Annotated in this window: 51 protein-coding genes and 2 tRNA genes (2 of these 53 cut by a window edge); 26 read left to right on the forward strand and 27 right to left on the reverse strand. The window is 43.2% G+C overall.

Features of this window, described 5'->3' with window-relative positions; translation table 11 throughout:
* From rpsA to ACK4EX_RS02745, 5 genes are all read left to right on the forward strand, one after another.
* Window positions 1-1812, forward strand: the 3' portion of a protein-coding gene (gene rpsA / locus ACK4EX_RS02725; RefSeq protein ID WP_409769478.1) for a 30S ribosomal protein S1. It extends 114 nt beyond the left edge of the window; 1812 of the gene's 1926 nt are visible here — the last part of the coding sequence; its start codon lies off the left edge, out of view; the stop codon is at window positions 1810-1812.
* A 106-nt stretch (window positions 1813-1918) separates the two neighbouring features.
* Entirely contained in the window at window positions 1919-2242 is a 324-nt protein-coding gene (locus tag ACK4EX_RS02730; protein ID WP_409769480.1) for a hypothetical protein, read from the forward strand.
* A 166-nt stretch (window positions 2243-2408) separates the two neighbouring features.
* On the forward strand, window positions 2409-5051 hold the full coding sequence (locus ACK4EX_RS02735) for a T9SS type A sorting domain-containing protein (RefSeq protein ID WP_409769482.1): 2643 nt from the start codon (window positions 2409-2411) through the stop codon (window positions 5049-5051).
* A complete protein-coding gene (locus ACK4EX_RS02740; RefSeq protein ID WP_409769483.1) occupies window positions 5041-6567 on the forward strand; it encodes a T9SS type A sorting domain-containing protein in 1527 nt (508 codons plus the stop codon). The genes ACK4EX_RS02735 and ACK4EX_RS02740 overlap by 11 nt, the downstream gene beginning before the upstream one ends.
* Complete coding sequence (locus ACK4EX_RS02745; RefSeq protein WP_409769485.1) at window positions 6564-8042, forward strand: T9SS type A sorting domain-containing protein; 1479 nt, start codon at window positions 6564-6566, stop codon at window positions 8040-8042. Before ACK4EX_RS02740 ends, ACK4EX_RS02745 begins: the two co-directional genes overlap by 4 nt.
* A 135-nt stretch (window positions 8043-8177) precedes the next feature.
* Here ACK4EX_RS02745 and lptB read toward each other — a convergent pair whose 3' ends face one another.
* The 16 genes from lptB to ACK4EX_RS02825 form a co-directional block, all read right to left on the reverse strand.
* Window positions 8178-8930 (reverse strand): LPS export ABC transporter ATP-binding protein, encoded by a 753-nt coding sequence (lptB, locus tag ACK4EX_RS02750; RefSeq protein ID WP_409769487.1) that lies wholly within the window; start codon window positions 8928-8930, stop codon window positions 8178-8180.
* A gap of 8 nt (window positions 8931-8938) precedes the next feature.
* On the reverse strand, window positions 8939-9646 hold the full coding sequence (locus ACK4EX_RS02755) for a TIGR00730 family Rossman fold protein (RefSeq protein WP_409769489.1): 708 nt from the start codon (window positions 9644-9646) through the stop codon (window positions 8939-8941).
* 21 nt (window positions 9647-9667) lie between these two features.
* On the reverse strand, window positions 9668-12502 hold the full coding sequence (gene uvrA, locus ACK4EX_RS02760; RefSeq protein ID WP_409769491.1) for an excinuclease ABC subunit UvrA: 2835 nt from the start codon (window positions 12500-12502) through the stop codon (window positions 9668-9670).
* 18 nt (window positions 12503-12520) lie between these two features.
* On the reverse strand, window positions 12521-13549 hold the full coding sequence (locus ACK4EX_RS02765) for a transglycosylase SLT domain-containing protein (RefSeq protein ID WP_409769493.1): 1029 nt from the start codon (window positions 13547-13549) through the stop codon (window positions 12521-12523).
* Window positions 13533-14093, reverse strand: coding sequence for a dTDP-4-dehydrorhamnose 3,5-epimerase (rfbC, locus tag ACK4EX_RS02770; RefSeq protein ID WP_409769495.1), 561 nt, complete (start codon window positions 14091-14093; stop codon window positions 13533-13535). The genes ACK4EX_RS02765 and rfbC overlap by 17 nt, the downstream gene beginning before the upstream one ends.
* A 74-nt stretch (window positions 14094-14167) precedes the next feature.
* A complete protein-coding gene (locus tag ACK4EX_RS02775) occupies window positions 14168-14701 on the reverse strand; it encodes an NUDIX hydrolase (protein WP_409769497.1) in 534 nt (177 codons plus the stop codon).
* Window positions 14701-15408, reverse strand: a complete 708-nt coding sequence (locus ACK4EX_RS02780; RefSeq protein ID WP_409769499.1) for a DNA alkylation repair protein — start codon at window positions 15406-15408, stop codon at window positions 14701-14703. Before ACK4EX_RS02780 ends, ACK4EX_RS02775 begins: the two co-directional genes overlap by 1 nt.
* 20 nt (window positions 15409-15428) lie before the next feature.
* Window positions 15429-16556, reverse strand: coding sequence for a BamA/TamA family outer membrane protein (locus ACK4EX_RS02785; protein WP_409769501.1), 1128 nt, complete (start codon window positions 16554-16556; stop codon window positions 15429-15431).
* Window positions 16557-16626: 70 nt separating this feature from the next.
* Complete coding sequence (locus tag ACK4EX_RS02790) at window positions 16627-19872, reverse strand: gliding motility-associated C-terminal domain-containing protein (RefSeq protein WP_409769503.1); 3246 nt, start codon at window positions 19870-19872, stop codon at window positions 16627-16629.
* Window positions 19873-19985: 113 nt separating this feature from the next.
* Complete coding sequence (locus ACK4EX_RS02795; protein WP_409769505.1) at window positions 19986-21182, reverse strand: THUMP-like domain-containing protein; 1197 nt, start codon at window positions 21180-21182, stop codon at window positions 19986-19988.
* Window positions 21160-21819: a DUF4159 domain-containing protein gene (locus ACK4EX_RS02800; RefSeq protein ID WP_409769506.1), complete on the reverse strand. Its 660-nt coding sequence runs from the start codon at window positions 21817-21819 to the stop codon at window positions 21160-21162. The genes ACK4EX_RS02795 and ACK4EX_RS02800 overlap by 23 nt, the downstream gene beginning before the upstream one ends.
* Window position 21820: 1 nt before the next feature.
* Entirely contained in the window at window positions 21821-22480 is a 660-nt protein-coding gene (locus tag ACK4EX_RS02805) for an ABC transporter ATP-binding protein (protein ID WP_409769507.1), read from the reverse strand.
* A complete protein-coding gene (ccsA, locus tag ACK4EX_RS02810) occupies window positions 22477-24906 on the reverse strand; it encodes a cytochrome c biogenesis protein CcsA (RefSeq protein WP_409769508.1) in 2430 nt (809 codons plus the stop codon). The genes ACK4EX_RS02805 and ccsA overlap by 4 nt, the downstream gene beginning before the upstream one ends.
* Window positions 24903-25301, reverse strand: coding sequence for a cytochrome c maturation protein CcmE (locus ACK4EX_RS02815; protein WP_409769509.1), 399 nt, complete (start codon window positions 25299-25301; stop codon window positions 24903-24905). Before ACK4EX_RS02815 ends, ccsA begins: the two co-directional genes overlap by 4 nt.
* Window positions 25302-25318: 17 nt before the next feature.
* A complete protein-coding gene (locus ACK4EX_RS02820) occupies window positions 25319-25531 on the reverse strand; it encodes a CcmD family protein (protein ID WP_409769510.1) in 213 nt (70 codons plus the stop codon).
* Complete coding sequence (locus ACK4EX_RS02825; RefSeq protein ID WP_409769511.1) at window positions 25528-26241, reverse strand: cytochrome c biogenesis protein; 714 nt, start codon at window positions 26239-26241, stop codon at window positions 25528-25530. Before ACK4EX_RS02825 ends, ACK4EX_RS02820 begins: the two co-directional genes overlap by 4 nt.
* A 476-nt stretch (window positions 26242-26717) precedes the next feature.
* Between ACK4EX_RS02825 and ACK4EX_RS02830 the strand changes: the two genes are divergently transcribed.
* The 7 genes from ACK4EX_RS02830 (at window position 26718) to ACK4EX_RS02860 (ending at window position 34471) form a co-directional block, all read left to right on the forward strand.
* The gene (locus ACK4EX_RS02830; RefSeq protein WP_409769512.1) at window positions 26718-28337 is read left to right on the forward strand and encodes a CTP synthase; all 1620 of its coding nucleotides are present in this window, start codon (window positions 26718-26720) and stop codon (window positions 28335-28337) included.
* A gap of 26 nt (window positions 28338-28363) precedes the next feature.
* Window positions 28364-30109, forward strand: coding sequence for a membrane protein insertase YidC (gene yidC, locus ACK4EX_RS02835; protein WP_409769513.1), 1746 nt, complete (start codon window positions 28364-28366; stop codon window positions 30107-30109).
* Between the two features lie 2 nt (window positions 30110-30111).
* Window positions 30112-30588, forward strand: a complete 477-nt coding sequence (locus tag ACK4EX_RS02840; protein ID WP_409769514.1) for a DUF6438 domain-containing protein — start codon at window positions 30112-30114, stop codon at window positions 30586-30588.
* 131 nt (window positions 30589-30719) lie between these two features.
* Window positions 30720-32618, forward strand: a complete 1899-nt coding sequence (locus ACK4EX_RS02845; RefSeq protein ID WP_409769516.1) for an amidophosphoribosyltransferase — start codon at window positions 30720-30722, stop codon at window positions 32616-32618.
* A 2-nt stretch (window positions 32619-32620) separates the two neighbouring features.
* The gene (locus tag ACK4EX_RS02850) at window positions 32621-33394 is read left to right on the forward strand and encodes a UDP-2,3-diacylglucosamine diphosphatase (RefSeq protein ID WP_409769518.1); all 774 of its coding nucleotides are present in this window, start codon (window positions 32621-32623) and stop codon (window positions 33392-33394) included.
* Between the two features lie 2 nt (window positions 33395-33396).
* Window positions 33397-33873, forward strand: a complete 477-nt coding sequence (locus ACK4EX_RS02855; RefSeq protein ID WP_409769520.1) for a DUF456 domain-containing protein — start codon at window positions 33397-33399, stop codon at window positions 33871-33873.
* Window positions 33874-34009: 136 nt separating this feature from the next.
* Window positions 34010-34471, forward strand: coding sequence for a hypothetical protein (locus ACK4EX_RS02860; RefSeq protein WP_409769522.1), 462 nt, complete (start codon window positions 34010-34012; stop codon window positions 34469-34471).
* 139 nt (window positions 34472-34610) lie between these two features.
* Here ACK4EX_RS02860 and ACK4EX_RS02865 read toward each other — a convergent pair.
* The 3 genes from ACK4EX_RS02865 to ACK4EX_RS02875 all read right to left on the reverse strand — a co-directional run bounded on the left by ACK4EX_RS02865 (window position 34611) and on the right by ACK4EX_RS02875 (window position 36340).
* Window positions 34611-34684: transfer RNA gene (locus ACK4EX_RS02865), tRNA-Ile, on the reverse strand.
* A gap of 57 nt (window positions 34685-34741) precedes the next feature.
* Window positions 34742-36199: a sodium:solute symporter gene (locus ACK4EX_RS02870; protein ID WP_409769524.1), complete on the reverse strand. Its 1458-nt coding sequence runs from the start codon at window positions 36197-36199 to the stop codon at window positions 34742-34744.
* Between the two features lie 59 nt (window positions 36200-36258).
* A tRNA-Leu gene (locus tag ACK4EX_RS02875) sits at window positions 36259-36340 on the reverse strand.
* A 119-nt stretch (window positions 36341-36459) separates the two neighbouring features.
* Between ACK4EX_RS02875 and ACK4EX_RS02880 the strand changes: the two genes are divergently transcribed.
* On the forward strand, window positions 36460-37365 hold the full coding sequence (locus ACK4EX_RS02880) for a flavin reductase family protein (protein WP_409769525.1): 906 nt from the start codon (window positions 36460-36462) through the stop codon (window positions 37363-37365).
* Between the two features lie 437 nt (window positions 37366-37802).
* Here ACK4EX_RS02880 and ACK4EX_RS02885 read toward each other — a convergent pair whose 3' ends face one another.
* Window positions 37803-39038 (reverse strand): cystathionine gamma-synthase family protein, encoded by a 1236-nt coding sequence (locus ACK4EX_RS02885; RefSeq protein WP_409769527.1) that lies wholly within the window; start codon window positions 39036-39038, stop codon window positions 37803-37805.
* A gap of 113 nt (window positions 39039-39151) precedes the next feature.
* On the opposite strand from ACK4EX_RS02885, the gene ACK4EX_RS02890 reads away from it, so the two are divergent.
* Both ACK4EX_RS02890 and ACK4EX_RS02895 read left to right on the forward strand, forming a co-directional pair.
* A complete protein-coding gene (locus ACK4EX_RS02890) occupies window positions 39152-39631 on the forward strand; it encodes an Lrp/AsnC family transcriptional regulator (RefSeq protein ID WP_409769529.1) in 480 nt (159 codons plus the stop codon).
* Window positions 39632-39714: 83 nt separating this feature from the next.
* On the forward strand, window positions 39715-40617 hold the full coding sequence (locus ACK4EX_RS02895; protein WP_409769531.1) for a histone deacetylase: 903 nt from the start codon (window positions 39715-39717) through the stop codon (window positions 40615-40617).
* A gap of 19 nt (window positions 40618-40636) precedes the next feature.
* Here the strand turns inward: ACK4EX_RS02895 and ACK4EX_RS02900 are convergent, their stop codons facing one another.
* The 7 genes from ACK4EX_RS02900 to dnaA all read right to left on the reverse strand — a co-directional run bounded on the left by ACK4EX_RS02900 (window position 40637) and on the right by dnaA (window position 47791).
* Complete coding sequence (locus ACK4EX_RS02900; protein WP_409769533.1) at window positions 40637-40849, reverse strand: hypothetical protein; 213 nt, start codon at window positions 40847-40849, stop codon at window positions 40637-40639.
* 53 nt (window positions 40850-40902) lie between these two features.
* Entirely contained in the window at window positions 40903-41250 is a 348-nt protein-coding gene (gene rplS / locus ACK4EX_RS02905) for a 50S ribosomal protein L19 (RefSeq protein WP_409769535.1), read from the reverse strand.
* A 158-nt stretch (window positions 41251-41408) separates the two neighbouring features.
* Complete coding sequence (locus ACK4EX_RS02910) at window positions 41409-42257, reverse strand: class I SAM-dependent methyltransferase (RefSeq protein WP_409769537.1); 849 nt, start codon at window positions 42255-42257, stop codon at window positions 41409-41411.
* Between the two features lie 18 nt (window positions 42258-42275).
* Window positions 42276-43382 carry a sugar transferase gene (locus tag ACK4EX_RS02915; protein WP_409769539.1) on the reverse strand — a complete coding sequence of 369 codons (1107 nt, stop codon included), beginning with the start codon at window positions 43380-43382 and terminating at the stop codon, window positions 42276-42278.
* Between the two features lie 471 nt (window positions 43383-43853).
* On the reverse strand, window positions 43854-44576 hold the full coding sequence (locus ACK4EX_RS02920; protein ID WP_409769541.1) for an SOS response-associated peptidase: 723 nt from the start codon (window positions 44574-44576) through the stop codon (window positions 43854-43856).
* Entirely contained in the window at window positions 44576-46210 is a 1635-nt protein-coding gene (locus tag ACK4EX_RS02925; protein ID WP_409769543.1) for a hypothetical protein, read from the reverse strand. The genes ACK4EX_RS02920 and ACK4EX_RS02925 overlap by 1 nt, the downstream gene beginning before the upstream one ends.
* A gap of 147 nt (window positions 46211-46357) precedes the next feature.
* Window positions 46358-47791 carry a chromosomal replication initiator protein DnaA gene (dnaA, locus tag ACK4EX_RS02930; protein WP_409769545.1) on the reverse strand — a complete coding sequence of 478 codons (1434 nt, stop codon included), beginning with the start codon at window positions 47789-47791 and terminating at the stop codon, window positions 46358-46360.
* Between the two features lie 192 nt (window positions 47792-47983).
* On the opposite strand from dnaA, the gene ACK4EX_RS02935 reads away from it, so the two are divergent.
* The 11 genes from ACK4EX_RS02935 to hutH form a co-directional block, all read left to right on the forward strand.
* Window positions 47984-48388 carry an acyl-CoA thioesterase gene (locus tag ACK4EX_RS02935; protein WP_409769547.1) on the forward strand — a complete coding sequence of 135 codons (405 nt, stop codon included), beginning with the start codon at window positions 47984-47986 and terminating at the stop codon, window positions 48386-48388.
* Between the two features lie 75 nt (window positions 48389-48463).
* Window positions 48464-49345 (forward strand): NAD kinase, encoded by an 882-nt coding sequence (locus tag ACK4EX_RS02940; protein ID WP_409769549.1) that lies wholly within the window; start codon window positions 48464-48466, stop codon window positions 49343-49345.
* On the forward strand, window positions 49345-50208 hold the full coding sequence (locus ACK4EX_RS02945) for a DUF6089 family protein (protein ID WP_409769551.1): 864 nt from the start codon (window positions 49345-49347) through the stop codon (window positions 50206-50208). Before ACK4EX_RS02940 ends, ACK4EX_RS02945 begins: the two co-directional genes overlap by 1 nt.
* Window positions 50190-50981, forward strand: a complete 792-nt coding sequence (locus ACK4EX_RS02950) for an isoprenyl transferase (RefSeq protein ID WP_409769553.1) — start codon at window positions 50190-50192, stop codon at window positions 50979-50981. The genes ACK4EX_RS02945 and ACK4EX_RS02950 overlap by 19 nt, the downstream gene beginning before the upstream one ends.
* Complete coding sequence (gene bamA / locus ACK4EX_RS02955) at window positions 50968-53493, forward strand: outer membrane protein assembly factor BamA (RefSeq protein WP_409769555.1); 2526 nt, start codon at window positions 50968-50970, stop codon at window positions 53491-53493. The genes ACK4EX_RS02950 and bamA overlap by 14 nt, the downstream gene beginning before the upstream one ends.
* Window positions 53494-53519: 26 nt before the next feature.
* Window positions 53520-54044: an OmpH family outer membrane protein gene (locus ACK4EX_RS02960; RefSeq protein ID WP_409769557.1), complete on the forward strand. Its 525-nt coding sequence runs from the start codon at window positions 53520-53522 to the stop codon at window positions 54042-54044.
* Between the two features lie 32 nt (window positions 54045-54076).
* Window positions 54077-54697 (forward strand): OmpH family outer membrane protein, encoded by a 621-nt coding sequence (locus ACK4EX_RS02965; RefSeq protein WP_409769559.1) that lies wholly within the window; start codon window positions 54077-54079, stop codon window positions 54695-54697.
* A gap of 75 nt (window positions 54698-54772) precedes the next feature.
* Window positions 54773-55051 carry a DUF493 family protein gene (locus ACK4EX_RS02970; RefSeq protein ID WP_409769561.1) on the forward strand — a complete coding sequence of 93 codons (279 nt, stop codon included), beginning with the start codon at window positions 54773-54775 and terminating at the stop codon, window positions 55049-55051.
* A 15-nt stretch (window positions 55052-55066) separates the two neighbouring features.
* Window positions 55067-55966 (forward strand): LD-carboxypeptidase, encoded by a 900-nt coding sequence (locus ACK4EX_RS02975; RefSeq protein ID WP_409769563.1) that lies wholly within the window; start codon window positions 55067-55069, stop codon window positions 55964-55966.
* Window positions 55951-56310: a YraN family protein gene (locus ACK4EX_RS02980; RefSeq protein WP_409769565.1), complete on the forward strand. Its 360-nt coding sequence runs from the start codon at window positions 55951-55953 to the stop codon at window positions 56308-56310. The genes ACK4EX_RS02975 and ACK4EX_RS02980 overlap by 16 nt, the downstream gene beginning before the upstream one ends.
* A 130-nt stretch (window positions 56311-56440) precedes the next feature.
* On the forward strand, window positions 56441-57671 hold the 5' portion of the coding sequence (hutH, locus tag ACK4EX_RS02985; protein WP_409769567.1) for a histidine ammonia-lyase. Its footprint extends 290 nt past the window's final position; only the first 1231 of its 1521 coding nucleotides appear in the window; the start codon lies at window positions 56441-56443; its stop codon lies beyond the right edge, outside the window.

Raw genomic sequence — 57671 nt, forward strand, 5'->3', positions numbered from 1 at the left:
GCAACACCAGTCGAAACAGCTGTTGAAACTCCGGTAGCTTCAGCCGATTCAACCGAAAGCGAAGAATTTGACTGGGATGAATTCGAAACAGGCCTGAAAAAGTTCAGCCAGGAGAAAAAGGCCGAAATCACTTCCCTCTACGAAAAAACCATCGGAAAAATCGAAGAGCACGAAGTAGTAATAGGCAAAATTGTAGCTAAAACCGATCGCGAAGTAATCGTTGATATCGGCGGTAAGTCTGAAGGAGTAATCTCACTTAACGAATTCCGCTACAACCCCGATCTCAAGGTGGGCGACGAAGTAGAAGTCATGGTCGATCGCCGTGAAGACAAAAACGGCCAGCTCGTGCTCTCACATCGCAAAGCCAGAGCCATAAAAGCCTGGGACCGCGTCAACGAAGCTTACAACAACGACGAGATCGTTCAAGGCTTCATCAAATGCAAGACGCGCGGTGGAATGATCGTTGACATCTTCGGCATCGAAGCCTTCCTGCCCGGTTCGCAGATTGACGTTCGTCCGATCAAAGATTACGATATATATGTCGAGAAGACCATGGATTTTAAAATCGTCAAAATCAATCACGAGTTTAAAAACGTGGTCGTATCGCACAAAGCCCTTATCGAAGCCGACCTCGAAGAGCAGAAGCGCGAAATCATCTCTAAGCTCGAAAAAGGTCAGGTGCTCGAAGGCGTCGTCAAAAACATCACTTCTTACGGCGTATTCATCGATTTGGGCGGCATAGATGGTCTCATCCATATCACTGATCTCAGCTGGAGCCGCATCAATCACCCCAGCGAAGTAGTAGAGATGGACCAGAAACTCAACGTGGTAATTCTCGACTTCGACGAAGCCAAAACACGCATACAGCTCGGCCTCAAACAGCTTACACCACATCCATGGGATTCACTCGATCCTAACCTCAAGCCCGGCGACAAGGTGAAAGGTAAAGTAGTGGTACTCGCTGACTACGGAGCCTTCATCGAAATCATCCCGGGCGTAGAAGGCCTCATTCACGTAAGCGAAATGAGCTGGAGCAACCACCTGCGCAGTGCCCAGGACTTCGTAAAAATCGGCGACGAAGTAGAAGCCGTCATCCTCTCCCTCGATCGCGAAGAGCGCAAAATGTCGCTCGGCATGAAGCAGCTCACACCCGATCCCTGGGCTGATATCGAAACCAAGTACCCCGTGGGCTCAATCCATGAAGGTCAGGTGCGCAACTTCACCAACTTCGGCGTATTCGTAGAGCTCGAAGAAGGCATCGACGGACTCATCCACATCTCAGATCTCAGCTGGACCCGCAAAATCAAGCACCCCTCTGATTTCACCCACATCGGCGCACGCCTCAAAGTAGCCGTACTCGAAATCGACAAAGAAAACCGTCGCCTCAGCCTCGGCCATAAGCAGGTGACCGAAAACCCCTGGGACGTCTACGAAACTCTGCTCGAAGAGGGCAGCGTTCTCTCAGCCAGAATCGTTGAAATGGTCGACGGAGGTGCCAATGCCATCATCGAAAACATTGGCCTGGAGGCATTCGTCCCCAAACGTCACCTCACCAAAGCCGACGGCAGCCAGCTCAAGCTAGATGAAGTAGCCGACTTCAAAGTCATCGAATTCAGCAAAGAGAACCGCCGGATTGTGCTTTCACATACCGACCTGGTAAAAGCCGCCGAAAATGAAGCAGCCGAAAAAGCTGCACGCAGCACCAAGGATGCCGTAAAACGCATTCAAAGCAAAGTGGAAAAGACCACACTCGGCGACATCGAAGCCCTCTCACAGCTTAAAGCCGATCTCGAAAAGCAAGACAATAAATAATTTGCGCTTCGCATAATCAGATTTAAAGCCGCCCCGCACAGGCGGCTTTTTTTATGAATGTCATTATCTTTCTAAGCATAAATTAAAACATTTTAGTTTTTTTCTTTTGGGCGTGCCCCCTGACAAGGCGCCTGCAGCGCCTTCGTCAGGGGTCGGGCTATCCGCTCATATTCGCCTTGCGCATGGAGGCGGCACATCCGGCTGCGGTGGCTTCGCCTGTCGCCTCCTCGCCCTGTGTGCCGCATGCTCCACCCGCTGCGGCTCATATCCGCTCCTATCCCTCACGCAGATGCATCATTCCGACGTCCCGTCACATATTTGCTGGTTTGCGTCTTTTTCCGGTTTTGTATTGTCATGTAATGTGCTCTTTGACAGCATTGCCAAAGCATCATCCTTTTTTCCTGAGATGCTACTTTTTTATGTAGCCTGAACACTTAATCAAAATGTTATAGAATAAATCAAAATATGTAGATAAAACGACACAAATCGCAGCGATAAAAAAATGTAATTTTTTTTGTAATTAAAAATTTAACCAATATTTTAGCAAAAAAATTATAAACCATGAAACAACAATTACTTCTCCCAGCTCTTTGTGTGTGTGTAACTTAATCCACGCCCAACACTTTTTCCTCAACGATTTTCGCGGCCAGTTTTTCGAGCAAGGCTACGGAGGCGCATACGATGAAGAAGCCCTTGACATTCTGATCACCCCATCCAGGCACACCGTGCTCTGCGGATGGCAAGAAAGCCCCGAAACAGACCGTAAAGACTTCACCCTCTGGTATATCAGCGAAATAGGCAAACTCCTTCGAGAAATCAATTATCCACACCCTGTGAACCATTCCATTGCCACAGCTATTGCACCCCTCTCTGCCGGCCATTGGGTACTGGCCGGTCGCATTACTTCGGCAGATTACAGACCCGGTATCTACGTAGAGCTGAATGACAGCCTGCGCGTAATCCGCACCGATGCCACCGGTGCCGTCCACTGGAGCTATGTGTATGGTGAGCGCCATCTCGGCATAGCTGCAGCCGATGTGGTCACCACGCCCGACGACCATTCCATCGTCGTCTGCAATACGGTGGACCCCGCTGGACACTACGGCATTCGCATCATCATGCTCGACCCTTCGGGCAATCCTGTCTATTACACCGAGTATCAGAATCCCTCCGTATCGCGCACTGCCCACGAAATCCTCTACCTGCCCCACCATAATGCCTACCTTATATCTACCAACAACTACGAAAACCAAACAAAATACCCCGGCCTGCTGGCCATCAATACCACGGGCAGTACCATATTTGACATATATTTCCAGATACGCCACGATCACCTCTGGTACGGACTTGACTATCTGGCCGACGGTACTGTGGTGCTGGCAGGCTATACCTGGCACTCCGGAGACACCAATTCCTACATATGCCATTACAACATAAATGTGCACTCCATCACACACGAATACGAATGGGGAACCGATGGCTCTGAAAAGCTGCGCGATGTGGTGGTCACCCCCACAGGCTATGTGTGCCTTGGAATACGCAACAATCAAGGCGAAGGCGGTGACGATATATACCTCGCCCATTTCGATGCATCCTATCAGCCCATCCTCGAAGAGACCATGGGCACAGCCGAGCACGAACGTGCCAACAGCAAAGCCATACGCCCTCAGCCCGACCCCGTAGTGCAGCTGGCAGGCTACTGCAGCGGCTTCGGAATACAGGAGAGCGGACAAGCATACCTGGGAGCAGCATTTTTTGTGGAGCCAAGCACTATGTTAAATAACTCATGTGTGGTGCCGAGGATATTGTATTTGGATGATTTAATCTATGATATGGGAGAGTCTTGTGAGTGGATAGAATTTGGACTATTGGATACACATGCTACAAATATTCAAGTTCTTGATCAGATCATCCAGTTTTGTAAAAACAACAAATTCAATATGCTATCTATATACAATCTGGAATGCTTATTTTATCCTAATTTGGATATCATTACTCAAGAGGAAAAAATTAAAAGAATCAAAGCATATGTAAACTTAAAAAAATTTCTGGACAGATGTCGAAAAAACGGAATTTTTGTGGGTTATGTAGCTGAAAACAGATACCAATCGCTGGATACTGTCTTGAAGTACGAAATGGGTCACAACAGCAGTATTCGCTTTTTCAATTACACCTTTCACGGTAAGTTTAATTATCTCCATTTGGAGCACGAATTCTGGAATGCACATCATGAAAAGTACGAAAAACCAATATTTTCTAATACAAATTACATAAAAAATACGGATACCCATTTCGTCAGAATATACAACGATCATTTAATTTTACTCAATAAAATGGTTCAGGCAAAAAATACTCAACCCAACATCTGGAGGGTATTTGATTATGTGGACAAATTTTGGAATTCTGACCCTCTTAGTCAATCATTTACATTATTAGATTCAATACCAAGAAGAAACAAAACCCACCAAATTGCTGATCTTGTAGATGCTGTATTATTATCACATTACAAATGGTATGACTCTCTGAATGGTCATTACGGAAAAAACTTTTTGTTTCCTTGGATTAATAATCAAAATCAAATAATTGATTGGCAGAATTATGGCTATAGATTGCGATTATCTGACTTTGCTGATAGTACCAAGCGGCACACCATCATCCCGCTCTTTTCTGCAGAATACTATTATGTGAAAAACAATAAAAAAGATACGTGTGGAAGTAATGACTTTTTAGGAAGATTCCTGGCTGGTCCTCTCTTCAATTTTTTTCCAAATATTACATTTCGCGCAGTGGAAGATACTTTTAGACAACAATACAATGTGTGCTACAAGTATCAAAAAAATCTTTTCCCCCATCTCTTTAATGTTCGCATCGCGGGCTATGGATGGTTTACCCATTCATGTCTTAGTTATAAAAATTACTCCAATTTATTCAATGATCTACAGAGCTGTGACGACACCATAAATATCCATATCAGTCTAACAGAATGGACAAATAGCACCAAAAACAAAAATATCGTATTGTATCCAAATCCTGCCAGCGATAAAATATATTGGCATTCTGACGAAATCGCCAGTTCGATTGAAATCGTATCCCTATCCGGTGTAAAACTATGGGAGGACAAAAAGTTGTCAGCAAACTCCGTGACACTTCCAAAACTTTCTTCCGGAATGTACTTGGTTATAATTCGTGAAAAGGCAGATACCTACATCACTAAACTAATCATTTCTCATGAGAGGTAAAAAAGTACATCTAATATTCTCAGCATTATTAGCTTATCTCTGCTTGCTGTCTGAGGTGAAAGGGCAGTTTGATTCTTCATTTATACGTTCATTTAATATGGGGTTCGGATTTCATTCGGGGGGTCCTATTTCAGTAGGTGAGGATAAAGATAAAAATCTACTTTTCACATTTGGTTTCAAAACGGTAGGAGGTGGAATTTATGGTGAATTTCCTTACTTCGTGCTGTATGATCAGGAGGGTTTTTTACTTAATTTTTTTGCTATTCCGGTACAGCAATATTTTACGTCTTTATTGTTGAGAGATTCAAGGGCATGGATCGTTCATACCTTCCGGGACGGAAGAATTCTGTTGCGACACTTTTCAGGCAACGATCTCCGCACTATAGCAGGATGGATTATGCTCGGGCCGAATTACCAGATGCAATGGGTCAATGATTTGCATTTAGTGCCGATGTATGTAACTGACACCCTGGCTCTGGGGCTTTCAATAACGGGCAGTCAAAATGCTTTGGAAGTCTATTGCATCAATCTGATCAATGGTATGCCTATGTGGTCTTACCCAATACCTGATTCATTGAGAAGTGAGACAGTAAATGTAAACGGTGTAAATCTGTCGTATTACAGATTTTCACAGATTTACAATTCAAACGGGAAAACTCATCTCGTACTTCACAAAAGACAAAACAGCTGTGAAAAGATACAATTTACCTTCACTTTAGAAGGATATGACGGATTTAAAGTGGAAGAGGATTGTTATGAGGTGAAGTGGGTTTCGGATAAAATTCCTTTGGAAGTTAAAAGATACAATCTTTATTCTATCCCTAATCCGTTGGATAACAACCGGTTTATGTATGACTTCCAAAGTGTGCTAGTGATTACCTCTACCTCTGGTGATACGCTTTTGACATTCGATAAGGCTGACTTGTCTGCAGGCTATTCCTTTCATCCTGAAAAGGTTTGGTTTGAAGAGGATTCTACATTTACCGTTTTTTTCATTCACAGTTGGGACACTATAAAATATTATTACCATGGAATGCTTAATTTTTCGCTTGATGGCAAGATCAATTGGTGCAGAGATTACAAGCCTTTACCGCTAGGAAGTTTAATTTCAGGCAATGAAAATACACCCATTCGGCTATCCGATAAAGGTTTTCTGACTTTGGATTTTAACAAAAAATATATAATTAAAATAGATAATATCGGAAGAATAGTCAAAAGCGATATTGGCATCACAATTACAAAAAACTATTGCACTTACATTCATGAGCCTGAACCTGAGATATCATATCAATCACCGGCAATTTATCCCAATCCAAACGATGGGATCTTTTACTTACACACCAATGGTCAAGGTTATTATCAGATCATCGACCTGAGAGGCCGAATAATATTTGATAAAAAAGTATCCGAATCGATAGAGAATATAAATATTCGCCACCTGGCATCTGCCTTGTACCTGCTCAGGTACATAGCTGATGATCACAAAGTTTATTCATTTAAATTCGTAAAGAAATGAAAAAGTTAATATTTAATACAATATGTGTAATATTATTCAATTTCTTTCTTACATCTGTCTTTTCTCAGGAAATTTCAAATAAAAACACTTATCTGCAAAATATTATCTGGGGAAATATTTTAACGATTAAGCCAAGTAGTTTAGCCAGTGAAGGTCAGATTCACTACGCTACTTGGGAGAGGTTGACTTTTGTAAGATATGCTGGCCGGCCTGCAGTAATTACATCATTCTTTACGGACGAAAACAAAGAAAAAGGAAGTAGTAATATCATTTCTAGTTTGTATGGTGGCCACTTTAGTGTAGAAATTTATTTACATTCAGTTCGTAACGGTCAATTTTTAAATTCGAGGAAGATTCGAGCTTATAATAACTCTGACTTTGATTGCTATTTGTCATTATCGATTTCAAATAATTTGTCAATTGCACAATGGCATAATTCCTTTTGTGGTGTACAAAAATTTCTGAATGATTCTTTAATTTTTGGCATTGATACAATTAATTCCAATGAAATATACGCTACGGTAATTTCAGGCAAGACAGGATTGTTTCAATGGATCGAGTATATCTATCCGCTTTTTGATGCACATCAGTTAAATCCGGATGATTACACATATCAAGAATTCTTCATCCGTCAGGATTCAGCTCATGTCATTTACGTACACCGTCAAGACGCTTCTCAGAAAGTCCGCCTGGTCTTCTCGCACAGGGGTTTTGAGAAGCTCTACATGGAGCAGCACCCTTACGACCGCCATTGGTATTTTCCCGAACCACGCTTTACCGTAAAACGCCGTGTAATCTACGAGCAGTCGTCCATATTCGACGGAAAAGCCGATGGCACCTTAGACATTTTTGATGATAACGACCGGCGTATTCTCTCTTTTTCTCTGGCTAACTGGGCAGATGAATTTTCTTTTCTTCCGGAGTATGTATTCTGGGAACGCGATCATACACTTTCCATTTGTTACCGTTACAGACGAAAAGGAAGTCACCGTGTGTTTACAGGATTGATTAACATTGACTTGCAGGGTCAGGTCAACTGGTGTATGGACTACTGGTTGCCTGACTTCCGTGTTACTATCCGCGATATCATCAAAACTCAGGACGGTGGTTTTTTTATGGTCTTGGAACAGTTAGGTGTAACCTATCATTTGATGAAAACTGACAGATTCGGCCGAGTGTATGAAAGCCGAAATGGCATCACCTATACCCGATCCAACTGTGAATATGGCGACCTGAGAAGGCGAGCGGATATGCTGCTCTTTCCCAATCCTGCCCGCGGCCGCTTTACCCTCCAAACTGGTGAGTATGGCCTACTGCAAATCGTAAACCTTGCCGGGCAGGTAGTGTTTACGACCGAAATTCGGGACCATACCAGCGAAGTACTTATAGGTCACCTCCCGGCTGGCATGTACATCGTGCGCTTTATCGGTCAGAGCGGATTTACAGCAAGTGAAAAATTGGTGTTGTATCAGTAATCTAAAGTTGTTTATTTTCAAATCAAAAAACAGTTTATAGGTGCTTCACTCGTGTAAGCCTGTACTCATAAGGATTGATTTTCTTTGAGGACCGGGATTATTAATTTCTAATCACTATCACTCCTTAGGCCTCGATTATTGCAACTTTTCCATCAATTCTTTTGGGCGTTTCAGCTCAAAGCTCTGCCCGAGATATACCTTGCGCACTACGGGGTCTTCGGCCAGCTGTTCGGCAGTGCCATAGCGAAGGATTGCACCCTCAAACATCAGATAGGTGCGATGAGTGATGGCCAGTGTCTCCTGTACATTGTGATCGGTGATGAGGATGCCGATGTTCTTTTGCCGGAGTTTTACCACGATGTGCTGAATGTCTTCCACGGCTATGGGGTCCACTCCGGCAAAAGGCTCATCAAGCAGGATAAACTTTGGATCAGCTGCCAGAGCACGGGCTATTTCGGTACGACGACGTTCCCCGCCACTGAGTAAGTCACCGCGGTTTTTGCGCACGTGCTTCAGCGAAAATTCCTCAAGTAGATCTTCGAGTTGACGCTTTCGGTCACGATACGATAGATTTCGCAACTCAAGTACGGCCATGATGTTGTCTTCTACGCTCAGCTTGCGGAAAACACTCGGTTCCTGTGCCAGATATCCGATTCCCTTCTGGGCACGACGGTACATAGGGTCCTGGGTAATGTCCTGGTCGTCGAGCAGGATCTGGCCTGCATTGGGTTTGATCAGTCCTACGACCATGTAAAAGGAGGTCGTCTTACCGGCTCCGTTTGGGCCCAGCAGGCCGACGATTTCTCCCCGTGTCAGCTCAAAGGAGACATTCTTTACGACTTGCCGTCCCTTGTAGCTTTTGGATATATTTCTGGCCTGGAGTTTCATGTATGGGTTTAGAAGTTTGGTCGGAGCAGATATTTCGAATAGAAGTCGTCGATTACTTTGATGGCGTCTTTTGGCTCATCGACCAGGTGGAATAGGTTGAGGTCTTCGGGGTTGATGTTTCGCTCTTTTATTACGGTATTTTTCAGCCAATCGACCAGGCCACCCCAATAATCTTTGCCAAACAATACGATGGGAAAGCGCCCGATTTTTTCCGTTTGAATCAGGGTAAGCGCTTCAAAAAGTTCGTCAAGTGTGCCAAATCCACCCGGCATTACAATGAAGCCCTGCGAATATTTGACAAACATGACCTTGCGTACAAAGAAGTAATCAAACTGCAGATTCTTGTCGTGGTCAATATAGGGATTTGAAGTTTGCTCGAAGGGCAGCTCTATATTGAGCCCTACAGAAGTACCACCCCCGCGCTTGGCGCCCCTGTTACCGGCCTCCATGATGCCCGGGCCACCACCGGTGATGATTCCATATCCCCGCTGGGTGAGCTGAAAAGCGATTTCCTCGGCATGCTTGTACATGATGTGGTCTTCTTTGGTGCGCGCAGACCCAAAGATGGTCACACATGGGCCTATGCGGCTGAGGGTCTCATAGCCGTTTACAAATTCGCTCATGACCTTAAATATGGCCCATGAGTCGTTGGTCTTTATTTCGTTCCAGGTTTTAGGTTCAAAGGCTTTGATGATCTTTTCGTCTTCTGCTGTCATTTTTTAAGTGTCTTTCTGGTTTTACTGAAATCTGGATAATTCCTGCGCAATATAGGGAGCAGTTATACTTTCCGGATGAGTAGCTACTTCTTCAGGCGTACCTTGTGCTACGATGCGCCCACCGGCTTCTCCGCCTTCAGGGCCGATATCGATGATGTAGTCAGCTACTTTGATCACATCGAGGTTGTGCTCGATGACCAGCACTGTGTTGCCCTTGTCCACCAGGCGCTGGAGTACTTCTACGAGCATCTTCACGTCTTCGAAGTGCAGACCGGTGGTAGGCTCGTCCAGGATGTACAGGGTATTGCCTGTATCGCGCCGGGAGAGTTCGGTGGCGAGCTTTACGCGCTGGGCTTCACCGCCCGATAGGGTAGTGGAGGGCTGACCCAGGCTGAGGTATCCCAGTCCTACATCGTAGAGTGCCTGGAGTTTTTGTACAATTTTTGGAATGTTTTCAAAAAAATTAAGGGCTGACTCTACAGTCATATCCAGCACATCGGAGATGGATTTGCCTTTGTAGCGCACTTCCAGCGTTTCGCGGTTGAAGCGCCGGCCCTGGCATGTCTCGCAGTGTACATACACATCGGGCAGAAAATTCATCTCAATCGTACGCACACCTGCTCCCTGGCAGGTTTCACATCGTCCACCTTTTACATTAAAGGAGAACCGACCCGGTTTGTAGCCTCGGATTTGAGACTCGGGCAGTTGGGAAAAGAGATCGCGGATATCGGCCCATACATTGGTGTAAGTCGCTGGATTTGAACGCGGTGTGCGCCCTATCGGGCTTTGGTCGATGTCGATGACTTTGTCGATGTTTTCGATTCCTTCGATCGAATCGTAAGGCAGTGGTTCGGCCAGTGACCGGTAGAAATGATTACTAAGGATTGGAAACAGTGTTTCGGTGATCAGGCTCGATTTACCTGATCCGCTGACACCGGTCACGCAGATAAATGTGCCCAGTGGCAGACTTAAGGTGACATTTTTTAGGTTATGACCTTTTGCTCCTTTTAGAGTGAGGGTTTTTCCATTTCCCTTGCGCCTTTGGGTGGGTATGGGTATTACTTTTTCATTTCTCAGGTAAAGGGCTGTATCTGTATTGGCTTTCAGAAGTTCTTGATAAGTGCCATGAAATACAATGCGGCCTCCATGTTTACCGGCACCTGGGCCTATGTCCACCACGTAATCAGCACTCTCGATCATTTCGCGGTCGTGCTCCACCACAAGCACAGTATTGCCGATATCGCGCAATTGGCGAAGGCTTTCGATGAGCTTGCGATTGTCGCGCTGATGGAGTCCAATCGACGGTTCATCGAGTATATAGAGCACTCCGACGAGTTGAGAACCGATTTGTGTAGCTAACCTAATGCGTTGTGACTCACCACCAGAGAGTGAACCACTTGGTCGATTCATGGTAAGATATCCCAATCCTACATCGAGTAAAAAGCCAATGCGAGCATTGATTTCTTTAAGAATTTCCTGCGAAATTTTCTTTTGACGTTCGCTGAATTTCTCCTGTGCAGATTGCAACCAAGTGTGCAATTGAGTGAAGTTCATTTCGGCAATATCTCCTATGCTTTTACCGTCGATTTTAAAGAGCAGAGACTCCTTTTTCAAGCGTGTGCCGCCACACTCGGTACAATCGATTTCGTGCATAAATTCATCGGCCCACCGGCGGATGTGAGCACTCTTGTCATCATTGGCCGATGATTCGATGAAATGGATGATTCCTTCAAAGCTCTTGTTTAATCGGCGGCTGATACCCAGCACTTTGTTTTCGGCTTCTACTACTTCATCGGCACCATACAGGATGACGTCGAGGGCTTCCTTTGGAATATCTTTTATGGGAGTATCGAGCGAAAATCCGAAAATATCAGAGATGATTTCAATTTGACTGAAGATCCATGTGTGTTTGTAGGGACCGAGCGGAATAATGCCGCCTTTTTTGATGGATATGGATGGGTCGGGGATAATCTTTTCCATGTGTGTTACCTTAATCCGACCTAGTCCTTTGCATACCGGACAACTCCCTTTTGGACTGTTAAATGAAAAAGTATTGGGCTCAGGCGTAGGAAGCGAAATCCCCGAAACCGGACACATCATATGCCGGCTAAAGTAGCGCACCTGGTCAGGCTGATCAACCAGAGATATCATTAAAATTCCATCGCCGTGATACAAGGCCGTTTCAATGCTTTCTTTCAGTCGCTGTTTAATCGATTCAGTTACTTTTACTTTATCTACTACGATCTCAATGTCGTGGGTCTTGTAGCGGTCGAGTTTCATGCCGCGCGTGATTTCACGAACCTCACCGTCCACACGTACCTTCAGGTAGCCCATTCGGGCGATTTGCTCAAAGAGTTCGCGGTAGTGTCCCTTGCGTGCCCGCACTACAGGTGCAAGTATGAATATGCCTTGATTGGAATAATCTTTTAAAACGTGCTCAACGATATCGTCGGGGGTATAGCTTACCATCTTTTCGCCGGTCACCGGCGAGTAGGCATCCGAAGCCTTGGCATACAGCAATCGGAAAAAGTCATAGATCTCCGTAATGGTGCCCACGGTCGAACGCGGATTTTTTACAGTAGTCTTCTGCTCTATGCTGATGACAGGGCTAAGGCCGGAGATGTTATCCACATCGGGTCTTTCGAGATTGCCGAGAAACTGGCGCGCGTACGCACTGAAGGTTTCGATAAATCGCCTCTGGCCCTCAGCGTAAATGGTATCAAATGCCAAAGATGACTTTCCGCTCCCTGAAAGTCCGGTAAAAACGACCAATGATTCCCTCGGAATACTGATGCTTACATTTTTCAGATTGTGAACGCGAGCACCCGTTACTTCAATTACTTCTTGCTCCAACATTCGTCTGCAAACTCTTACCTAAATGTTTTCAACAATGGAAATATCTTCCGGGTTTTCGGCCTTTTCGTCGTGGAGCTCAGGAATTACGCCTTTTAAGTCTGACATAATGTGGTGGTATCCTTGCTTAGGAATGGCTATTCGATATTTTTTCCCGTTTGGATTTGTGAGTTTTATATCTCGTATCCAGGGATTGTGGTAGCGAAGTATTTTGTAAGTAATGCCAAACTGTGCTGCAAATTCCGGCCAGCTGCTCACAGCAGTATCTACGGTTACATAATTGACCGGTATCGGGTGATAAAGGTCCTTCTTGCGAAAATTAAAACCGTACTTTTTCGGATTGTTGTAAATCTCTTTTACGGCCAAAATGCGAAATACGTATCGAGAAGTTTCCTGATTGAGCTGTAAGTCGAAATAATTGGTAACTCCTTGCCGATTAATCTGTTTTGATATACCATTTACTCCCAGATTGTAAGAGGCTGCAGCAAGAGCCCAGGAGCCAAAGCGCTTTTTAGCGTCGAGCAAGTATTTGCAGGCTGCTTCAGTGGCTTTTTCCAGGTGGTAGCGCTCATCTACTTCGTCGTTTACTTCGAGGCCATAGTTTATAGCGGCATCTTTCATGAGTTGCCAGGGTCCGGTGGCACCGGCAGGGCTTACGATGTTGGTGAGGCCGCTCTCAATCAGAGCTATGAATTTTAAATCGTCAGGTACATTGTACTTCTGTAAAATTTTTTCAATCGTCGGGAAGTATTTGTTTGCTCTTTTGAAGTAGAGCAGACCCTGCGACTGAAAATAGACGTTAGAAAGCAGTTCTCTGTCGAAGCGCTCTAAAATTTCCGGGTCGTCGAAGGGAACCTCCTCGCCGGCAAACTTTAAATCATCCGGCATTACAAGCGCAAATACATTGTACTTTTCGTTGAACCGACGCAGAAATTCGATGTCTGTATCATGATTGCTGTAAGCAAACATCAATAGCTTGAACGCTGCCAGAACTAATAGAGTGATGGAGAGTATTTTGAAAAAACGCGAAAGTCTAACAATTCTTGCCATAAATGAACGGACTATCAAAATCTTTAAAAAATGGAGCCGTTTGATCCTTAGCGGATAATATTGGATTTTCTATCCCCCAATCGATACCAATATCAGGATCGTTCCAGCGGATGGCACCTTCAGTTTCAGGGTGGTAGGTGTCAGTACATTTGTACTGAAAGAGTGTATTGTCTCTCAATGTTTTAAACCCATGTGCAAACCCTGGTGGTATCCACATGAGGTTAAAATTTTCTTCGGTCAGCTCATGTGCAAAAAATTTGCCATAAGTAGGTGAACCTTTACGTATGTCAACGGCTACGTCGAGCACTGCTCCCTTTACTACGCGTACCAATTTGCCTTGAGCATGTGGTGGTCGCTGAAAGTGGAGGCCGCGAACTACCCCGGCATTCGAAAGACTCTGATTATCCTGAACAAACTCATATCGGATACCGAGTTCGAAAAATTTTTCTTTATTATACGATTCAAAAAAATGGCCGCGAGCGTCTGAAAATACTTTAGGCTCAATGACAAAGAGCCCTTCAATTCCGGTTTCAATAATTTTCAAGGTTCCTCAAATTTAAATCGTGCAAAGATACAGTAACGAAAAAGTATAGTACTTATCTGATATTTAATCAGATACTAATTTTTTGGCCAATAAGTACCTATGTGAACACCTGGATAGTCTGGGTTTTCGAAATATTTTTTTAAGGCAAAAGCAGTGGAAGAAAAGGCAATCTCGCTCCAAGGAATTTCTTCTTCTGTAAAAAGCCTTACTTCGCTGCTTTCTGATGTTTTGTTCATCTTTTCATGCTGCATATCTGCTAAAAAAATCATGTACACCTGTCGGGCATGAGGCAAATTGTACACCGTGTGCAGGCGCTTTATTATTACAAATGCAGCTGTTTCTTCGAACGTTTCCCGTCGGGCTCCTTCTTCCACGGTTTCACCGTTTTCCAGAAACCCACAAGGCAAATTCCACAATCCCTTTCGGGGTTCTATGGCTCGTTTTGCAAGCAAAACTTTATTCTGCCACACCGAAAGTGTACCAACAATGATGTTTGGATTTTGATAGTGAATTTGGCCGCAGGCCTCACAGCAGTAACGCTCGAAGTGATCGCCTGTGGGAATTTTTCGAACAATCGAAGCAGAACCGCAAACGGAGCAGTAGTTCATTAATTATCAGCGTATTTTAATCGTTGTATCCATTTTAGGGCTTCGCGTTTAGCAAGACTGGACAAGACATTGTCGTGTTTATTCACAAAGGTATCAACTTGCTTGGGATTCGACTTAGAATATTCTCTCAAAGCCCATCCAATGGCTTTTTGAATGAAAAAATCTCGACGATCTGCCAAAAAGAGGATGTATTGACTCAATAAATCAAAATCAGTTTTATTCTTGTATTTTAACTGAAAAAGTAAAGCTGATCGCATTAGCCACAAATGATTGGAATGCAGCCATCGACTGCCCATTTCTTCAAGCAAATCCTTTCTATTATAAAGCCATTTACCTGCAACGTTGGTGGCTAAAAAATCGACCGTATCCCACCAAGGTTTAGTTGTGATGCACTTTTCTAAAAGATTCTGCATTTCAACATCACTGAATAGACGTCGCTTGGCTGCTAATAGGTCAATGGCTGTGTATTGAAACTCTCTTTCGTTTAAAGTGTACAAATGCTGCACAAGCTCGATTGCAGCTTGGGGTGTCGCAACTGATGCAACTTCTTTTAACCACTGCTTTTGAATAGCCTTGCGCACCGGAGCTGGCACACCCATAAAGGCAAATTGGTTTCGCATATAAGCCTCCATAGAAGATTTCTTCATGGGATCAGCAGCGTCACGATAGGCGTCTAAAAGCCAATCGACGTAAGATTTGATTTCCACTTATTATTATTTTCTTTAAATTAAAATGCCTCAGTAACCATCAGATAATAATGTGCCCCCTCGCGTCCCAGTCCTACGTCGAAGCGTAGATTCAGTCGTTCAGCCGGATTGATCACAAATCGGAGCCCTGTGCCTACAGAGTATTTAATGCGCTGCAGCGAGAGGTCGCTAACCGTTTTAAAAACATCACCTGCTCCGGCGAAGGTGACCATGCCCAGTCGCCAAAAGAGCGGGAAGCGATATTCCAATTGAAAACCCGTGAAATTTCGATCTCTGAATCGATTGCGCGCATATCCGCGCAAGATTTCCTCACCACCCACGGTTGCCATGTCGAGCATGGGTACACCACTGGTGTTATATCGCCCTACTAATTGTACAGCCAAAACATTTTTAGGTTTCAGCTCAAAGTAGGTTTGGTACGTGAGATTTACATTTATGTAATTAAAGTTGCTGCCGATAATCTTATCGTAGAAGTAGGTAGAGATTTCAAATAAATGACCTTTGTATGAATTTACAATGTTATCGCGGTCGTCATACGTCATTACCAATCCGAGACCCGAAGTTACTCCGCCTCTATTTCCGATTATATCACCAGCATCTAGTAAACCGTTTTCTTTAACTTTAAAATTGTATTCGTTTGACAGCATAAGATCAAATCCCATAAAAAGCTCACCCTTCAACCTTTTAAGCATTAAATATTTAAACGATTTTAAGTCATAGGCATAAAATTCTTCGTTGGTCACTAAGGTTGCGTTTCCGATCCCATAAAATCTGTCCGGAAAATTCCGGTAACGCAGTTCTCCCTTCAGCAGGAAATCTTCATTACGGGTGAATACATTCCAGAGTGCCCAAATGTCAAGCTGCTTATTCTGCGTATAGTCCGCTAGAAATTGTACATATGAAAGCCTGGCATCTTTCTGATCCGGTTTTTTTGCTTTGAAAGAAAAGTAATACACTCCAGCTGCTCCAAAAGCAAGGCGTGTATCGGGAGTATAGTATAAAAGGGGTATAACAGCAAATCCTGATTTTTCTGAGGAAATGGTGTCGTCAAGTGGTCGTACACCGAACCATTGTAACCAATCCTGTGCATTTAATCCGCTGGCGAAAAATTGACCTATGATGAATAGAAATACCTTACCTTTCGTCACGCTGCAAATGAAAACAAAAAATTAACATGTAAATAACTTAAAAATTATTAGGACCAACGTGTTGATAATATTAACGGAATAAAGTAATTGTGCCTTTACGTTGGCCGCGGTAGTGATAGAAGATGTACGGATATACGCCTTGTGGTACCTCTTTGCCCTTGTAGGTGCCGTCCCAGAATTCATTGAAAGGATCGTCAGTTTCAAAGATCAATTGACCCCAACGGTTGTAAATTTCCAGGCGAGCGCGTTCGAGACATTCAGCTCCGGCAAGGTAAAATACGTCGTTTATTCCATCGCCGTTGGGTGTAAAGGTGTTAGGTATATAAAAGAAATCGCCGTAGTAATCAACCGTTACTGGTATTTGGAATTTGTATTCGCGGTTGCAAAGGGTGTCAATGATGGTGAGCTTTATAATATAATTTCCTGATTCAGTGTAATTAAATATTGGAAAGCGCCCGATCCGGGTATTGCCTCCTCCAAAGTCCCAAACATAAATGTAGTGGGGCTCTGTATTTGATATTTCGAATTCAAACGAACCTTCGGGGCACTTGGGTTTTACGGACAAAATTTCAGGGCGTCTGATAGTATCGCTGTACGTGGCTGAGAAAAAGACCGTGTCTGTTCTGTTGCATATCGTATCGATGAGTACAAAAAAACCGTTGTAAGAGCCTTCTGAGGGATATTTATGAGTGAGTTTATTTAATCCTGAGTAGATGGTGCCATCGCCCATATTCCATATCACCTGATGGCCGGATGTAGATAGATTTTCCACAGTGATTTTAAATTCAGAGTCACAGGAGCGATAGAAGGTGCTTATTTCGGCCTTAGGCCTTGGAAATTCTGGAATAAAGAAAGCTATTTCGATAGTGTCGTATTGATTGCAAAGGGTGTCGTGAGCTATGAGTTTTACACGGAAAGTGTCTGGTCCCACATATAAGGCCGATGGTGCTGGTAAGGTAGAGGTTTGTCCGTTACCTAAAATCCATAAAAAGTTTTGTGCATTTATGCTTTTGTTGTCAAAGACGACTTTGTACATATTGCATACAGAGTCAACCTCTACAGTGAATTGTACACTTGCATTGGCTTTTACAAAATTGTCAAAGTCAATTTTTACTGCGCCTAGATTACAGTTAGGCCCACCGCGGGTTGGACTGAAAACGCCCGGAGTGGTAGGAAATGTACCTCCCTGGCAGGCAGCACATATTGCCTGATAAATAATTCCTTCAGGCGAGAAACGGCTTGTACCACCATCGACATGCTCGTTAGAACTTCCTCCGAAATAGGTGGCGTATTTGAGCGTGTTGCCATCGGCACCAAGTACCATGAAGTAGAAGTCGCTGCCATCGGTGCTCGATTGATAAGCATCAGGCGAGAGGGGTAGTCCTGTTGTAGAACCGTTGGAAATCGGGTTTGCAGGTGGACTGTTTACCGCTCCACCCCAGCCAGAGAGCATGATGTTAAAACATTCATCTACATTAAAAGCCGCTGGCGATATATTTATCGTGTTGGGTCCGCTGCCGAAAGTTGTAATCCAGAGCATGTTACTCAGCTCGGCATTCATTTTAAAGATGACTTGACTGCGGCCCGATTGTCCGTATTTAATTGGTGTTTTGATGATTGAGCCAAGCGTTTGAGCCATGCCATACACTTCGCCGTTGCGATTGTGATCGATGAAGTACACTTGATCGTAAGCCGCTGTTCCAAAGTATGTTCCGCGCTGAAAGGCGCCAGTAACGGCTGAAAATCTGGCTAAAAATCCATCAGAGCTGCCTGAATACGAGTTTTGAAACGATCCGTTGTGTGTAGGAATGGATGTGCTGGTAGTGCCTCCGCATATAAAGACTTGTTGATTGAAAATTTTCACAGAGTATCCGGCATCGTTTTGAGCGCCTCCGTAGAAAGTGCCCCAAAGAATTTGGTTGAGGTTTGGGGTAAATTTTACAAGTATTGCATCTTGCTGGCCTGCATATGTAAATGCTGGATTAGGTAAAATGAGGTTGTTGCTGTTTGTACATGAAGTTACGTAGATGTTGTTTAAAGAATCGACAATCACTTCACCGCGGGCATAGTCACCATAGTTGCGCACCAGTGCGGCATTATGGCCGTCGTTTCCATTGCCACCCAAAAAGGTGGATGCGATGAGCGCTGAGCCTGATGCGTTAAATCGAGTAATAAAGATGTCGCTGCCATTCGGATACACATAGTTTGCTACTACGAAGTTTGATCCACCGGCAAAGTTGGTCTGAGCTGCATTTGGCGTAATAGGAAAGTTGCTTGAGCCTGTAATGCCATACACGATGAGCTCATTGTTGCTGTTTACCACCATACTGTGCACCTGCTCACTGTTGCTGCCTCCCAGATAGGTGGAATAAATGAGTTGTGTACCTGCAGGGTTGAATTTTGAAATCGAAACATCCGTGGTGGTAGAGAAATTTCCACCAGAGTTAAAGGTAGTCTGGAAAGCTCCTGAAGTAGTTGGATAGCCATTGCCAAAGACGATTCCTCCGGCGTAGAAATTTCCGTTGTTGTCAAACGTTGCTGAGAATCCCCAGTTGTCGGAAGTAGAACCTGTGAAAGTAGAAAAAACTACTGTGGGATCTATTACTAATTCATAATGAGGATTGTAGGTGCCGAGTTTCAAGGTTACCACATTTTTGTCAACCACGTAGTGGCATGCTACTCTTCGAGGCTGCCCATCAATGATCTGATACGTGTAAGGGGCTTTTTCCACTACGTCACCGGCGTTAGTCTTTACGATCAGATTCCCTTCGCGGTCGATATAAATACTATCTGCATAGGCATAGCGTACTTTGATGAGCGAAGGGTCAGCGCCTGGCGCTATGCGGTAGTCGTATTTAAATTGATTATCGGAATCGTAAAAGTGCACATTGATTCCGGGATATAGATTTTCATACGATACTCCGCTGTACACGGGCACTTCTGAACGCCAATATTTCGGATCTTTACCCAAAAAGTAGTTGTGATAAAACGGTTTTTTCCTGAGTCCTCTTTTTACGGCTTTTGTGTTGGAATTGATAAAATGCATTTCATAGGTATGCATCCTTAAGATGCCGGGGGTGTAGCCAAACAAGGAGGCGCCAAAGGTTCTGGGGGAGGTTGTGCTGTGATGGGGTCCCTTAAACTGTGCCCAGTCGTACGGGTGTATCAGAAAAACTTTGACTTTGCCGTCTTCGAAATAAATGCTTCCGTTGTTGATTTTTAAAAGGTATTCGAATGGTTCGGGCCATTGTCCGGCGTTAAAAACAAATTGGGCATCCTGAGCCTTCACCATTACAGCCCACAGCATTAGCAACATATTTCGAAATATACCCCTCACCCGATTTCAAATTTATCGTTACTAATGTATAACAAAAAAACGTAAAAAAATTTTGCGTTTTGTGTCTCAATGAATACTCTTTTGAGGAATTTTTACAGTTTTTCAGCTAAAATCCAGAGATTTTTGTTCTTTTCGGTTTTTGTTGCGATCAAAGCCCGGGTATCGCTTTCAGCGATTTTGTGCTTTTTACGAATGTTTTCGGCACTATCCGGAAATTTGCCTGTAATCACCATTGCTTCAGTAACTTGAAGTTCAGGCAGAGCCATTGAAAAACGCAATGTGCGATAGACCCTCCAGCCCGGCATATTCATTAGTTGTGATGACGTGTAAATGCGCGCATTTTGATGAAATGTAGTTAATCCCAAATTTTCGGCTAAAGCTTTATCTGCTCCATTTTTTACCAAGGCTGCATGAGGTATGTAGATAAAGTTTTCCGGCTTTGCTGTTACTGGCACCTTGTTTTGATGAGTGAGTCTGTCTGAAGAAAAAAGCAAATGAGGTGGCTCACCACACAGCCATATCTCAAGCAGAGGAGGTAAGGTATCAGACGCGTACAATAGCAATACCTCTTTAAGCTCATCCTCTACAGCCAGGAGATACACTTTTGCAGGTGGGCCAATGTAGCGACTTAAAAATTCAAGATCAGCTACCGGACTTACTTTCAGAAGGAGGTCGACTTCTAACCCGTTAATGCTTTTGTATAGTTCTGACGGATTCGGGTCATAGTCTGCCGGGTGAAAGGTTTTCTTGCCCGTGGTAGTGCGTCGGGCAGGATCTGCATAAATTAGGGTTTTTTCATTTGATGGACGAAACTTCCTCAGCCATTCAAAGGCGTCGAGGTTGTATCGCTCTATGTGGGGTAAATACTTTGAGAAATTAAAATCGTTGTAGTCGAAGATTTTTTTGTTTCGCTCAAGATAGATGGTTTTCGATACTGCACAGGCGAAGGCAACCGTATCCATCCCCAGACCTCCCGTCAGGTCAATTACTGTATTATATGAACTTAATATTCTGGATTTAAAAGTTGATGTAAGGTGATGAGAGGCTTGCTGAAGTGGTAAGCCGGGCGGAAATAGCCATCCGGGGTAGGATCTGATCAATACTTCGAACTTTTTTTTGTACTTGTGCCGGGCATGGCACTGCTGAGAGGCTTCCTTTAATAAAGGATTGGAATTGTATTTCAAAACCGCTTTTTCAATTCCAAGGTGCTGTACCTCGTTGCATAGGTTTGTGTATTCACCTCTTTCCAGTTTCAGAGATACCTGCTCAAAGAGCTCTTTCGAAGACATATTGTAAGATGTTGCAACCCATCTTCAGGGCACGCAGGCGCACTTCTTCGGGGTTGTTATGAACTTCCTGGTCCTCCCAGCCATTACCGAGGTCTGTTTCGTAAGTGTAGAGCAATACGATACGTCCATTGTGGGTGATTGCAAAGGCTTGTGCGGGTTTACCGTCGTGCTCATGAATTTTCGGGATGTTTTTAAAGGGAAATTTTTGTTGAAAAATCGGGTGAAAATCAGGAAGTAGTTCAAGTTTCTTATCAGGAAACAGTTTTTGTATTTCCCTTCTGGCGTAGGGATCCATTCCGTAGTTGTCATCTATGTGCAAAAAACCACCGTTTAGAAGGTATTTTCGGAGGTTTTTTACATCTTGATCGGTAAAAAAAATGTTTCCGTGTCCGGTGGCGTGAATGAAAGGATAGTTGAAGATATCAGGCGATGAAGGCTCTACCACGGCAGGCTCTGGATGAATGCGAGCGGGCAGGTGATCATTGCAGAAGCGAATCAGATTCGGTAGCGATGTGGGATTTGCGTACCAATCGCCTCCTCCGGCGTATTTCAGTACAGCAATTTTAAGCGACTGGCCATACAATAGGGATGTGTTTAAAATCAAAAAAAGTGTAAGAAAGTGTTGCAAACTCTTCATGCTACACGATTTTTCCGTCGCGTAAAGATATCACGCGTGATGCCAATGCAGCCAGATTGTCGTTATGGGTTACTATCAGAAAGGTTATTCCCAGTTCTGAACAAAGGTCTTGAAATAGCTGACTTATTTGCCCGGCATTTTTTGAATCCAGGTTGCCGGTGGGCTCGTCGGCCATGACGATTTTAGGACTGTTGATCAGTGCTCTTGCAATGGCTACTCTCTGTTGCTCTCCGCCACTCAGCTCCGATGGTTTATGGCTGAGGCGATGTGCCATTCCTACTTTGTCTAGTAAATTTTCAGCGAGCTCTTCGGCTTTTTTTCTGCTTGTACCGGCAATCATAGCTGGTATAGCTACATTTTCAACGGCAGTGAACTCTGGCAGTAAATGGTGAAACTGAAATACAAAACCGATATTTCGGTTTTTGAGCTCAGCAAGTTTTTTCTCCGAAAGACTTTTGTAAGAAACACCTTCGAAGAATACTTCACCTGAATCTGGCTTATCGAGTGAGCCGAGTAAGTTAAGCAGTGTACTTTTTCCTGCACCTGAGGGGCCCACAATGGCTATGAGCTTACCGGCTTCGATTTCGACGCTTACGTTATCGATTACCTTAAGTTGGCCATACGACTTGCTAAGTGCATTTGCACGTATCAGAATGCTCAACGGCGTTGGGTTTTGTAACGTTGATAGACCGACAAAAATATTCCAAGGGTCATCATCACAATTCCTGTCCAGAGCAAATTAATGGCAGGAAAGACGATGGCTTTCATAATGATGAAGTCAGGTCCGTCGTTTAACTTCTTCCAGGTGGTAAAGACCAGTTTGTTTTGTTCCTGGTTAATGTCTTTAAAGCGTACTTTAATACCAGCTTCTTCCGAAATTGCATCGACATGATTTACGATGTTCGACTCGTCGAGGTAATATTTTGGCCGCACTTCGTAGCGATTTCCGGTGGAAGACATCAATTTTAAAACAGCCTCAATTTCAATAGTCTTAATCTCTTTTGTGCGGGGATCGCGACTGGTATTGGCTATGATGCTGTCGAGCACCATAAAATATCGGTCGACGATAAATGTATCGCCCTTTGCCATCATAAATTCCATTTCATCTCCATAGCCGTCGGGGGAGTTGCGGTTTTGTACATCAGAGGCATAAGACAGGAAAGTGTATATGTCTTTGTGCAGGTAGTGCTTAGTACCGGGTTCGGCCACTAAACCCATGCGATCGTTGATTTGTATATGAGGAACTACTGAAAAGGCGTGAGCTAACTGGCCATTTTTCTCTTTTAGAAAATCCACTTTGTAATATCTGCGGTGATTTTCTTGCCAGGTATCGCTCCAGGTTACAAGATATGGTTCCATGGAGAGGGTATCGCCTCTTTCCATCAGGATGTTTTCGCTTGCAGGTATATTTTCGGCAATGTAAGTCTTGTTTTTTGTGATGATTTTTTGATTGGCTTGACTCACTACGGTGCCGAGCATCATTAGCCCAAAGCCAGCATGCGCAATGGATGCACCCGAAACTGCCCAATTGCCGCGAACAATGCGCAACCAAAAATCCATATTCGATACCAGAGCGAGGGCTGATGTAAACGTAAGCAGACTGTAAAGCGGATACTTCCACATCTTAAAAATGAGAATGAAGGGAAGGCTTACCAGCACGCTGACTGCTATACTCAGAGAGATGTTCTTCCAAAACTGATTTGCCTTCTTCTGCCGGTACGACAAAAATTGTCCAAAAGCCATAAAGAGCGTGATGATAACAGCGAAGGGCAGCTGAAAAGAATTGTAGTGCTTCACGGCATCCACGGGTGGGGCGAGCTTCTCGGGCAAGAGCTTTACCAAACCTTCTGGTCCTATCAGCTTATTGATTACTGGTATCGAAGTGCTGAAAATGATTTGAAAGCCTGAAACCAACAGAATCAACGCGCCGACAAACATCCAAAATTCCCGGCTGTAAAGGGTTTCGTCTTCGGTTTTATCGAGAATGGCTTTGTAACGGACCGCAAAAAGTCCGAAGGGGAGCAATAAAAAGAAAAACAAAAGCGCTAAAAGTTGACCATTGAGCCCCAGATCGACAAATGAATGCACCGATGCATCGCCTAGCACACCACTGCGCGTCAGAAAAGTCGAGTAGAGGATAAAGAAATAGGTCAGAAACAGCATCCAATAACTTGTGCGCAGAGCAGTGCCCTTGTTAATGGCGATCATCATCAGGTGTGCTGAAGCAGCAAGGGTAAGCCAGGGTACGAGTGAAGCGTTTTCGACAGGGTCCCATGCCCAGAACCCTCCAAAACTCAGCGATTCATATGCCCATGCTCCGCCCATCAAAATTCCTGCACCTAATACTCCCAGTGCAAAATACGTCCAGGGCAAGGCCGGCTTTAACCACCCTTTATAGTCGCGCTGTACAAGTGAACCGAGTGCAAATGCAAAGGGAATAACTGTAGAAGCAAAACCAAGGAATAATGTAGGGGGATGTATGGTCATCCAGTAATTCTGTAGCAGTGGATTCAATCCTCTTCCGTCCATAAATCCGGGAAGTTTCTGCAGGTAGTCTTCCATCTTAGTCCAGGGCAGACCAATATTTTCCGGCAATTCTCTTATAAGTACAAAGGGCGAACTTCCAATTTTTACTCCAAAGGGATAAATGCCCAGAATCATGCTTACAAGGAAAGCTTGCACCAGTAAGCCAATCATCAGCACGGGCGCTTCGAAGCGGTGTCTTGCTAAAGGAAATATCAAAAACAGAACCGCATGCCAGAAAATCCAAAGAATGAAACTACCCTCTTGACCCTCCCAAAAGGCTGAAAAGATGTACTTGTTCTCGAGATTTCGGCTAGTGTGCTTCCATGCGTAATCGTACTCGAAGTAGTGGCCCGTGAGCATCACGAGCATTAGAGCCACAACAGCCACTACCGAAAAGGTGTGGAGATAAAAAAGAATTCTTCCTGTTTTTTGATAATCAGCATTCTGACTTTTTAAAGTCAAATAGTAGAATAACGCTGATGCCAGTGCAGTAACAAAAGCCAGGGACGTAAATATGCGACCGGCTTCCCCTATCCATGTTGCCTCTCCAATGTAATTCATTCGCCGTCGGTTTTACCTTCTTTCAGTTTGTTTTGTTCGTTGTATTTGGATGGACATTTCAGTAAAATCTCGTCAGCTACAAAGGCGGAGTCAGTCGAATAGCCCTTCATGGTAATGTCTTCGCTGCGCTCAAAGTCAGTTGGTTTAGGTTTGAAATACAGCACCTTGCGACTGTTGCCTTCTTTATCCACAGCATAAAAGGAAAAAACGCCTGCTCTTGCGTCGAAGTCCATCGGCTTTTCGCGGTCGAGCTGCCCGATCACAGTGTACACCTTGCCTGGATTCTGCTCAGCCTTTGCAAAATTTACATAAGTGCTCGCATCGCTGAGCGTAGCCATCACGGCACCAATAGCTATGGCGATAACAATAAGCAATACGATATAAGATTTTTTCATAGAGCTATCCTTGCGATTTATTTCGATGAGTCTTCCAACTTCTTAATCCTTCGATCGAGATAGGTTAGGTAGCCGATCAGTCCAAACAGTACGATCAGGCACACTACAACTACTACATAGATTTTGCCTTCAGCTCTGAAGGCGTCGGCCATTTCGGGTTCTACTTGCTGACTGGCTACTCGTCCGGCAGATAACACAGCCATCAAAAGGGAATAGATGTATTTGTTCATTTTTTCAATTCAATCGTCTTTCTTCCAAAATTTTCAGTGGAGAGCTCCTGAAGCTCGCATTTCTTTTGTTCCAGTCGATAGAGTCGCACTTTTAATTCCAGTATCCATGTGCCAATGAGTGACCAGCCAATCACTGCCGGATAAAACACCATTCGCATCCGATTGTCCAGATCATAAGAGCTGAAGGCGGGATTTCCCCCATTACCAGGGTGCAAGCTGTCGGTCAACCGAGGCAAGATTTGAATGAATACGATCATTATCACAAAGGCAAACACATTGTACACGGCTGATATACGCGCTTTTTTCTCACCGTCTTCTACTGCGCCTCTGAGTACAAAATAGGCCAAATATGCCAGCAAAGTAATGGCCGCGCCGTTGAGCTTAGGGTCATTTACCCAAAAGGCTCCCCACGTGTATCGCGCCCAAATCATTCCTGTTACTATGCCAATTATCGACACCAATACGCCCACTTGAGCAGCAGCTAAGGCTACAGTATCGTATTTGAGATCTAATTTCAGTAAGTAGCGCACGCTGTACACCAGGCTGACCGTTAGCATTACCAGCATGGTCATCCACATTGTGACGTGAAAGTACAGATTGCGAATCGACTCATTTAAAATTGGCAGCCGAGGTACTTCTGAGAGAAAACCCATTACTATGGTGTACACCACCAGCATTGACCCCAGCACCTTCCACCAATTCTTTTTCAAAACCATAAAAATTTTTGTGCAAATATACAATGGCCTAAAGGGCCTTTTCTGTTCAAATAACACACCAATAGGCGGTCTTGATTGCTTATTGAAATTCTAAAAAGAATCATCAGTTGTAGCTGATTTTTTTCTGAAGGGATGTTACTCTAACTTTTAATTTTTGATGGGCTCTTTCGGGCTATCTGTTCGCTCGGTTTTTCGCTGCGCTGCACACAGCAGCCGGTTTAGCCGGCACTCTCCAGGTCTATTGATACAAAATTTAATATACTTTCGCCTGTACACTTCGCGTGGTAAGGCCTTTGGCCATGTTTACTACAAAAACCTGATCACTATTTTGCTTTATATAATCACTTGACTAATCGAATCTGTCTATTTTCTGTACACAAAATCTTAGTACTCTCTTGTGAATCGAGATGGTGATAAAATATTAGCTTTGTCGCCCGTTTAAACAACATTAAACGGGCGCACTACACATCATGTCACATCCTACTAAATACATCTTCGTCACCGGAGGGGTTACCTCGTCATTGGGTAAAGGCATCATCTCAGCTTCACTGGCAACACTTCTGCAGTCAAGGGGATATTCCGTAACTATCCAAAAACTCGATCCTTACATCAATGTTGATCCAGGTACGCTCAATCCTTACGAACACGGCGAGTGCTATGTGACCGAAGACGGCGCTGAGACTGATCTCGACCTTGGCCATTACGAGCGCTTCCTGAATCGTCCAACCTCTAAAGCCAACAATGTGACCACAGGTCGCATCTACCTTAATGTGATTGAAAAAGAGCGAAGAGGTGAATTTTTGGGCAAAACTGTGCAGGTAATCCCTCACATTACCGACGAAATCAAAAATCACATCAAAATTCTCGGACAATCAGGAGAGTATGAAATTGTAATAACCGAAATAGGCGGTACTGTAGGCGATATAGAGGCGCTGCCATACATCGAAGCAGTTCGCCAGCTCAAATGGGAGCTAGGACAAGACGCTCTTGTGGTTCACCTTACTCTGATCCCATATTTATCAGCCACAGGTGAGCTAAAGACAAAGCCCACCCAGCACTCAGTGAAAATGCTCCAGGAGAGCGGAGTACAACCTGACATCTTGGTGTGCCGCACCGAGCACCCACTTGGAGAAGATCTGCGTAAAAAACTGGCACTCTTCTGTAACGTGAAGAAAGATGCCGTCATAGAATCAATTGACGCAGAGACCATCTATGCAGTGCCCATCCTCATGCGCAATGAAAAACTCGATGAAGCGGTACTGAAGCGCCTTAATCTGCCGGTGAGTCAAGAACCTGATTTAGTGCGCTGGAAAGAATTTTTATACCGTCTAAAGTTTCCAAAAACAGAGGTAAATATCGGTTTGATCGGCAAATACGTTGAACTCAGAGATTCCTATAAATCGATTGCCGAAAGTTTCATACATGCCGGTGCTCATACCGAAGTAAAGGTAAATATCCGGTGGATTCACGCCGAATCGCTACGACCTGAAACAGTGGTCGAGGCGCTGAAAGGTCTGCATGGAGTATTGGTAGCTCCGGGCTTTGGCGAGCGTGGTTTCGAAGGCAAGCTCGAAGCAGTGCGTTATGCTCGCGAAAACAAAATACCCTTTTTTGGCATTTGTCTCGGTATGCAGATTGCTGTCATCGAATTTGCGCGAAATGTGCTGGGCTTGCACGAGGCCAGCTCCTCCGAATTTCATCCGAATACCCCCTACCCTGTGATTGACTTAATGGAAGAACAGAAGAAAATTACCGAAAAAGGCGGGACTATGCGCTTAGGTGCTTGGCCCTGCAAGCTCGAACCTGATTCGCTTGCCCACCGCATCTACCGCAGGCTCGAGATCTCTGAGCGGCACCGCCACCGCTACGAACTCAACAATACCTATCGGTCACAGCTGCAGGCCGCTGGTCTTCGACTTTCAGGTATTAATCCCGATAAGGATTTAGTCGAAATTATTGAACTCGACGATCATCCCTTCTTTATCGGTGTACAGTTTCACCCAGAATATAAAAGTACCGTTTACAACCCGCATCCGCTTTTCATACACTTTGTAAAGGCAGCCAATCAATATGCCGTTGATAATGAATAACCTTTAAAAAAGTTTCTGAGATACTTATGAACAAACTAGACAACAATACCATCATAGGTCTTATACTAATAGGCATCATTATGATGTGGATAGGTTTTACTACCACACCTCCGAAACAATCACAGGAAAACTCTCAAAACACCCCTAAAGAACAACCTGAAGAGGAGGTAGTCGAGTCTGTAGATCTGTCGCAACCAATCGACAACGGCATCGCAATGATGCAAACAGTTTCAGAAGAATTTTACACGATGGAAAACGATCTGCTGAACCTTACTTTCAGCAGTAAAGGCGCGGTTTTGAAGCTCGTGGAGATTAAAAAGCAATTTAACTGGAAAAAAGAACCACTGCAGCTCATTAACGACAACCTTGAATGGAAACTGCTGCTTGGCAAGGTAGTAGCCATACCTACCAGTAAGCTCTTATTTCAAATAAAAGATAAATCAGAGCGCCACATAACGTTCACAACTCAATACGAAGGCAAAGACCTGAACATCACTTACAGCCTTGAACCAGGCAGTTATCGCATAAATATCGACATCGAATCGCCCATGCTTAGCAATGGTGGCTATATAGATATGCGTATGAAGGCCTTCAGACTTGAGAAAAACCGCGACTTCGAGAGCAATCGAACCTCCGTGTACTACCACCTGGCCAAAGGCAAACTAAAGAACCTCAGTGAAACCCGATCTGACAACGAGCGCGCCGAACAGCTCGATTGGATCGCCTTCCGCCAGCAGTTTTTCTCTGTTATACTTAGCAGCGAAAGCGATTTCAGCTCTGCAGAAATGACCGTAGAGCCTCTGGCCGAAGAAAAGTACACTAAACTTATGGCCTTGCGTGCCGAACTGCCGGCAACTACCACTACTGTAAAACTCCACATGTACCTAGGCCCTAATAAGTTTAACATTCTCAAAAAATACAAAAACGACTACGAAAAGCTTATTCCTCTGGGATGGGCCATTTTTGGCTGGATCAATCGCGGAGTAGTTATTCCTATATTCAACTGGCTAGAGTCGTACAACCTCAATTACGGCATAATTATCCTCATAATGGCCATCTTGATAAAAATTGTCATTTTTCCCTTCACTTACGGTTCATACCGCAGCATGGCCAAGATGCGCATCTTAAAGCCTGAAATGGATGAGATTAACGAAAAGTACAAGGACGAAAAAGACCAGCTCAAAAAGCAGCAGGCTCTGATGGAGCTATACCGCAAAAGCGGTGTAAATCCTCTTGGCGGTTGTATTCCCTTGCTCTTTCAGTTGCCCATACTGTTTGCCGTGTTCCAATTCTTCCCTGCATCCTTTGAGTTGAGAGGTCAGTCCTTTTTGTGGGCTGAAGATTTATCTACGTACGACTCTGTTCTCGATTTGCCCTTCAGAATTCCAGGATATGGCTCACATGTTAGCCTCTTTACGCTGTTAATGACCATATCTACCATCATCTACACCTGGATGAATCAACAACTCACTCCTCAAAATAACCAATACCCGCAGCTCAAATACATGATGTACCTAATGCCTATCGTTTTCTTAGGCGTTTTCAATAACTATGCTTCAGGACTTACATATTACTACTTCATCTCAAACATCATTACCTTCGGTCAGCAATACGCCATTAAGGCTTTCATTGACGAAGAGAAGCTCCACGCTAAAATCAAAGAAAATCAATCGCGTGAGGTAAAACCATCGAAATTTATGCAGACCTTTGAGCAGTTGGCTAAAGAGCAACAAGCCAAAGGCAATAGAACCATTCGCAGAAGAAAGATCTAATTATGAAAATTCTTCAAATACTAATTGTAGTTGCTCTTCCAGCTGTTTTTACAGCTTGTAAGAGCACATCAAATACCACTGCCCGAGTACTTAAAGGAAACAAGCCATTTGTAATATCTCTTGAGCGTACTTCTTGTTTTGGCACCTGTCCCGTGTACAAAGTGAGCATACACTCAGATGGTAAAATAGAATACAGTGGAAAAGACTTCTCAAACCCTAAGGGCGAATATGAAACTTACATTCCACTCACAGATGTAGAAGTTCTCCGAAAGGCAATAATTGAGGCCAATTTTGTAAATCTGGCTGATACATATGACAATATGTATATCAGTGATTTACCTTCGGTCATTACCACCCTTACTATTGAGGGAAAGCAAGTTAAGTCCATTAAAAATCGATACAATCCTCCTCCGCAATTGGTAAAGCTCGAAGTTCTGATTGACAAGATATGGAGAAAAGAACTCGAGATTAAAGAATAATACTTCTCAAAGACTTTCAAAAAAGCCCGTTTTAATGGGCTTTTTTGATTTCATAACCAGATGAAAAACTTTACCTTTGTGCGCTCATTGTTCAAATATTTCTTTCTGAACCACAACGCTTTGCACCTCCGATGAGCGATAGCCTACAGCATGAGTGCGGCATAGCCCTGCTCCGTCTCTTAAAACCCCTGGACTACTACCGCGAAAAGTACAAAACAGCTTTCTACGGCCTCAACAAGATGTATCTGCTAATGGAAAAGCAGCACAATAGAGGCCAGGATGGCGCCGGTTTGGCATCGATCAAATTTGACATGCAGCCCGGCCAACGATACATTAGTCGTATTCGCTCGAACGAACCAACTCCGATCAAAGACATCTTCGCGCGTATCAAAATTCGATTTTCCGAGACCCTTGGTTCTAAAAATCCAGAAGATCTCACTTCTCAGGAGTTAAAAGAACTGTTGCCCTACATCGGCGAAGTTTATCTCGGCCATTTGCGCTATGGTACATATGGTGGCAACAGCATCGAACAATGCCATCCCTTCTTGCGCCAAAACAACTGGATGACGCGCAACCTGCTGCTGGCAGGCAATTTTAACATGACAAACGTTGACCAACTCTTTAATAAACTCATAAGCCTAGGTCAGCACCCAAAAGAAAAAGCCGATACTGTAACCATACTGGAAAAAATCGGTCACTTCCTCGACAAGGAAAACGAAGAAATTTACCAGAAGTACAGAAAGGCCGGCTACAGCAAGAAGGACATTTCACCCTTAATAGCTCAAGAGCTCGATGTGGCAAATATCTTAAAGAAGGCAAGCAAACACTGGGACGGTGGCTACGTAATGGCCGGCTTACTCGGTCATGGCGACGCCTTTGTGTTGCGCGACCCTCATGGGATCAGACCAGCATTTTACTACATAGATAATGAAATAATCGCCGTTGCCAGTGAACGACCTGTATTGCAAACCACCTTTAACGTACCACTCGAATCGGTTCAGGAATTAGAGCCAGGCCACGCACTCATTATCAAGCGAAGCGGCCAGTATTTCATCAAAAAAATTAAAAAAGACGCCGAACGGCGAAGCTGTTCCTTTGAGCGCATTTACTTCAGCCGTGGCAATGATGCGAGTATTTACCAGGAACGCATTGCTTTGGGCAAATCGCTCCTCGAACCCATTCTCAAAACTATAAATTGCGACCTCGAAAACACGGTTTTCTCCTACATTCCAAATACGGCAGAAGTAGCGTATTATGGATTAATTCAGGGCTTAAATGAATATCTAAATACCAAAAAAGCCGAGCAACTGGCCAAAGCTGGTACAGCCCTGACCAAAGAACAGATTTTGACCATTCTCAATCAAAAAATTCGGATGGAAAAGGTTGCCTGGAAAGATGCCAAGCTGCGCACCTTTATCACCGAAGATGCCTCACGGGCTGATTTGGTAAGCCATGTGTACGACGTCACCTATGGCATCATTCGCCCAACAGATACGCTTGTGGTGCTCGACGATTCCATTGTGCGTGGTACCACTTTGAGAGATAGTATTTTGAAAATATTGGATCGGCTTAATCCAAAGCATATTGTAGTGGCTTCATCGGCTCCGCAGATACGCTACCCCGATTGCTATGGCATCGATATGGCTCGGTTGGGTGATTTCGCTGCCTTTCAAGCTGCGGTAGCCCTGCATTGGGAGCGCGGTACACATTACATCCTAAACGAAGTATATCAACAGTGCAAAGCCTATTTGGCCCAGGAAGATCCAGAGCCTAAAAATCTCGTTAAGGCTATTTACAAACCCTTTACAGTGCAAGAAATTTCAGATAAAATGGCCGAACTACTCTCCCCGCCGGGTATGAAGGCGAAGGTTTCCTTTGTATTTCAGAGCATCGAGTCGCTGCACCAGAGTGCCCCAATGCATACGGGCGATTGGTACTTTACGGGCGATTATCCTACGCCAGGCGGTATGCGCGTAGTAAACAAAGCCTTTGTTCACTATATGGAGGGCAATCCAAATAGGGCATATTGACCATGTCGGCAACTTCAAAAATTTTTTTCATTTCAGACCTCCATCTCGGTGTCGATGCCAAATACGCCTCAATTCAGCGCGAGCGTCTCTTTGTCAAATGGCTTGAGACTTATGGGGCAGAGATGGACGAGTTGTTCATCGTAGGCGATTTGTTTGATTTTTGGTTTGAGTACAAAAAGGCAGTTCCGAGAGGCTTTACGCGCGCCATTGGATCTTTGGCTCTCCTGGCCGACAGCGGTGTAAAAATTCACCTTTTCACCGGAAATCACGATCTGTGGATTTTTGACTATTTGCCGAACGAAATTGGATGCATGTTGCATCGCAAACCGATAACCCGGATTATTAACGGGAAAATATTTTACATTGGGCACGGCGATGGCTTAGGTCCGGGTGATTATGGGTATAAATTTTTGAAAAAGGTTTTTACCAATCCGTTGGCACAGTGGCTATTCAGGCAAGTTCATCCCGATGTGGGCATTCGGATTGCACAAGGCTCGAGCCGTGCAAGCCGAAGACATACGGGCGGGGCTGATGCCGTTTTTTCAACAAAAGAGCAAGAGTGGCTATATCAATACTGTCTGGAAGTGCTCGAAAGCGAGCATGTGGATTATTTCATATTCGGTCACAGACACTTACCCCTCGATTTACAGGTTGGCAGCAAAAGCAGGTACATCAACTTAGGTGAATGGTTGCACTACCAAACATATGCCGTTTGGACAGGTACAGAGTTGGAGTTATACGCCTTCGAATCTGACGCTCAATTTATAAAGTCTTAAGAATGGACTGGTTTTTCTTTTTTCTTGCATTTCTATTGCTGATCGCTGGGCTTGCAGGTGCTGTTTTGCCCGTCTTACCGGGGCCTCCACTGAGTTTTTTAGGTCTGCTTGTGCTGAATTTCACTTCCAAAGTTCACTTTTCAGTTACCTTTCTCGTCGTTTCGGCAATTGTGGCAGTACTAATCACCGTTTTAGACTACGTGATACCTACTTATTTCACACAGAAATTAAAGGCTTCGCCTGCTGCGGTTAGAGGTACATTTATCGGCAGCCTTCTCGGGCTCTTTGTTCTACCTCCGGTTGGAATTTTGATTTTTCCGATACTTGGCGCTTTTTTGGGCGAACTCATTTTTTCAAACGACGTTCAAAAATCATTAAAAAGCGCCTTTGCCAGTTTTGCAGGCTTAGTGGGCGGTATTGTCATCAAAGGTGTCTATGGCCTTTGGGCGCTTGTATATGGGGTTTATCTTTTGTTTTAATATTTACATTTTTCAGCTATAAAGATCAACCTGATCGCTTTCTGGATATTTAACGTTCAATCTGGATTATATACAACAGATGCATTATGATTTGCCAGAGATTTAATGTGAATTTTTGATCATAAATTTTAAAAAAATGAAATCGATTCTTAAAACGCTTTTAACATCTTTATCAGTTCTGGCAGTTCTCAACATCAATGCTCAGGATGCGCGACTTGAAAAAATCTTAAACAACCAAAAACTTCCATATCAATACGACCAAGAGAACGTGCGTTATATCGTGGGGTATCCACTTAAAAAGGGTAGAGCGCAGATTGTAAAAATTACAGCTTATCATACGATTGGAAGTATATCAACCATGACTATATCGACGATGGTAAGAAGTACTACGCTCAAGGGAACAGAGCTCGAAAACTGGGTAACTTCTGTCAATAAAAGAATAAAGAATGGAAAATTTAAACTTAACAGGGAAGTTGTTTTCTTTGAGGTGGAAATTCCAGTTAATTCTTCAGATAAATCGATCTTGGAGGCTCTGGAGTTAGTAGCTGTTGAAGGCGACAAAGCCGAAGTCGAGCTCACTGAAGGCGACAATTTTTAAATGAAAAAAACTCTAACGCTTTTAAAGCAAGAATTGATCGTTCAGCCGAAAGAGGGTTTGTAAGTGGATTTTTTTCCGTGTTCTTTCCGTCGAAATAAAAAAGGTTACAACTTTTTCGCTGTAACCTCTTGATTTTGAGTGGGCCCACCAGGGCTTGAACCTGGGACCCCCTGATTATGAGTCAGGTGCTCTGACCAGCTGAGCTATAGGCCCTAACCACAGTTGTCAAACGGGCTGCAAATATACATGGCCCGCTTTATTAAACGAACTTTAAAAAACCAAACCTTTTAACTTGCGATCTTGTAACAGCCAAAGACCAAATACCATTAGCGCACCATTGATCAGAATCAATTCAAAGCTAAAGGAATAGCCAAACCATGCAAGACTGTTTTTCTTAAGCAAATAGGTAAGACAAGGCGCAGCAATGGCCGCTAGAGGTATCCATCTATCGCGCACTTGCCAGCGCGTAAACATACCTACAACATACAACCCGAGCAGTGGACCATAGGTAAAACCGGCAATGGTAAAAATTTCATTGATGACGCTCTCGCTTACAAAATATTTGAATATCACGATTAAAGCGAGCATAGCTGTTGACATAGCCAGGTGGGTAAGTATGCGAATGCGTCGAGTTCGCTGGTTTTCAATGAGATCTAAGCCTAAAATATCAACAGTAAAAGAGGTGGTAAGAGCTGTGAGCGCGCTGTCGGCACTGCTGTAGGCAGCAGCAATCACGCCGAGAATAAAAAGAATGCCCAATATCTGTGGCGCTTCGGGGCTGAAAGCCACTGCTGCAAACAGGCGGTCGCCTGTGGCCTCGATTCCATGAAGGGCAGCCCAGTCGTATAGTAGTACACCGAGAGACAAAAAGATTAAATTTACCGGTAGGAGCATTACAGAAAAGAGCATCATGTTTTTTTGAGCGTCTTTTAAATTCCTGCAAGCCAGATTTTTCTGCATCATGTCTTGGTCGAGGCCAGTCATGGTGATGGCGATAAACATGCCTCCCAGAAATTGTTTGATGAAGTGTCTGCCGTCAGTCAAAAAATGATCGAAAAACCAGACATTCGAAAGTGGATTAGAATGAATATAACCGATTAAACTTTCGTTGGAAATGTTTAAATCTCTCCAAATAAAGGTAACTGCAGCTATAAGGGCGCCGAGCATAAAAATGGTTTGAACTACATCAGTGTAAATAATGGTGCCGATGCCACCGCGCTGCGTGTACAGGTAAATCATACCGATGCTGAGCGAAACTGTAGCCCAAAACGGCCAACCAAAGTGCTCGAATACAAGCGTGTGTAGGATGAGTGCCACTAAATATAATCGAAATCCGGCACCAAACAGTCGGGAAAGGATAAAAAAAGATGCCCCAGTCTTATATCCCACCGGGCCAAATCGGTCTTTTAAATATTGGTAAATGGAAATAAGTCGTAGTCGATAATACAGAGGTAATAAAATGACAGCAATAACTGCATAACCTGCCAAATAGCCCAGTACCATCTGCATGTAAGCCATATTTTGGGTCTTCACCCATCCGGGAATGGATATAAAAGTGACTCCCGATAAGGAGGCGCCAATCATTCCCACCGAAATCATAAGCCAGTGAGCATTTCGACCTCCGGTGAAAAAGAAATAGTTATCGGTCCTACTCTTCCAACGACTGATGATAAAGAGCAGGCTAAAGTAGCCAAGAATAAGCGCAAGAATAAAATAAGGAAGCGACATATTTACTGGTATAAACAAAAAACACCTCTCCATAGGGGGAGAGGTGCTCTACACTTCAGTGCGGATGGAGGGACTCGAACCCCCACGCCTCACGGCACCAGATCCTAAGTCTGGCGCGGCTACCAATTACGCCACATCCGCTTTTGGATAGCTAAAAACGGCTGCAAAAGTACACAAATATTTCATATGACAATGCAATTTTATTAACCGTCGTGTATTTTCCGTTCGCCGTTATTTTGCCGACCAAATTTTTACACGAGATGCTCAAGATAAAACCGGGTGATATTCCCGTTCCGAAGTTTCAGGGATTGCTACAGCATGCTGTGGCACCCAGACCCATCGCATTGGCAAGTACTGTGGATGCCAATGGCAATCCGAATTTGAGTCCCTTTAGCTTTTTCAACGTATTCAGCGCCAATCCTCCGATTTTGGTTTTTTCGCCTGCGCGCAGAGTAAGAAACAACACGACTAAAGACACGCTGGAAAATGTGCTTGCTACCAGAGAAGTAGTGATCAATGTGGTAACCTACGCAATGGTTTACCAGGCCTCACTGGCATCATCAGAATACCCCACAGGAGTAAATGAATTTATTAAATCTGGTTTTACACCGATTGAGTCAGAAATTGTTAAGCCTTTTCGCGTAAAGGAATCGCCCGTACAGTTTGAGTGCCGGGTTAACGATGTAATTGCTCTTGGCAATCAGGGTGGGGCAGGTCATTTGGTCATCAGCGAGGTATTGCTGGTTCATGTATCGCCCGATATATTGAATGCAGAAGGTATGATCGATCAGCACAAGATTGACTTGGTAGCCCGACTGGGTAAAAACTGGTATTCTCGCAATAGTGGTAGCGCTCTTTTTGAAGTAGACAAACCTCTTGAAAAACTCGGTGTAGGAGTAGATGCTATACCGGCAGAAGCAAAGGAATCAGGTATTTTCACTGGAAATGACCTCGGAAGACTGGGAAATGTAGAGAAGTTGCCTGCAACAGATGAGATTTATTCCTTTATCGAACAGTTGAAGAATGAAAATCCCACATACGCAAACATCCACCAGTGGAGCAAGGATGAGCTCTTTCGGCTGGCGAAAGACTACTTGCAAGATCAGGACGGTGACCCCATAGAATCGTGGATGATCTTGCTCTATGCAACTGAAAAGGCTTCTTAGGTAAAGCCTGATTCTTATACATTTATAAAGCCCCGGACACATAAGATAAGTGTACACTAGTCCGGGGCTTTTTTATTAATTGATTCTAGCGGAATGTGAATTTCAAAGTTTTTACCGGCAGGAGGCTGTTTTTTTTTTTAAGTCGGAATAGGATGGCGTTTTTTTGAATTTTTGCATTGGATGATCGTCGGTTAGGTGTTTATTCAGATGTTTTCAAAAAAAAAAGTGACTATCGAGAGGGGTATCCATGAATAAGCAAATGGTGGAATAATTGTCGTGTGCGTAAGGCGAATGGTACGCGAAAGCACTGTAATAAAGTGCAAAAGCGCCTTGCATGGGCTGGCCTTTTGTCATTGGCGCGAATAGTTTATATTTAAGCGTACCCTTATACTAGAGTATTTTTTTATGGGGCACGCCCAAGTAAAAAAAGAAAAAAATTAAAAATTCAGGGCTTGATCGAGGTCGGCTATGAGGTCTTCGTAATGCTCTATGCCTATGCTTAGTCGGATCATGGAAGGGGTAATGTTGTGCAGCTTCTTGTCTGTTTCGGGTACATCGCTGTGGGTCATGGTGTAGGGATGCTGGGCGAGCGACTCATTAGAACCGAGGCTGACGGCAAGATGAATGAGCTTCAGGCGATTGAGAAAACGGAAGGCTTCGCTTTCACCTCCGGCTATGTCGAAGGAAATCATGGCTCCTGATCCTACGCATTGCCTGTGATAGATTTCTACCTGGTGGTCGCCTTGGGTGGGGAGGCCCGGATAGTAGACGCGGGTGATTTTGGGGTGTTTCATAAGCCAATCGACTACGCGGAGGGCATTGTTCTGTTGGCGCTCCATGCGGATTTTGAGGGTTTCGATGCTACGCATGAGCAGCCAAGCGGTATTTGGACTGATCATATTGCCGAGAAAAGTGCGCAGGTGCTTGATTTGCTCAAGGTCTGCATGGCGGCCGAGCACCACGCCGGCTATGAGGTCGCTGTGGCCTCCAAGGTATTTGGTAGCTGAGTAAAGTACCAAATCAGCTCCGTGCAGCAAGGGGTGCTGAAACACCGGCCCGAGGTAAGTATTGTCAACAACCACCTTTACGGTGTGTCCGGAGTGCTGCTGAAGGTCAACGGCTATGCGACGCACCATATGAATGTCGAAGAGGTCGTTGGTAGGGTTAGCGGGAGTCTCAATGTAGAGCATGCGTATGTGGTCTTTAAATCCGGAAGATTCAATCAGCTCCAGAATTTCGCTTTCCTTCTGCTTTGGATGGATTTCGAGCACTTTTACTCCGATGGAGATGAGGTAATGGTTGATGAAGTGATGTGTGCCGCCGTACACAGGATTGCCGTACACGATTGCGTCGCCTGGTTTGAGGAATGCAAGCATGGTAGTGGCAATGGCACTCATACCACTTTCGAAGGCGGCAGCTTCTTCGGCTTGATCCCAGAGGCATAGACGCTCTTCGAGGATTTGCATGTTTGGATTGTTGAGCCGGGAGTAGATCAGGCCCGGAATTTCTCCCGGCCGCGCGTAGCGCTTTCCATAGGCTAATTCAAAAAAGGCTTTGCCTTCTTCTGCTGTTTTGAATACGAAGGTAGACGTCTGAAAGATAGGACATTTGATGGCTCCCTCGCTCCATTCAGGGCGGTAGCCATACGACATCATAAGTGACTCTGGGTGCATGATGAAAAAAATTTAAACAAAAATAGGTAACTCTTAAAAATATTCAATTAATTTGGATTTTAATTGAAAAAATAAGCAGTTTATGAAGTAATTTTGGTAAAAAATTAAATCTGATGAGCACTGAAAGCGATAAAAGCCAAAAAATTACCGCCAGCGACCTAATGCTCTTGAAGTACTTGCAAAAAAACGCTCGTGCTACTCTTAAAGAGCTTGCAATTCACGCGGGCTATCAAAGTCCGTCGGGGGTGCTTGAGCGACTTAAAAAGCTGGAGGAGCGCAACATAATAATGGAATACGAGACGAAGCTGAATAAAAATGCGCTCGGCTTCAAGGTGTCAGTGCTTACGCATGTGAAAATCAAGGAACACTATGAGGCGGTAATTCACGAGTTTGAAGAACATGTGAAGAATCTTGAGGAGGTGAAATGGTTTTTTCATGTGACGGGTGAATACGACTATATATTAATGGTGGTTTGTCAAGACATTGAGACCTACCACAGTTTTGTGGTGAAAAAGCTATCAAAAATTCCCAATATTATGACGGTGCACTCTTCCTTTGTGCTGAAAGAAATGGAGTGCAACGGCTTGTTGTAATGCGAGAACTTCATTACCCCGTTAACAGTTTTAAAATCCTAGGGTTACAAGGATTGTTTAATCAAAGTACTAGATTATAATACATGCTGACTGTAGCCTGGAGACCGGAGTACGTTCAACCCTTGCCTGAGGGACATCGATTCCCGATGCTGAAGTATGAGCTCATACCCGAGCAACTTATAAGGGAAGGAGTAATTTCTGAAAGTCAAATCTTCAATCCGGAGCCAGTTGCCGATGAAGATATCTTAGCCGTGCACCAGAGCGAATACGTGTACAGGTTAGAGAGGCTGAAACTTACCCGGTCAGAAGAGAGGCGTATAGGCTTTCCGCACGATAAGCGATTGATATTCCGAGAGAAATGTATTGCACAAGGCAGTATCCAGAACGCACTATACGCACTGAAGCACGGCTGTAGTTTAAATGTAGCCGGTGGTACGCATCACGCCTATTCCGATAGAGGAGAGGGTTTTTGTCTGTTAAATGATATCGCTATAGCAGCCTCTTACTTGCTGAGGCACCAACTTGTAAAAAGAATTCTGGTGGTAGATCTCGATGTACATCAAGGGAATGGCACAGCGTCTATTTTTAGAAATGTACCCGAAGTTTACACCTTCTCAATGCATGGGGCAAACAACTATCCGCTGCACAAAGAACTTTCGGATTGCGATGTGGCCCTGCCCGACGGAATAACGGATGAGCCTTATTTGAAATTGCTCGACCATCATTTAAACGAAATTGCCGATCGCTTTCAGCCTGATTTTATTTTTTACCAAAGTGGAGTAGATGTTTTAGCTACTGATAAGTTGGGAAGGTTAGCACTATCGGAGCTGGGTTGTGCTCGTCGCGATCGATTGGTTTTTGAATTTTGCAAAAGGCATTACCTACCTGTGGCTGTAAGCATGGGGGGAGGATACTCTCCAAAATTAGCTGATATCGTTAATGCGCATGTCACTACATATCGAGAAGCGGCTTGTGTTTTTGATTAAAAATTGAACGAAGTATTCTTTATTTCTTAATATTGGTAATCCGGAGAAAAAACTCCTGAGCATCGGCTTCTGATCGGAATTCTTTGGAAACAGAAAAGACTGGCAATCCGAGTATTTTTTTATGAACGTTTACTACATAAAGCTTTTCACTGATTTTGATTAATGTAATTTTTTTTTGAAAGGAATTGTACTCTTTGACGAGGGGATATGTCAGATTTTGAGAAGAGTCCATAAACAAAAAATCCGCTACAAAGTAGCGGATTTCGTATTAAAATGAAGTGAAGTTTACATTCTTTTTTCTTTAATTCGAGCAGCTTTACCCATGCGCTGACGTTGGTAGAAAATTCTCGCTCTACGTACTTTACCGCGCTTGTTTACTTCAATTGAAGAAATAGAAGGAGCATTAATCGGGAAAATTCTCTCTACACCGATTTCGCCACTCATCTTGCGGATGGTGAATGTTTCGGTGGCACCAGTGCCTCTGCGCTGAATCACTACTCCTTTAAAGGACTGCGGACGGGTTTTGTCACCTTCTTTGATCATATAGGTAACTGTGATAGTGTCACCTGCTTTGAAGTCAGGCCACTTTTTTTGCTCGATGTACTTCTCTTGTACGTACTTGATTAAGTCCATTTTTTTTGGTTTAAACGTTAACCGATACCAACGTACACAATTTTTGCCAGAGGTTGAGTATCAGTGAGTTGAGGTTATTTTAGTTCTTAAGATTTCGGCCTGCAAGTATAAGGCGATTTTTTTGGAAAATAAATATTAAATCTTAAAAAAGCGGATTGTTAGATAATTGTTTTGCAAACAAAGAAAGTATCTTGAAATTCTAAACTGTCAGCATATTCCGGTGCTCCACTCCACCGGCCTGGTATGCGGTGAAGCAGTGTGAGTTGTGCGTTTTTGAAGAGATTTTGAATTTCTTCAAATTCATAGGCGACGTTTGCTTCAGGTACCTTTTCGCTCATGATGTAGCACTTGTGATGGCGATACGGAAAGCGAATTTCGGCCGAATTCATGTATGGCCTACTGCGTTCGTCAATGCAAAAAAAGGTAAACATGGCCCTGCCTCCTGGCACGAGTGTGCGCGAAACTTCTTGTAAATAATGAGCTACCTCGTCATGTAACATGTGGGTGAAAACGGATGTGGCTACGGCAATGTCGAATCGGTCGTTTTGATAGGGAAAACGTATAGAAGTGCTTTGTATTTCGGTGTTGAGATTATAAAGATGGTTTCGAGCAGGCAGGTGTATAAAAGTGAAATTAGGGTATTTGGGAGAGATGTTTTTCTGACACCATTTAATGCCAGTTTTTACAATATCAAAGCCTTCATAACAGCCTTCTGCAGAGATTACTTCGGTGAGGGCCACTGCCAAGCGACCAATTCCTGAACCGATGTCTAATACCTTAGATGATGAGGAAAGGCCTGAGTATGTCTGGAGCAATTGCACAAAATGTCGGCCAGTTTCTATGAAATCTCCTCTACCGGTAAAGATCAGTCCTCGTGGAGGCCGTAAAGGATGTCTTTTTCCAGAAATATGGTCAAAAATATCCAAGGGAGAAAATAGTACTTTGCGAACCAAAAGGCGATGCTCCGGTCTAAGTTGATAGTAAATTTTTCTCAAAAAATCACTCATTGAAATAGGATATTTTTTCTATTTTCCTTCACCTTTTAACACGTGTAATAAGGAGAGAAAAAGAATTTTAATGTCAAGAGTTAAACTCCAATTTTCGATATACCATACGTCGTTTTCGAGACGTTCGTTAAAGTGTTTTTCATCAGTTATTTCTCCACGTAAACCACGAACTTGGGCTAGCCCAGTAATGCCAGGTTTTATCCAATGCCTTACCATAAAACGGGCACTTTTTTGTTTAAAAAGTTCAATGTCTTTTAAGTGGTAAGGACGTGGGCCAATGATCGACATATCACCCTTAAAAACATTCATAAATTGTGGCCATTCATCGATGCTGTACTTGCGAAGATAAGCGCAAATTTTTGGCATTTTATTATTATCTATTGTTCTAAATTTATAAAGAGTAAAAATTTTCCCAGTTTGCCCAAATCTTTTTTGTGTATAAATCGGCGATTTTTTCCATACAATAAAAAGTAGTATATAAACAAGAAGAAATGGTATGAATAGAAATATGAAGATGAGAAAAGTGATAAGGAGATCCATGCCTCTTTTCAAAGCTCGGTTGAAAGGTGAAGAAAGAGGTTCATCACGCATTTTGAGTACATTTAATCTGCCAATCTGAGTAACAAAAGCTGATAGCGATACAGCAGAAATCTCGTGTAATGAAATATAATGTTCGACAAACATTCGGTCGCACCAGTTTTGAACGGATACTAGTTTTTTTCCGTCTCTGTAAGTACTAATGACTGTTGAGATTTTCTCAGTAGTTTTATTTGATAAGAATTCTTCTGGATCTTCAGTTTTTATATCAATAATTTCTGTGAATTGAGGTATTGAAGAACGCAATATTTTTGCTATTTCTGAAACTATATTATCATTACCTATTACCAAATATTTTGCAGGATAAATCTTTTTGAAGTACCGATTGTAATATATTGAAATCATCAAAATAAGAAGATTGCCAATAATCAATAACAAAGTAAAAAATATCAAGGCAAAAATACGGGAATAATAATAGCCTTTAAGACTTACCAGTAATAATGAATAAAGCAAAATGAGCACAAACCATCTTCTGTTGAAAGTATCGGAAATAGTAGTAAAATTTGTGCCTGTGTTTCTCTGGGCCATGTAAAAGTACAAAGCGATCCAAACTGCATGTAGTAGAATGTACAATTGTAGGTAGTAGTCGTAATAAATATTTTTTAGAGGCGTCGAATCATCAAATCGCAAAAAAATTGCTGTAAAAAACGAAATATTAAGAGCTATAGTTTCAACGATTAAAAAAAATGCAGGTGAAATTTTCTTAAAATATACCGCGTTCATTAGAGCAATTTGATTTTTCCCTCGCGTTGTTTAATTGTTCTATGCGCGAAGTAGCGGAATAATTAGGAGTTTTGAAAGAAAATATTTCAAATATAAAAATTATAAGAATTTTCTACACTTAATTTGTTTTTTCTTTGCAATAAAATGTAAAAACATACATTCAATAATTTACTTATCTCTTTAGAATTCAATACATTGCCTTGATAGGGGTATTAATTATCAATTTATACACTGTTCAATGTCTGTAATTATTTCATTGGATAACCAAAACAAAGTTTAAAGAGGCATTTGTGCTTCTGGTGAGTTGCCAACTCCTTCTTTTCCAATTAATTTTCTGACTTGAACAGAATAAAGATCATTAACCTGTATTGCAAGAAGGTGGTTAACGGCTGTTTTAAAATTTTCATGCAGCCAGACATCAACGTCTTCAAGCTCCATAATAACAGGCATTCTCGGTTCTTCTGTATTGTGAATTTTTTGCATAAAAGAATTGGCGGGGCGAGTCAAAATACTTACGCTTAGGGCATATGGAAGTGTTTCTGGTGAATTTTCAAATATACCAGCCACAAACATTGGGCGATGATCGGAGTATCGAATAAAATGTGGTTGTTTTATCTTATTCACTTGTTGATATTCAAAAAAACCATCCAATACGACAATACATCGATTGTTTATTGAATTTCGAAAGGAGGGTTTTTCGCTCAGAGTTTCAATTCGTGCATTCAGCGTATTGTTGATAATTTTCTTTTGCTGCTCAATAGTTCGTGCCCACTTAGGTATAAGGCCCCAAAAGGCAGGAATGATAGAAAATGGGGAGTTGTAATGAATTAAAACCGGTAGCCCTGGATGATCAAATCCATACTTAAACCAACCAATGCCGAGAAAATCTTTGGTCTGATTGAGTTGGTTAAAAAAGGTAGGCTGAGAGTCAGCCGTTACTCCCAGCCTACGGGCATACACTTCGTTTTTGTGTGTCAGATAACTAACTGAATAACACATCAATGAACTTTTAATAACTTAAATACCTTTTCAAAACCTTCGAGTTCAATACGTAGCATATAAGGCGCAGCCGGCAAATACACTGTTCGTGTCCATTCAGGTTGGGAAAAATCCTGGAGTTTAAATATGGTTTTGCCTAATAGGTCGTACAGAGAAATTCGCACGGGAGCACCTCCAGGAGGCATGCCATGGATAAAAAGCTTGTCGCCTGAAAATCCTGCCTGAATGCGGTCGGGGTCAAAGTTATCGATACTAATGGTGGCGCAAGTGATAGTGTCACAAGCTCCAAAACACACTGCCGGCAGTGTGGTATCATTTGCAGGTATTGTGAGAAATCTGTTTCCAAACTGCGTGCAACTTCCGGTGATGAGTTCTTGTGTGGTGAATGAACTTCCATTCGAAAACTTGTACAATATGAAAGCACCTGTGTCAATCGGTATGGTAATTCGATAAATATTGGGCTGAATTTGTGTCATTTTGTATTGACTGTAGTTCCACTGATTGAAGGTACCCGCCACATGCACACCTTCAGGCGAAACATTTTTACCCTTCATGTTTACTTGGAAAGTAACATCAGATGTCGATGGAGCAGGAGGAAGTGAAGGGCATGGATTGCAGCTGCCAAAGCAAACGGCAGGCAGGGTAGTGTCGTTGACGGGCACTATGAGGAAGCGGTTGGATGGATTGCCAATGCCACAGGCAGCAGGTACGGTTTCATCGGCTCCCCAGGCGTTGCCGTTGATGAATTTGTACTGAATGGTATCGCCTTCGTTGAGGGTAGCGGTGTATTTCCAGAAGCCACCGGCAGAATCGAAGGTCATCGGCGTTGCAGCGGGATTCCATCCCTGGAAGTTGCCTGCGATGTGGACTCCGGCAGGCGAGGCAGGAGTGGAACCGAGGTTCACGCGGAAGGTCACCTGGCTTGTAGGCGCAGGAGGTGGAGGAGCGGGACAGGGGTTGCAGCTGCCAAAGCAGACGGCGGGCAGGATGGTGTCGTTTTGAGGTACGGTGAGGGTTCGGTTGCCAAAAGGTCCGGAAGCACAGGGACCGGAGAGTTGTTCATAAGAAGAGCCGTTCAAGAATTTGTATTCGATAAAAGAATTAGGACTTAATGTTATTTGAACAATGTAAAATCCATTAATCGAGTCAAAAGTCATTGGTAGAGATGTGGTGGACCAATTATTAAAAGAACCCGTAAGAAAAACTCCTTGAGGAGCTGGGGTAGTTGTTCCCAATGAAACCCTAAAAGTTACCAAAACACCTGATTCACAACTATCACAAGATCCAAAACAGGTGATTGGTAAAATGGTGTCACTGTCTGGAATGACTATTTGCCTTTTTTGAATGAGATTAATACAACAACCGGCAGTGATATTTTCACCTATACCGTTTATTAAAAAAGAATAAGAAACTCTTTTTCCACATGAAGATTGTAATTCGTATTCATAGATGCCTCCTCCCAAGTGAAGCATTGGTTGCCCATTCTGACCAAAAACATTCCCTGTAATTCGTACATCAGCATTCGATGGAATACCGTTTGGAATACGAAGTCGAAAGGATGTTTTTATTGATTGAGATACAATACTTTGTAAAAAAACAAAAAAGGATAAAAAAAGTAAATAAAGATTTTTCATTTTGAGAAAGTGTAGTTTTTACACTTTCAAAAGTACAATAAATTGTTACTCATCTATTAAAATTTTGTGAAACAAATGAGAATGTTAATAAAAAATCCCGTTGGCTTTTGGTTAACGGGATGTAGAAAAATGTTACGATAAAATTTATTAGTTATTAAGTGTAAGTTTTTTCTTCAAATCTTCTACATATCCTTTAAATTTTTTATCAGTATCCATCAAGTTTGCGACTGTTTTACAGGCATGGAGCACAGTAGCGTGGTCTTTGTTGCCACATTGGGCACCAATGCTCGCCAACGAGTTCTTCGTCAGCATTTTTGCAAAGTACATACTGAGTTGACGGGCTTGCACTACTTCACGTTTTCTGGTTTTTGACTTCATTACATCAATTGGTAGGTCGAAGTAGTCACAAACCACTTTTTGAATGTAGTCGATGGAAAGTTCGCGAGTGATGTTTTTTACGAACTTATCGATCATCTGGCGAGCCAGGTCTATAGTGATTTGTTTTTTGTTTAACGAGGCTTGTGCAAGCAGCGATATTAGGGCACCTTCCAGTTCGCGTATGTTGGTATTAATGCTATAAGCCAGATATTCGACTACATCTCGGGGCATTTCAATGCCGTCTTTGTACAGCTTGCTTTCCAAAATAGCAATACGAGATTCTAAATCAGGCATTTGAAGATCGGCAGACAAACCCCATTTAAAACGAGACAGGAGTCTTTGTTCAATTCCCTGAAGATCAACAGGTGATCGGTCAGAAGTTAGAATGATTTGTTTGTTGTTTTGATGGAGATGGTTGAAAATTTCAAAAAATACATCCTGGGTTTTGATCTTGCCTGCCAAATTGTGTATATCGTCGATGATGAGCACATCGATCATTCGGTAAAAGTGCACAAAATCGTTAGTGGAATTGTTTCTGGTAGATTCGTAGAATTGTTGAGCAAACGTGTCACAGCGTACGTACAAAACGATTTTGTCCGGATAATTTTCTTTGATCTCAATGCCGACAGCATTGGCTAAATGTGTTTTACCTAAGCCTGTTCCGCCATAAATGAGCAGGGGGTTAAAAGAAGTGCCCCCAGGTTTTTTTGCCACTGCAAACCCGGCCGAACGCGCTAAACGATTAAAATCACCTTCAATGTAGTTGTCAAAATTGTAGTTCGGATTTAGTTGTGAATCAACATGTACTTTTCTCAGGCCCGGTATAACAAAAGGATTTTTTACCCCATGAGCACTGATCTCAGCCGGGATATTTACTTTTTGTTCTTTAACCGGGCTTCTTTGATTAGAGGGTAAATTGATACTTGCAGGATTTTGATTTCCGTAAGTATTTTCCATAATAATGGAGTACACTAACTTAGCATTTTCTCCAAGTTCTCTGGTAATGGCTGAGCGAATCAAAGGCAGGTAATGCTCCTCGAGCCATTCGTAAAAAAACTTAGACGGAACTTGAATTGTTAACACATTATCCCGGAGTTTGAGCGGTCGAATTGGTAAAAACCAAGTTTTAAAATTTTGTGGAGTTATATTGTCTTTAATATAGTTAAGACAGGCTTCCCACACTTTTTCCGGGTTTCTTTCCATAGCGAGGTGATTTTAAATTCTTTAAAAAAATTTTAAAGACTTTTCAAAAATTGGGGGGCAAAAATGTGGACAATATTTTTAATAAAAAACTCTTTTTTGCGTTTTTTTATTTGAAATTTTTGTCTAACTTGCGAAACGCACAAACTTAACAATTCCTTAATTTAAAAATATAAATATCTGAAAAACAGCATTATGTATCTGCATAAAATTCAAGTTAGGGTGCGCTACGGCGAAACGGACCGCATGGGGTATGTGTATTATGGCAATTATCCTCTTTATTATGAGGTAGGTAGGGTAGAGGCTTTAAGAAATTTAGATATTTCTTACAAAGATTTGGAAGAGAATGGCATATTGATGCCAGTCTTATCCCTCCAAATCAAATACATAAGACCAGCTTTTTATGACGACTTATTAACAATAAAAACCGAGATTCGGGAAATGCCTGCAAGTCGAATCATCTTTCATCACGAAATCTACAACGAAGCAGAAACTTTACTGAATATTGGTTCGGTTGAACTGGTGTTTTTAAATGCTGCGACTGGAAAGCCAATCAGATGTCCTAATAAAGTAATACAAGTATTACAGAAATATTTTTAAAAAATCTTATAAAAATTTCTTTCAACCACTTCTTTGTCGTTTTCTTACCTTCGCATCCCATCAAAATTTTACTTATTGAAGGTTGGAATATTTGGCATAAGCATACCTACCGACGGCAGCGCCTATGTTCAACATTTATTAAATGTGCTAAGCGCAGCTGGCGTTGAGTATTCAGTGTACTTACCGCTTGTCACAGTTCTAAAAGAGCAAAACATTTCTTTCTCAGCAATAGATATATTTGAGAATGAAGAGGATTTGTATTTCAAAAATCCGGACTTTCTAATTTGCCTGGGGGGAGATGGTACCATTTTAGAGGCTTCAACGCTCACAGCTGGGACTGGAATACCTGTAATGGGGATTAACCTCGGACGGCTTGGCTTTCTATCTAATGTCTCGAGAAACGACATCGATTTGGCGATAACGATGCTTAGAGAGGGAAGGTTCAGTGTTTCAGAGCGATCGATGCTCTCTCTGCGCAATTCATCGAGTCCGCTGGGAGCTGACTTTCTGGCGCTCAACGAGGTGACCGTCAGTAGGAAAGACTCTGCCTCTATGATCACCATCCACGCATGGATCGACGATCAATTCTTAGCCAGTTACTGGGCTGACGGGCTCATCATCAGTACACCTACCGGAAGTACAGGTTACAATCTGAGCTGCGGTGGACCAATCGTTTCGCCTACGAGTGGGGTAATGATTATAACTCCGATTGCACCTCATAACTTAAATGTACGCCCGGTTGTTATATCCGACAGCAGCCAGATTCGCCTTCAAATCGAAGCTCGGGAGAAATACTTTTTAGTGGCAACGGATTCTAAGACTCAGAACATCGAATGCGGAAAAGATCTGCTGATTCAAAAAGCTAAAGTGACTTTTTCGTTGGTTCAATTAGAGGGTTATCCCTACTACAAGATACTCAGAGAAAAGCTTTATTGGGGAGCTGATAAAAGAAATTGATGCTTGCAATTGAAATAAATAAACTGTACATGCGTTTTAAAGGCGAAATTCAAAAGGTGCAAATCAACTATTTGGTTGTCTTATTACTATTGACCGAGCGCGCAATAGGCCAATTTATAGGTGCCGGCATTACCGGAGGTGTCTCACATTTTATCGGCGATGTGGGTAATTACGGCATTCACATGCCACAGGGTTACAACTTTGGATTAGCAGCAATTTATGCACTGAATCCACATTATTCCATTGAAGCCGGGGGGTATTACGGTGTAGTAGCCAATGATGACGCCCTGAGCTCAATTGATTGGCGAAGGAATCGTAATTTAAGTTTTCGATCTTTTGTATATGAAACGCACGGAAGGGTGAATTTTAACTTTTTTCCGGTGACTGGCCGCAGAGGTGAAAACAACAGTCCTTTCATCTTTTTAGGATACGGTTTGTTTGCTTTTTATCCGGAGACCTGGTATCAAAATCGATGGGTAAAGCTAAGGCCTCTGGGAACTGAAGGACAAGGTACTCGATTGAGCGACAAGGGAATCTACCCGGAAACAAGCAGTTTTATACTCTTTGGTTTAGGCTATTCAATAACAATATCTCAAATTGTAAATGTCTATTTCGAAACTGGATTTCGACGCACAGACACAGATTATTTAGACGACGTAAGCGGTTACTATGTAGATGCTGTTGAGCTGGCCGAAATTCGAGGGCCCGTGGCAGCTGCCCTCAGCAATCGATCGATTGTGCGATTTGATACCACTGATAGGCTTAGAGGAAATCCCACAAACAAAGATTGGTACGTATTTACTAATTTTAAAATAATATTCAAATTATCTTCGTCGCGCGAAAAATGCAGAACCGGTTGGTAACAAACTCAGATAACGCAGCTCTTAATCAAGCAACAATAGAAGTAGACCTCACCCGACTCCCCAAACACATTGCTATTATTATGGACGGCAATGGCCGTTGGGCTCGGGCCAAAGGATATATTCGTTCGCTTGGTCATGAAAATGGCGTTGATGCTCTTCGCAGAATAGCTACAGCCTCAGCTGAGCTAGGTATCGAATACCTCACTGTGTATGCCTTCAGCACTGAAAATTGGAAACGCCCAAAAACTGAAGTAAAGGCTTTAATGTCTATTTTAGTGAAGGCTCTGCGCAAAGAACTCTCAACACTGCTCGACAACAATATCCGTCTGCAAGCGATTGGTGACATCTCGCTCTTGCCTGAAGACATCCAAAAACAGCTTACTGAGGTTATAGCCCTTACTTCTAAAGGTACACGCATGGCCCTAACCTTAGCGCTTAGCTACTCCTCTAAAGAAGAAATTCTGCGCGCTACCAGACTGCTCGCTGAAGATGTGCGCAAAGGGCTTCTGTTACCGGAAAATATAACCGAACAAGTCTTCGAAAACTACTTATATACACGTGGAATGCCTCATCCAGACCTGCTCATTCGCACCAGTGGTGAATATCGAATAAGCAATTACCTGCTATGGCAATTAGCTTATACCGAACTGTATTTTTCACCTAAGCTCTGGCCTGACTTTACAAAAGAAGACCTACTCTTGGCCATAGCTGAATATCAAAAGCGCGAAAGAAGGTTTGGTTTAATTTCAGAACAACTCAATGAAAATTTTTAAAATACCAGCCCGTTTTGTCGTTTATCTAATAGTTTTATTTTTTTTTATACCCGGCCAGATTCACAGCCAGGTTCAAAACAATGTAGAGGTTACCGAAGGGCTTGAGTACGAAATAGGTGGAATAACCCTTGCAGGCGCTGAGAATTTAGATTACAACCTGGTATTACTCATTTCAGGTCTCAATGTTGGTGATCGCATCGTTTTTCCAAGCGATAAAATTACTAGAGCCATAAAAAACCTTTGGAAGCAAAAACTTTTTGAAGACATCCAAATCTATGTGACCGGAAAAAGTGGCCGAATTATTTACCTTGAAATTTATCTCAAAGACCTTCCTCGACTCAGTAAATATTACATCACCGGAGTTAAAAAGAGCCGTAGAGATGAATTGCGCGACGAAATCAAATTGAATCGCGGAAACATTGTAACTGATAACCTCATCATCACGGCAAAAAATAAAATATTAAAATATTATGAGGACAAAGGCTACTTCGATGCTGAAGTAGAAGTAGTGACCGAAAGAGATACTGCTGAAAACAATGCTTTAATCTTAGGTTTTCGCATTAAAGAAGGGGATAGAATAAAAATCAAAGAAATTGAATTCATCGGCAATAAAAACATCAGCGATGCCAAGCTTAGAAAGGCTATGAAAGAAACAAAACGCCACAGGTGGTACAACATCTTTCGCACATCGAAATACATCGATGAAAAATTCAGAGAAGACCTCGAAAAAGTGATAGATAAATACCAGGAAAACGGCTACCGCGATGCTCGGATACTCAAAGATTCCATATATCGAATACCTGGAGAGAATTTTATTAACCTCTACATCACCATCGAAGAAGGCAATAAGTTTTACTTCAGAAACATCACCTGGATTGGAAATACGAAATATCCGGATGAAGTTTTAAATGCCGTCCTGAAAATTAAAAAAGGTGATCCCTATGACGCAAAGCGATTGAGCGAGCGCCTTTATGCCGACCCCAATGGCAACGACGTAAACTCCCTCTACATGGACAATGGATACCTTTTCTTTAATCTAACCCCCGTAGAAGTATTAATTGAAAACGACTCAATCGATTTAGAAATGCGTATCCGCGAGGGTAGGCAAGCCACCATTAACAGAGTGACTGTAACCGGTAACGATCGCACAAACGACCATGTGATTATGCGTGAAGTACGCACCCGCCCAGGCGATCTCTTCCGCAAGAGCGACATTCAACGCACCATGCGCGAGCTTTCTCAGCTCGGATTTTTCGACCCTCAACAGCTCAACGTTAATCCCGTTCCTAATCCTGAAACCGGAACTGTGGACATCGAATACACCGTTGTAGAACGCAGTACCAGCCAGCTGGAGCTTCAAGGCGGTTGGGGTGGTGGCTTAGGTATAGTGGGTACTCTCGGTTTGAGTTTCAACAACTTTTCGGCTCGAAACATCTTTAACAAAAAAGCTTGGACTCCACTGCCTTCAGGCGATGGACAGACGCTAAACCTCAGAGCACAGAGCACCGGTCGATTCTTTCAGAACTATTCTATCTCTTTTACAGAGCCCTGGTTGGGCGGTAAAAAGCCCAATTCACTTACCATCTCAGGATACCATTCCGTTCAGAATTTCGGAGGAAGAAGGATCGGTGATCCCTTGCGCCAGGCGCTGAACATCACTGGTCTTACTATCGGCCTGGGCAAGCGCCTTCGATGGCCTGACGATTATTTTACCCTTTATCAGGCTTTAGAATTTCAACATTACAGGCTCGATAACTTTGAGCTCGGCATTCCTAATTTCAGAAACGGATTTTCTAACAACTTTTCTTTCCGATTCGTACTCACAAGAAATAATACCGATGTACCCATCTTCCCCACCCGAGGCTCCAATACCATTTTTACCCTAAAGCTTACACCCCCGTATTCTTTATTAACAGGGCGCGATTACAGTGATGCCACACCGCAAGAGAAGTATTATCTGCTCGAATATTACAAGTTTAAATTCAACACTACCTGGTACACTGAGGTCTATAAAAACATCGTGATCTCATCGCACGCCGAGATGGGATTCATGGGCACTTACAACCGGGTGATAGGCCTATCGCCTTTCGAAAGGTTCTTTGTGGGTGGTGATGGTATTCAGAACTTTATTCTTGACGGACGGGAAATCATTGGTTTAAGAGGATATCCTAACAATTCCATTGTGCCAGGGGCAACTCCTACCGGCCAAAGTCAGTTGGGCAATGGTGGGGTTCTTTATTCAAAATATACGGCTGAATTGCGTTTTTTGATTTCTCCGAATCCAAATGCTCAGATATGGCCTCTGCTCTTTGTAGAAGCAGGAAACAACTTTGGGTCGTTTAAAGAGTATCGCCCCTTTCAGCTCTATCGCAGCTCAGGTGCAGGTATTCGCATTTTTATGCCCATGTTTGGGTTGCTTGGCATAGATGTTGGCTATGGTTTCGACCCTGTGCCTGGCTTTTCAGCTCCTTCAGGGTGGCGCACACATTTCATTATTGGTCAGCAATTCTAATGAAAGTATTTTCGCCCGCAGAAAGCATGAAACTATTACCGCGTATTTTGGCAGGGTTACTTTTCAGCGTATTTAGCACTTTGCTAAATGCCCAGAATCAGCGCATTGCCATAGTTGATACCGAATACATCCTGAAAAAAGTACCTGAATACAACCAGGCTCAATTAGAGCTTGACAGACTATCTTCCCAATTTGAGGGAGAGATTGAAGCGCTAAAAAGCGAACTGCTGGCTCTACAACGCGCATTGAATGCTGAAAAAGTTCTCTTAACCGATGAAATGATTAAGGAGCGAGAGGAAATAATTGCTAAAAAAGAAAAACAGATTTTCGAAACGCAGAGAAAATATTTCGGACCAGAAGGTGAGTTGTTTAAAAAGCGGAAAAGTTTGGTAAAACCCATTCAAGACCAAGTATATAACGCCATACAGGAGGTGAGTCGCCAAAAGCGCATTGACCTCGTGATCGATAAGGCTAACTCGCTATCTATCTTGTATGTAAGCGATAAAATGGACATTAGCGATGATGTACTCAATAAATTGGGATACCGATGACGAATAAATATAAACCTTTAATACCATCAAATATGTTTAGAAAAACCCTGTTAGCTGCCATAGTAGCTCTATTTACTTCAGTAGGCACCTATGCACAAAAATTTGCACATCTCGATTTTACCGAATTAGTGCGCACCATGCCTGAGTACAAACAAGCTCAGGAAGAAATGGAGAAAATGCGCAAAGAGATGGAAGATGAACTCCTCGAGCTGCAAAACGAGTTGCGTGAAAAGGCCCAGAAATTTGAAAAAGAAGCTCCCGGCTATACAGAATTAGTACGCCAGAGAAAAATACGCGAACTGCAAGAGATGCAGCAGAAAATTCAGGAGTATGCCGAAGAAAATCAGGAAAACCTCGCTCGTCGTCAGCAAGAGCTACTTCAACCTCTCACGCAGAAAGCTCAAAAAGCTATTGAGGAAGTCGCCACTAAAAATGGATACACCTATGTATTCGACTCAAGCCAGGGAAATGGGCTTCTCTTCTTCAAAAACGGAGAGGATATTATTGCTCTTGTAAGAAAGCAACTGGAATCTATGCCTTCGGTCGACATTAAATCGAACAAAGGCTCAACAGAGCCTCCAAAAACAAATACTCAAACCCCGGCTCCGGCTCAACAGCAACAGACCTCTCCCTCTAAAGGGAAAAAGAAATAATCTTCAGGAAATTGTCTTTGAATTAAGCCTCCGGATATCGGAGGCTTTTTATTTTTGTAATTTCAACACAAGATAATGAACAAAGGCGAGTACAATTTTGACAAACTGTTTGAAGTATTGAGCAGAGAGAGTTGGCCACAGGTGTACTACTTCAAATTCATTGTAAGAGCTGATAACCACCTCATTGCCAGAGTTCAGAGTCTGTTTAATTCAAACGAAGCCAACATCAGTATGCGCCGTTCGGCAAAAGGTAATTATGTCACTATTTCGGCAAAAGAAATGATGCTCACCGCTGAGAGTGTAGTGGAGCGCTACAAAAAAGCCTCTGAAATTGAGGGTATTATTGCTCTCTGATACATTTTAGTGGAAATGTCTCACCCCCCACTACTCTGTTCTGGCGATACCATTTATATCACTGCACCGGCAAGGGCTTTGCCAATCGACGAGGTTCAACATGCCATTCGATCGATTGAAAAATTTGGTTTTAAAGCAGTCGTGGGCAGCACAATTGGTACCTCTTTCCATCAATGGTCATCTGCTGACTGGGCACGTGCTGCTGATGTTCAAACTGCTTTGAACAATCCGGAAGTTAAAGCCCTGTTTATGGCTCGGGGCGGATACGGATGTGTGCGGATCATCGATGAGTTAGATTTTTCTCCTTTGCACAAGTACCCCAAGTGGATTGTGGGATTTAGTGACGTTACTGTTTTTCACGCTCACTTGTGGTCGAATTTTCGCATTGTCAGTTTGCACGCTCCAATGATTATCAACTTTAAAGAAAACACCGAAGAAAGCATCCAATCCATTTTTCACCAGCTCTTAACCGGGAAGGGAAGCCTAAGCGGTACTGTTGGATTGCCTGGAGTTGCTCAAGGGCCACTAATTGGTGGAAATTTATCGGTGTTGTACTCCCTGCTGGGTTCGAAATCCTTTCCCGATTTACGAGGTGCAATCTTGATGTTAGAAGACCTGGATGAATATCTCTACCACATTGATCGAATGCTGTATGCCCTTAAGCGGGCAGGGGTTTTCGAGGGTTTAGCAGGCTTGGTTGTTGGTTCTTTTACAAACATGCACGATAACCAGGTACCATTTGGTTACTCGGTTAGTGACATATTACTACACCACTTTGCTCACAGAGGTATCCCGGTAGCTTTTGAGGCTAATATTGGACATCACACCGATCAGCGGGCATTTATTCACGGTGCTGATGCTGTTTTGGAAGTAGATTCGATCGGCAATTGGCAATTAAGATGGCAACTCACTTAGAAACCGGCCGCGGGGGTGAACAGCTGGCTACTGAATTTTTGGAACAGAAAGGCCATCAGATTCTGGAGCGCAACTGGCGGTGGGATAAGGCAGAAGTTGACATTATTTCAAGAGATGGAGATTTCCTGGTATTCACAGAGGTAAAAACGCGCACCGGGTATCCCGTGCCCGAAGCTTACGAAACCCTCGATGAGTATAAAATAGCCCATTATGCTGATGCAGCTGAGGCTTATTTAGAATGGAAAGACCTGGATTTAGAAGTGCGTTTTGATTTTATCGTGGTGTGGTTAATTCCAAATTGCTCTCCGTTAATCCGGCATTTTCCTTTTGCTTTTAATCCTTGAGCTTTTGAAAAAGGTTTTACAGACCGTTTAAAAACGGTTTAAAAAGACCTTCCAGACTCAATATTTACTTTCAGCAGGCTCCTTGAGGTGTATAGTGCCGTACTTTTGCAACGCTTCAATGTTTTTGTAAATGATCATACATATTACACCATCACATACAATTGATTTTAAGCTGATTTATGATGTATATTTTCATAAAAACTCAAAAATTACCCTATCTGAAGAGGTACTTTACCGCGTAAAAAATTCTCGGGAGCGCTTTGAAAATCTTTTAAAATCATCGCATTCGCCTGTATATGGTGTAAACACAGGTTTTGGCTCTCTCTGCAACGTAAAAATCGACGAAAGCCAGCTCACAGAACTTCAGAAAAACATCGTGATGTCGCATGCCTGCGGCACGGGGAGTTATGCCGGCGATGAGGTAGTGCGTCTTATGCTTTTTTTCAAAATAGTATCACTCGTTCGCGGTTATAGTGCTATTTCAGTCGAAACTCTGAATGCATTGACAGAATTTTTCAATCGTTCAGTATTACCATATGTGCCTAAGCAGGGCTCTCTCGGGGCAAGTGGTGACCTGGCACCCCTTGCGCATCTTTCCTTGCCTTTGTTAGGGTTGGGATATGTGGCTGTATCGGGCGAGAAGATGCCTACTTCTCAATGCAAGGCACTCGAAGGCATGCAACTACCAGTACAACTGCGCTCTAAAGAAGGTCTTGCTCTGCTCAATGGCACCCAATATATGTCGGCTACTCTGGCAGCAGCACTCATTAGGGCATTTAGACTTCATCAGCTTGCCAGTTGGATATCAGCCCTTTCGATTGAGGCTTTTCTGGGTCGGCGTGAACCCTTTGATCCACTCATTCACTCAGTAAGGCCGCATGCCGGGCAGCAAAAGGTGGCTGAATTTATGTATAGACATCTGATCGACAGCGAGTTGCATATAGTCGAGCGCTCCTGGGTACAAGATCCGTATTCTTTCCGTTGCATCCCTCAGGTGCATGGGGCATCACTCGACACCCTGAATTACGCATTGCGAGTTCTGATCACCGAAGTGAATTCTGTGACTGATAATCCGCTCTACTTCGACGACGAAGAAGTCATTTTATCGGGGGGTAATTTCCACGGGCAGCCATTAGCATATGTAGCTGATTTTGCCGCTATTGCCGTTCATGAGTTGGCCAATATTTCAGAAAGGCGCATGTATCTGCTGCTATCTGGTCAAAGGGGCTTACCGCCCTTTTTGGTAATGAATCCCGGATTAAATAGTGGCTTAATGATCGCACAATACAGTGCTGCAGCACTTGTCAGTGCCTCTAAGCAGCTTTGTACCCCGGCTTCAGTTGACAGTATTCCCTCTTCTA

Origin of the sequence: Thermaurantimonas sp. (assembly GCF_046299575.1) — a bacterium.
Taxonomy (GTDB): domain Bacteria; phylum Bacteroidota; class Bacteroidia; order Flavobacteriales; family Schleiferiaceae; genus Thermaurantimonas.

Bases quoted from the DNA above. Each gene is read 5' to 3' on its own strand.
- ACK4EX_RS02915 (WP_409769539.1), bottom strand. From the start codon at position 43,382: ATGGCCCAGAGAAACACAGGCACAAATTTTACTACTATTTCCGATACT.
- ACK4EX_RS02895 (WP_409769531.1), top strand. From the start codon at position 39,715: ATGCTGACTGTAGCCTGGAGACCGGAGTACGTTCAACCCTTGCCTGAG.
- ACK4EX_RS02860 (WP_409769522.1), top strand. From the start codon at position 34,010: ATGAAATCGATTCTTAAAACGCTTTTAACATCTTTATCAGTTCTGGCA.
- ACK4EX_RS02890 (WP_409769529.1), top strand. From the start codon at position 39,152: ATGAGCACTGAAAGCGATAAAAGCCAAAAAATTACCGCCAGCGACCTA.
- ACK4EX_RS02935 (WP_409769547.1), top strand. From the start codon at position 47,984: ATGTATCTGCATAAAATTCAAGTTAGGGTGCGCTACGGCGAAACGGAC.
- ACK4EX_RS02840 (WP_409769514.1), top strand. From the start codon at position 30,112: ATGAAAATTCTTCAAATACTAATTGTAGTTGCTCTTCCAGCTGTTTTT.
- ACK4EX_RS02740 (WP_409769483.1), top strand. From the start codon at position 5,041: ATGAGAGGTAAAAAAGTACATCTAATATTCTCAGCATTATTAGCTTAT.
- lptB (WP_409769487.1), bottom strand. From the start codon at position 8,930: ATGAAACTCCAGGCCAGAAATATATCCAAAAGCTACAAGGGACGGCAA.
- rplS (WP_409769535.1), bottom strand. From the start codon at position 41,250: ATGGACTTAATCAAGTACGTACAAGAGAAGTACATCGAGCAAAAAAAG.
- ACK4EX_RS02850 (WP_409769518.1), top strand. From the start codon at position 32,621: ATGTCGGCAACTTCAAAAATTTTTTTCATTTCAGACCTCCATCTCGGT.
- ACK4EX_RS02870 (WP_409769524.1), bottom strand. From the start codon at position 36,199: ATGTCGCTTCCTTATTTTATTCTTGCGCTTATTCTTGGCTACTTTAGC.
- ACK4EX_RS02970 (WP_409769561.1), top strand. From the start codon at position 54,773: ATGAACAAAGGCGAGTACAATTTTGACAAACTGTTTGAAGTATTGAGC.
- dnaA (WP_409769545.1), bottom strand. From the start codon at position 47,791: ATGGAAAGAAACCCGGAAAAAGTGTGGGAAGCCTGTCTTAACTATATT.
- ACK4EX_RS02885 (WP_409769527.1), bottom strand. From the start codon at position 39,038: ATGCACCCAGAGTCACTTATGATGTCGTATGGCTACCGCCCTGAATGG.
- ACK4EX_RS02745 (WP_409769485.1), top strand. From the start codon at position 6,564: ATGAAAAAGTTAATATTTAATACAATATGTGTAATATTATTCAATTTC.
- ACK4EX_RS02855 (WP_409769520.1), top strand. From the start codon at position 33,397: ATGGACTGGTTTTTCTTTTTTCTTGCATTTCTATTGCTGATCGCTGGG.
- ACK4EX_RS02775 (WP_409769497.1), bottom strand. From the start codon at position 14,701: ATGAACTACTGCTCCGTTTGCGGTTCTGCTTCGATTGTTCGAAAAATT.
- ACK4EX_RS02920 (WP_409769541.1), bottom strand. From the start codon at position 44,576: ATGTGTTATTCAGTTAGTTATCTGACACACAAAAACGAAGTGTATGCC.
- yidC (WP_409769513.1), top strand. From the start codon at position 28,364: ATGAACAAACTAGACAACAATACCATCATAGGTCTTATACTAATAGGC.
- ACK4EX_RS02900 (WP_409769533.1), bottom strand. From the start codon at position 40,849: ATGGACTCTTCTCAAAATCTGACATATCCCCTCGTCAAAGAGTACAAT.
- ACK4EX_RS02755 (WP_409769489.1), bottom strand. From the start codon at position 9,646: ATGACAGCAGAAGACGAAAAGATCATCAAAGCCTTTGAACCTAAAACC.
- ACK4EX_RS02765 (WP_409769493.1), bottom strand. From the start codon at position 13,549: ATGGCAAGAATTGTTAGACTTTCGCGTTTTTTCAAAATACTCTCCATC.
- ACK4EX_RS02950 (WP_409769553.1), top strand. From the start codon at position 50,190: ATGCAGAACCGGTTGGTAACAAACTCAGATAACGCAGCTCTTAATCAA.
- uvrA (WP_409769491.1), bottom strand. From the start codon at position 12,502: ATGTTGGAGCAAGAAGTAATTGAAGTAACGGGTGCTCGCGTTCACAAT.
- ccsA (WP_409769508.1), bottom strand. From the start codon at position 24,906: ATGAATTACATTGGAGAGGCAACATGGATAGGGGAAGCCGGTCGCATA.
- ACK4EX_RS02910 (WP_409769537.1), bottom strand. From the start codon at position 42,257: ATGAGTGATTTTTTGAGAAAAATTTACTATCAACTTAGACCGGAGCAT.
- ACK4EX_RS02880 (WP_409769525.1), top strand. From the start codon at position 36,460: ATGCTCAAGATAAAACCGGGTGATATTCCCGTTCCGAAGTTTCAGGGA.
- ACK4EX_RS02815 (WP_409769509.1), bottom strand. From the start codon at position 25,301: ATGAAAAAATCTTATATCGTATTGCTTATTGTTATCGCCATAGCTATT.
- ACK4EX_RS02795 (WP_409769505.1), bottom strand. From the start codon at position 21,182: ATGTCTTCGAAAGAGCTCTTTGAGCAGGTATCTCTGAAACTGGAAAGA.
- ACK4EX_RS02845 (WP_409769516.1), top strand. From the start codon at position 30,720: ATGAGCGATAGCCTACAGCATGAGTGCGGCATAGCCCTGCTCCGTCTC.
- ACK4EX_RS02800 (WP_409769506.1), bottom strand. From the start codon at position 21,819: ATGAAGAGTTTGCAACACTTTCTTACACTTTTTTTGATTTTAAACACA.
- ACK4EX_RS02820 (WP_409769510.1), bottom strand. From the start codon at position 25,531: ATGAACAAATACATCTATTCCCTTTTGATGGCTGTGTTATCTGCCGGA.
- ACK4EX_RS02960 (WP_409769557.1), top strand. From the start codon at position 53,520: ATGAAACTATTACCGCGTATTTTGGCAGGGTTACTTTTCAGCGTATTT.
- ACK4EX_RS02965 (WP_409769559.1), top strand. From the start codon at position 54,077: ATGTTTAGAAAAACCCTGTTAGCTGCCATAGTAGCTCTATTTACTTCA.
- ACK4EX_RS02925 (WP_409769543.1), bottom strand. From the start codon at position 46,210: ATGAAAAATCTTTATTTACTTTTTTTATCCTTTTTTGTTTTTTTACAA.
- ACK4EX_RS02830 (WP_409769512.1), top strand. From the start codon at position 26,718: ATGTCACATCCTACTAAATACATCTTCGTCACCGGAGGGGTTACCTCG.
- bamA (WP_409769555.1), top strand. From the start codon at position 50,968: ATGAAAATTTTTAAAATACCAGCCCGTTTTGTCGTTTATCTAATAGTT.
- ACK4EX_RS02980 (WP_409769565.1), top strand. From the start codon at position 55,951: ATGGCAACTCACTTAGAAACCGGCCGCGGGGGTGAACAGCTGGCTACT.
- ACK4EX_RS02790 (WP_409769503.1), bottom strand. From the start codon at position 19,872: ATGTTGCTAATGCTGTGGGCTGTAATGGTGAAGGCTCAGGATGCCCAA.
- ACK4EX_RS02945 (WP_409769551.1), top strand. From the start codon at position 49,345: ATGCTTGCAATTGAAATAAATAAACTGTACATGCGTTTTAAAGGCGAA.
- ACK4EX_RS02975 (WP_409769563.1), top strand. From the start codon at position 55,067: ATGTCTCACCCCCCACTACTCTGTTCTGGCGATACCATTTATATCACT.